This is a genomic window from Actinoplanes sp. NPDC051411 (assembly GCF_040682075.1).
Taxonomy (GTDB): Bacteria; Actinomycetota; Actinomycetes; order Mycobacteriales; family Micromonosporaceae; genus Actinoplanes.
This window is the reverse complement of sequence record NZ_JBFBAD010000083.1, coordinates 1-45024: the sequence shown is the minus strand read 5'-3', so window position 1 is coordinate 45024 and position 45024 is coordinate 1. Positions and strand designations below refer to the sequence as shown.

The window sequence follows — 45024 nt, the reverse complement described above, 5'->3', positions numbered from 1 at the left end:
TGACCGGCCCCGTAAGATCCATAATTGGAAGAAGCCCTCCGAGATATTCGCCGAACTCGTAGAGGTAAATGCTTCGACTGTCTGAATCTGCCCCGAGCTTCAGCGAGGGGACGTACGAGCCACGTCGGGCAAACCGATCGGTAGCCGTTGTGCCTCGTGTGCGGGGTTCAAGTAAACCGACAGCAGCTCCACTCGTGAAAATCGCTCGGACCTCTGGTCCGGGCGTTTTCTTTGTGCCATACCTCTGCCAGATCACGCGGATGGCCAAAGATCGCCATCTCTAAGCCGTCACGGTTAGACAGCAGGCGCGAGGCGGCTACTCAAACTGCCGCTCGCTGGCGTGCACAGCGGACGACGATGGGCCGCCGGACGTCGGCATGACTGGCTGAACCGCGTTTGATGCGGGGCAGTCGACCGGTGCGGCGCGGGCGACGCGGGCAGCTGCCCCGGTCGAGGCCGTAGAGCGCCCGGCAGGCGGATAGTCGCGGCTATTGTGCCACCGGCGGGAGCTCTCCGCTCCGGAAGGTCGCGCAGCCGTCATCCCCGCGGGAGCGAGCCGAGCAGACCCCGGCAGCGGCCGGCTTAGGCCAATCGACGTCGCCGCCGCAGACCCTTGGTGGCGCGTAGAGGGCGACGTGATGTCGTAGCACCTGCACGAGGCGGAAGCCGTCCCGGTTTCGAGGTGTCTCACATGTGACAGGCGGGCATGGGCTGACTAGGAATCCACTCACGTGTTCTCAGAGCCGGTGTAATGTCCGTTTTGGTGGTTTATGGGGCATGGATCGAGAGAAGCTCTCACGTTTGGTCAACTAGACGACGATGGAAAAATGTCATACCGAGCAAGTACCGTTGATGCACACACCGAGAGGAGTAGTGCGATGCGTACAGCCAGTAACGCACACGAGATCGACGTGGTAGAGCTGACCGCCGACGAAGAACACGCCAACATTGACGGCGAATGCCAGCGGGCACTCGGCATCGGCATTGAGGAATTCACTCGTAGGTGGCACAGCGGCTATTACCAAGACTGCGACGACCCGAGAGTGACCCAGGTGGCTATGCTGCTTCCTGATGCCTGGTAGCGATCCTTATTCTGCTTTCAGCGCGTTCATCACTCCGCTGGTGGACGCGCTGACTTGTGTTCTTGACCGTCCTCAGATTTCTGTCTCGGCTGGCGGACAGGACATGGTCGAGATCAAACACAACCTGTATCTCACGGGGACGAAGGCTGAGAACGACGGCTACCGCCGCCTCGGAAAAAGCGACGTCGAGCTCCGAGCTCGGATGAAATACAAGATCATCGAAGACGGTCGAGACGGGTACGGTCCATTTCGCGTCACTACCAGGGGTTACGACTACTCGGTCCGAAAGATAGATGGCACCGCCGTGATCGACTATCACTGGCACCCAACGGGTAAGTCGCACGAGCTGCGCCCGCATATCCACATCGGATCCGCTCAGCTCAGACCTGATTCGATCTTGTCCAATAAGCAACACCTTCTGTGCGGACGCGTCACGTTCGAGGCCGTGATCCGCAACCTCGTGCATCAGGGCGTCCCGCCACGGTCCGATGACTGGTCGGACCTGTTGGATCTTTGTGAAGCACCACATCTCCTGCATCGAACCTGGACTCACGACTATGAGAAGGAAACCGGACAGGCAGTACCGATGAAGGAGCCGGAGTCCTAGCCGCATGCCAGATCCACCGGCCACGCCCCGGGCATAGCGGGAACTGCGGGAATTTGGCCAGCATCTTCACTGGTAGTCGTCTTGCAGCCCAGCGATCTTGGATGAGCACCGCCCTGGCAGCGTGGCAGTTAGTCACGGTCGACCACCGGATTGGTCATCGCTGCGCGAACTTCGGACCTCGGCCGTCGGACGCACGAGCGACGTCGAGCAAGCCGGTTCGCAGCTGTTGTGCCTCTTGCGCGGGGCTCAAGTAGATCGACATCAGCTCCACTCGACTGGGGCTGGATTGTGTCGACGGAAAGTGTCGACCTTCCAGCCTCGTTTTCTTTAGCTCGGCCTCGGCCTCGTGTGGCGGGGGCTTCGCCACCCGCACCCCCGTTGCCGGACTCATCCCTTGGCGGCGGCTGATCTGGCAGGTGGTTCGCCACCCGCACGCACTCCGCCGCCACGCAGTCATCGGTTCGCAGCTGCACACTAAAGCAATGACGAACCCCGAAGGTATCCACCTCGAACACGACCAGGGAATCCGGGACGACCGAAGGCGCGACAAGCGCGACGAGCCCACCGCCTACATTCCCACCCACGCTCTCGAAGCATTGGAAGGCCCGCAGCTGACCGGGCCGCCGGGGGCTGAGCAGACCGATCTCGGATCGTCGGAGATCACGGCTCCGTAGTGTCCGGGGCGTAAGCCAGCGTCAGTGTCGACGGCGGCATGAGACCCAGTTCTAATCCGCCGTTGACAGTCAGACTGGCCGGTGGGAAAACTCCGGCAGGTGTTGCCCCGGGTCCCTTGAGCGCGGCGTCCCGAGAGTGGACGTATGCACTCATGGTGAAGCTCGCCGATGTTTATGGGCCTACGTGTCTGGTTGATCGTCAGCCTCCAGCGGCCCTCAAGTCTCGGCGATGCTTTCGCGGAGCCTCCTTACCCAGTCAGCCGGGTTCAAGTAGATCGACAGCAGCTCCACGAGTCGAGGGCGACGTGTGTTCGCGGAAAGCGCGAACCGCGTCGCCTCGTCATTTTCCTCCGGGGGCCGAGCCCCCGGACACCCCGCGTTGCGAACCTTGCGCTCGGCGGACGGGTCGCGCTCGGCTTTGCCTCGCGCTTGCCTTCGCTTCGCTCGGCGGGGCTTCGCTGCGCCAACACCGCCCTGGGGTGGGTGATGAGTGCCGACTTCTTGAGTCTCCGTTCGCTTGAGCGCTCGGCTGCTGCCTGATGACGGTCCGGCCGCTTGATCGGCCGCCGGTCAACCGCCGAATATGGCGGTGGCGATGGGTGCGTCGAGCTGCTGCCTGGTGAGGATGTGAACGTCGGAGACCTCTTGGATGGCGGCGGCGGGGTCTGGCCGGTCGGTGAAGGTGACCCTGAGGTCAGCGCGTGGGCGGGGCTCGGCGAACGCGACGGCCGCAATGGTGGTGTGCCCGAGAACTTGGCTGCGGAGCCCGCGCTGCGTGATCTCGACGGTGTGGAAGTTGGGGGTCGGCTCGGCGGGTCGGGTGAGGGGTGAGGATATCCGGGCGCTGCCGGTGCGTGGCCGGCGCCGATGTGGATGCGCTGTTTCGCGATCATGAGGGTGCCGCGGCCGGCTACTGCGGGACTGCGACGACACCGTTGTCGTCGAAGTGGCGCGCTGCACGGCCTGGTCGAGGGCGGCCGGGCCCGGATGGCGGCGCCGGTCCCGCTTCGGGTCGACGGCGAGGACTACATGCTGCGGTGACCGGTACGGCCCGGGCAGCCGTGGAAGGCGAAGGCCAACCGGCCCTGAGGCCGAACGTCGCACCACGCGCGGACGGGTGCCGTCCCGATACGCTGGCCGGGTGTCCAAAGAAGACCGCATCGGCGGCGGGGCGAACGAACGGACGCTGATCGACGTCGTCCAACGGGTATCGCAACACATTACGCGCGCCCTGACCGCGACGCCGCAGGACGTGCGGCAGGCCCGTCAGGCACTCGACTTCACCGGCGCGACCCACCAGGGGCGCCTCGACCTCTCCGTGGCCGCGAACCTGCTGATCCTGTGGGCCCAACCGATCGCCCTGGTCCTGGCCCCGGCCGAACTGGTCGACGCGACCCGGCAGGAGGCCATGCTGCTACACGGGATCGTCTGGCGATTCGACCAGCTGCAACAGCTGATCATGGCCATCACTGCCGACCTCGACGACGCCGGCCTGCGCGACCTGGTCCTGCTCACCGGCGGCCACCACGCGGCCGCCCTCGACGTGCTCGGCGGCCGCCGAGCGTACGAGGACACCAGCACGGTGGTCGCCGCCACCGATACTCAAACCCCGCACCAGGCGAAGTATCAGTACGCCGCGATCGCCCTGGCCGCCGCGGCGGCAGCCGGTGACCCGGTTCGATTCGACAACATGCTGGCGCGGCTGGACAACCGGCCCGACCGGACCGAGGCGGTCACCGCCACGCTCGCGCTGCTGATCCGGTGCGCGGCCGCCAGTACGTACATGATCCATCCCACCGACCCGGTCGTTGAACTCGCCGACCCGCGACTGCCGGACCCGGCTACCGACGAGTTCCTGGCCGCGTGGCCGTCCGACAGCGGCGGATACCGGCTGGTACGCGACGCGATCACGTCCTCGAACAGGTATTTCGCGTACCGGCAACGGCCGCCCCGCCCGATCGATGTGCCCGCCGCCGACGAAGCCGCCCCCACCGTTCGTTACGCGGCCACCGTCGTCGCCCGCTACCGCGACCGGGTCATCGCGCAGGCGGTCCGTGATCAGGCCGCCGCCCTGGACCCCGACCAGCCGGCACCGTAGACCGGCGCGGCGTCCTGGTGTGGGCGGCTCGACGCGCGAGTGGACCGCCGAGCGTTCCACCTGTGTCCCGCCATGGTCGCCCAGCTGCCGGCGTGCCGCCTGGGCGTCGGTTGATCCTGCGTCCGGGGCCCTCGGCTATTCGCCTCCCGGCGCCGTTCGTCTGTCCTCGTGGGGTGCGTTGGCACTGGTCATCGTGCTCGCAGTCCTTCTGGGGCGTGCCGTCGTACCGGCCGTCCTCGGTCACCACGGCCGCGAGGACCGTGGTGACCGGCAGTTCTGGTCAGAGTGGGATCGGGGTGCCGACGGTGGGGCGGAAGTAGGTGGCGCCGGTGCCGGGCGCGAGTTGGCTGCGGTCCTTGGCGAAGAAGCCGTCCTCCCCCGCCTTGCCGAGGTCGGTCAGGCCGAAGTCGTGGACGGGGGCGACGCGGTTCGGTCGCAGGCGCCGGATCCAGTCGACGAGTTCGCCGTTCTTGGTGTAGAGGCCGATCAGTGGGCAGGTGAGCAGGTCGATGCGGGTGTGCGGGTCGGTCAGGGCGTCGCCGGGATGGAAGAACTTGTGGTCGATGAGGAAGCCGACGTTGCGTACGGGTTTGAGGTCGCGGTGGATCGGGGCGTGCCACTCGCCGTGGATCTGGACGGGGATGCCGCCGATGGTCAGGTTGTCCCCGTGGCCGACGACGCGCATCTTGCCGCCGGCCGCGGCGCCGGATTGTTCCAGTAGCTCGGCTACTGACGGGTTGGTATAGATCGGCAGGCCGGGCCGGGCGGCCACCGCGGCTGCGATCTTGGTGACGTCGTAGTGGTCGATGTGCTCGTGGCTGATCAGCAGGGCGTCCGCGCCGTCGGTGGCGTTGGCGGCGCTGACGAAGCCGGGATCGATGACGAGCGTGAAGTCGTCCTTCTGTACTCGTACGCACGAGTGCCCGGCCCAGGTCAGTTCGATGGTCATGGTTTCCTCTCGATTCGGTGGTTGCGGACGGCTGGTCAGCAGCAGGGCACGTAGTCGGCGGGGATGTGGGCCGGCTGGGGGATGAACGGCTTTTTCGGGGCGCGCGCGGCCGGCCGGCCGGCCCCGGTCGTCGCGGCGAATACGAGGGCTGACGCTGCGGCAACGCCGGCGCTGAGGACCTTTCGGCGGGAGAGCATGGTCGGGTTCCGTTCTGTCGATGGGATCGCGGACGCGGGGCCGCTGCGGCCCCGGCGGGGTCAGTAAGTGGTGGGTGCCAGGTCGGCCTCCGGTGCGGGCCGGCCGCCCGGCTGAGGTTGGGGCGAGTCGATGCTGATCCGGGGCAGGACCCGGTCCAACCTGTGTGGGATGCGCCAGTTCGCGCCGCCGAGCAGCTGCATCACGGCCGGCACCAGGACCATGCGCAGCAGGAGCGCGTCGAGCAGGATGGCGGTGGCCAGGCCGAGGCCGAACTCGCCGATCGGGCGGCGTCCACCGAGCACGAAGGCGAGGAAGACGCAGACCATGATGGCCGCCGCGGCGGTGATCACCCGACCGGTCGCGGCGATGCCGACGCGTACCGCCCGGGGGTTGTCGCCGGAGGCGACCCATTCCTCATGCATGCGGCTGACCAGGAAGACCTGGTAGTCCATGGAGAGTCCGAAGAGGATCGCGAGGAGCATGACCGGCAGGAAGGCCTCGATCGGCCCCGGTTTGCCCAGGCCGAGCGCCTCCGAGCCCCAGCCGTGCTGGAAGACGGCGACGACCACGCCGAACGAGGCCCCGGCCGCGAGCAGGTTCATGACGGCCGCGGTGAGCGGGATGACGATGCTGCGGAAGGCGAGCATCAGCAGCAGACAGCCCAGCGCGACGACGACGGCGATGAAGACCGGCAGGTTGTCGCCCAGGACTGCCCCGAAGTCCTCGAACAGCGCGGTCTGCCCGCCCACGTAGACCCGCAGGGTGGTGCCTTGTTCGGCGCGGGGGATGACGGAGTCGCGCAGACGGTCGATCAGCCGTCCGGTGTCCGCCGATTGCGGCGACGTGGTCGGCGTGACCCGGACGACGGAGATCGGCGCGGTCGGCGTGGCGGCGGCCACCGATGCGACGCCGGGCTCGCCACGCAGGCTGGTGACCAACTGGTTCAGGGCGGCCCGGTCGGCCGGCGCCGGCGCCTGGGCGGCGAGGACGAGCGGGCCGTTGTAGCCCGGGCCGAAGGCCTCGGCGACGAGGTCGTAGGCCTTGCGGGTGGTCGAGGCCGCGGGGTCGTTGCCCTGGTCGGCCGAGCCGAGCCGGATCGAGAAGGCGGGTACCGCCAGGGCCAGCATGATCACGGTGGCGGCGGCGCCCAGCAGTACCGGGCGACGCTGCACGACACCGACCCAGCGGGTCCAGAAACCGTTGTCGGGGCCCGACACGGTGCCGCGACGGCGTTCGCGACGGCTCAGCACGCGCACGCCGACGATGCCGAACGTCGCCGGAAGCAACGTGGTGGCGGCCACGACGGCGAAGGCCACCATGATCGCGGCGGCCACCCCGATGCCGGTGAGGAAATTGATGCCGAGCAGTGCTAGGCCGGCCATGGCGACCGTGACCGTGCCGCCGGCGAAGATGACCGCGCGACCGGCCGTACGCAGGGCTTGCACCGCCGATTCCTCGACCTCGAGCCCGGCCCGCAGGCCGCTGCGATGCCGGGTGACGATGAACAGCGCGTAGTCGATGCCGACGCCGAGGCCGATGAGCGCGGCCACCGTCGGCGCAAGCGAGTCGATCGACAGCGCGTGGGTCAGCAGGCCGATGGTCTCGATCGCCGCGCCCAGGGCCAGGACGGCGGAGAGCAGCGGAATCGCCGTCGACAGCAGCGAGCCGAAGGCGATCAGCAGCACGACCGCGGCCGCGATCAGGCCGATGACCACGCTGCCCGAGGCCGGCCGGCCCTTGAGGCTCTGGAAACCGGCACCGCCGAATTCGACCCGCACGTCGTCGCCGCGTAGCCGGGCTGCGGTGTCGACCACCGGCTGGACGTCGTCGAGGGTCAGCGCCTGGTTGTCCCGGGCGAAATCCACGTCCGCGATGGCCGTCCGGCCGTCCGCGCTGACTTTTCCGCCCGGCCCGTACGGGTCGTGTACGGCGATCACGCCCGGTAGGTGCGCCACGTTGCCGAGTACGGCCGAGAAGCGGGCCCGGAACGCCGGGTCGGTGATCGCGCCGTCGCTCCGGTGCACCACGATCGTGTCGCCGCCGGACTGGCCGGCCAGTCCGCCTGTACGCAACAACAGTTGGGCCTGGTCGGAGTCGGAACCGGGAAGGCTGATGCCGGCGTCGTAGGCGGTGCCCCACGTCCGGCTCGTGACGGCGAGCGCGGCCAGCATCACCACCCAGAGGGCCAGAACTGCGTACCGGTGCCGGAAGCACCATCTCGCGATTGTTGCCACGCCTGCGCCTCCTGGGAAATTCGCATTGGGTCGCGGCGAGCGTAGGAAGGCGGCTGTCAATGTTTGTGTAAGACGAATGACGCCCGCGGCCCGGCTCGGCCGAAAGGACCAGAACCTGTGGTCGAAGAGAAAAGGTCCGCCCACGCCGCACAATGACGGCATGCACGAGATACCGGAGGGGGCGCCCGGCCGGCCGGTGGCCGCGCTCGAGATCGCCGGGCTCGCCGCGTTGTTCGCGTTCGACGAGGTGATGGGCGGCCGGTTCGGCATGCGCCGGGAGGCCGCGGTGGCCGGTGCCGCGATCGTCGTGTCGGCTGCCGCGCTGGCGGTGGCGCGCCGGTGGCGGCCGGACCGGCTGGTGCCGCTCGCGGTCGTGGTGGCCGTGCTGTCGATCGCGCACAGCGCCGCCGCGATCGCCGCCCGGCACACCGGGGTGCCGCTCCCGGTCGGGTTCAGCCTGGGCGAGTTGGCGGCGGTCGGGCTGATGGTCGGCGCGGTCACCCGGTCGGCACGGCCGGGGTCGGCGATCGCGTACGCCGTTCTCGGTGCCGCCGCCCTGAGCGCCGCCCCGCTGGCCCGGGCGGGCACCGGCGTCGACGTGCACCTGTTCGCGGTGCCGGCCGCGTTGATCTGGGGGGTCGCGGTCGCCTTCGGCCTCGTTCTGCGCGACGGCGACCGCCGCCGGCTCGACACCCGCGACGAGGCGCGCCGGACCGAGCGCATGCGGATCGCCCGCGAACTGCACGACGTCGTCACCCATTACGTCACCGGGATCGCCGTACAGGCCCAGGCGGCCCGGGTGGTGACCGCCCGTGCCCCGTCGGGCGTCGACCACGAGCAGTCATATCGGGAGATCGAGCGGTCGGCCGCCGCGTCGCTGACTGCCATGCGCGGCATGGTCGGCATGCTGCGGGCCGCCGGTGACCCGCCGCCGCCCGAGGCCACCGGGATCGCGGCCGTGCTGGCCGGGGCGACCGAGGGCGACCCGCGCGTACGGGTCGAGCTCGCCGACGGGATGCCGGATCCGGGGCCGGACATATCGGCGACGCTGCACTGGCTCGTCCTCGAGTCGCTGACCAACGTGCGCCGGCACGCCACCGAGGCCACCCGCATCACCATCCGGGTCGCCACCGTGAAACGGCCGTCGGCGCTGGTCCTGGACGTCACCAATGACGGCGTCACCGCGCCCGGCAACGACGCGGACGCCACCGCACGCTACGGACTGACCGGAATGCGGGAACGCGTCGCCGCCCTGGGGGGCACGCTGCACGCCGCCCCGAGGCCGACCGTGGCTGGCGGGTCACCGCTCGGATCCCGCTCAACGGGCAGCGCCGATGACGATCCGCGTACTGCTCGCCGACGACCAGGAGACTGTCCGCGCGGGCTTCCGCATGATCCTCGACAACGAGCCCGACATCGAGGTGGTCGGCGAGGCGGCCGACGGCGAAACTGCCGTACGGCAGGCCACCGCGCTGCGTCCCGACGTCGCCGTACTGGACATTCGCATGCCCGGCCTCGACGGCATCGAGGCGACCCGCCTGCTGGCGGGTCCGGCCGTGCCCGATCCGCTGCGCATCGTGGTCGTGACGACCTACGACACCGACGCGAACGTCTACACCGCGCTGCGCGCGGGCGCGGTCGGATTCCTGCTCAAGGATGCCGGGCCGTCCCTGCTCATCGACGCCGTACGCCAGGCCCATCTGGGCGAGAGCCTGATCTCGCCGGCGGTCCTGCTCCGCCTGCTCGGCCACTGGTCGGCCGATCCGCCGAGGCGCCCGGGCCAGGCCGCGGCGCCGGCTGCGCCGGGAGGACGTCCGCCCGATCCGCTGACCGGCCGGGAGCGCGACATCGTCCGGGAGGTCGCCCGGGGACGCACCAACGCGGAGCTCGCGGCGGAACTGGCCATCTCGGTCTCGACGGTCAAGACCCACCTGGGCGGTATCCAGCGCAAGCTCGGGGCCCGCAACCGCACCGAGATCGCGATCTGGGCGTGGGAGAACGGCTATGTCCGATAGCCGGGCGGCGATCGGCCTAGAATCCGGCGATATGGCACCCGAAGCCGGGCCGCCGGTGGTCCGCTTCCGCGTTCTCGGGCTCATCCGGGCGTGGCGCGGGGATGTCGAACTGGATCTCGGCCCCCGCCAGCGGCAGCTGATCCTCGCCCTGCTGCTGGTGGCCGACGGCCGGCCGGTCGACCTGGCCGATTTCGTGGCACTGCTGTGGGCCGGCGAGCCGCCGCCGAGCGCGGTCAACGTCGTCCATCGCTACATCGGCGGGCTGCGCCGGTTGCTGGAGCCGGAGCTGCCCAACCGGGCAACCGGCCGGTGGTTGCAGCGCCACGGCGCGGGCTATCGGCTCGACGCGGCCGGGGCCTCGCTCGACCTGCGGCAGGCGCGTACGTTCGCGGCCGAGGCCCGGCAGCTCGCCGCCACCGGCGACGTCGCGGCCGCGGTCGCGGGCTACGCCCGTGCCCTCAAGCTGTGGGACGGCCGCTGCGGCGCCGGCCTGGACGGGGCGGCCGGCGTACATCCGGCGTTCGTCGCCGTTGACCGCGAAGGATCGGCGCTGGCCCGGGCGGCCGCCGACGCCGCGCTGAGCGCCGGGCTCTGCCCGGTGGTGCTGCCCGCCCTGCGCCGGGCCGCCGAACGGGACCCCTTCGACGAGGCCCTGCAGGCCCGCCTGCTGCTCGGCCTGGCGGCCGACGGCCGCCAGGCCGAGGCCCTGACCGGTTATCAGACCGTACGGCGCCGGCTCGCCGAGGAGCTGGGCATCGAGCCGGGTCCCGACCTGATACAGGCCCACCGCCGGATTCTCGACCAGCAGTTCGCGGTGGTCACTCCGGTGCCGCCCGAGCCGGCCACGGTGATCGAGCCGTTGCCGGTGCCGCCCGCCCAGCTACCCACCGACCTGGCCGGGTTCGCCGGTCGCCGGGCCGAACTCGCCCAGCTCGACGCCATCCTCGACGCCGCCGAGCAGGACGGCGGCACCGCCGTCGCGGTCATCGACGGCATGCCCGGCGTCGGGAAGTCCACGCTCGCGGTCCATTGGGCCCACCGGGCGGCGGACCGGTTCCCGGACGGGCAGCTCTTCCTGGACCTGCGGGGCTTCGACGCCGACGGCACGCCGACGAGCCCGTTCGACGCCCTGGGCAGCCTGCTGACCGGCCTCGGCGTCGCAGCCGGCCGGTTGCCGGCCGGGCTCGACGCGCGCGCCGGGCTCTATCGCAGCCTGCTGTCCGGGCGTCGGATCCTGGTCGTGCTCGACAACGCGATCGCCGCCGGTCAGGCCGCCGCGTTGCTGCCGGCCTCGCCCGGCTGCGCCGCCGTCGTCACCAGCCGTCACCGGCTGACCGAACTGACCCTGCGCGGCGCTCGCGCGCTCACCGCCGACCTGCCCGGCCTCGACGACGCCCGGGACAGCTTGCGCGCCCGCATCGGCGACCAGCGCGCCTCGGCCGAACCGCAAGCGCTCGACGAGATCATCGCCCGCTGCGGCCGCCTGCCGCTCGCCATCGCCGTGGTCGGTGCCCGCGCGCACGGCAATCCCGAGTTCTCTCTCACCGCCATCGCCGCCGAGCTGCGCGCCGCGCCCAACCCGCTCGATGCTCTCCACGACATCTTCTCCTGGTCGTACCGGTCGCTGAGCGAGCCCGCCGCCCGGCTGCTGCGCCTGCTGTCCCTGCACGTCGGCGGGGAGATCACGACTGCCGCCGCGGCGAGCCTCGCCGGACTGCCGCCGCGCCGGGCCCGCGAGCTCACCGCCGAGCTCACCCAGGGACGCCTGCTTCTGGAGCGTCAACCCGGGCGGTACGTGCTGCACGACCTGATCCACGCGTACGCAGCCGGGCTGGCCCGCGACCGCGAGCCGGCCGCCGAACGCGACGCCGCGCTGGCCCGGCTGCTCACCCATTACGCGCTGACCGCACAGCACGCGAGAGACTGGCTCGGCACCCCGCCGCCGGGCCCGGCGGACACCCCATCCGCCGGGGAGGTCACCGCCGAGCCGATCGGCAGCTACGACGCCGCGGTACGCACCCTTGCCCGGATCTCCTCCATCGTGGCCGGGCGTATCCGCCGCGCGCCCGGCGACGCCTGACCGTCCGAGCCTCGCCCCCGCCGGTCATCGCAACGACGGGCGGCCCACCCGCGCCGACAGGAACCACCACCCGACGGTCAGCAGATAGAAGAACGCCCCGCCCTCCGCGTACACCGAAAGGGCGCTGAGGCCGGCCTCGGCGGTACCGCTCCAACCGAGGTACGCCAGCCCGCCGGCCACCGAACCGGCTCGGCTGAGGATCAAGGGCCACTGGCCGGCGATCCGCGGACGCCGAAGAATTGCCACGGCCGTCTGAACGACACCGCTCACGATCGCCCACAGACCGAAGATCGACATCGCGATCGGCACGCTCACGAAGACCGTGCCGGCGACCCCGGCAGCAGCCGCTCCGCCGGCCGGGCAGCGGACGCTGACCGCCCCGGGTCAGGCGAGGCCGGCGTCGTGGGCGAGCAGGGCCAGCTGGGTGCGGTTGTCCAGGTCGAGCTTGGTCAGGATGTGGGAGACGTGGGTCTTCACGGTGGCCAGGGTCATGTTCAGGGTCTTGGCTATCTCGGTGTTGTTGTGGCCCTGGGCGATCGCTACGACGACGTCGTGCTCGCGGGGGCTGAGCGCGGCCAGGGTGGTCTTGGCGCGGGCGAAGGCGCCGGCCTGGACGGCGACGCGGTCCATCAGGCGGCGGGTGATCTGGGGGGACAGGATCGGTTCGCCGGCGGCGACCTGGCGGACCGCCTCGGCGATCCGGGCCGGTGGGGTGTCCTTGAGCAGGAAGCCGCTCGCCCCGGCGCGCAGCGCGTGCAGGATGTTCTCGTCGGTGTCGAACGTGGTCAGCACGATGATTTCGGGCGGGCGTGGCCGGGCCCGCAGGCGGCGGGTTGCGGTGATGCCGTCGACCCGGGGCATGCGCAGATCCATCAGCACGACGTCGGGGGCGTGCGCGTCGGCCGCGGCCGGGACCTCGTCGCCATCGGCGGCCTCGCCGACGATCGTGATGCCTTCGGCGCCGTCGAGCATCATGGTCAGGCCGGCCCGCACGAGGGCGTCGTCGTCGACGACGAGCACGCGTACCGGAGGGATCATGCCGGCCATGGTATCGATGCGTGCAGCCGGAACTCGCCGTCGACCGTCTGGTGGTCGAGCTGCCCGCCGGCCAGCTGTACCCGTTCGGTGAGCCCGACCAGGCCGGCCCCGCCGGACCAGCCGGGCGGGGTCGTGCGGTGCGGCGCCAGCGGGTTGCGGACGTCGATCTCCAGGCCGGTGCCCGGCCCGCCGCGCAGCGCGACGTGGACCGGCTGGCCGGTGGCGTGTTTGCGGGCGTTGGTCAGGGCCTCCTGGATCACCCGGTACGCCGTCCGGGCCAGCGTCGGTGGCGCCTCGGCCGGCTCGTCCACCGCCTCGCGCAGCAGCACCTCGGTGCCGGCGTCGCGGCACTCCTCGATCAGGCGCGGGACGTCGGCGAGAACCGGCTGGGGACGGATGCCCTCACCTTCCGCCGGGTCGTCGTCGCGCAGCAGCGAGATCACTTCGCGCAGCTCGTCGAGGGCCTGGTGCACGCCGTCGCGGACGACTCCCGCGGCTTGGGCCAGCCGCTCGGGTGACGAGTCCGGACGGTACTCGATCGCACCGGCGAACGTGGCCAGCAGCGACAGGCGGTGCGCGAGGACGTCGTGCATCTCCCAGGCGATCTTGCGACGTTCCAGCATCCGCGCTTCGGCCACCCGGCGGCCCTGTTCCGCCTCGGCGCGCCGGGCCCGCTCGTGTAGCGAGCGGATCAACGCCTCCCGGGCCTTCGCCCACGCACCCCACCCGAGCAGCGCGCCGTAGCCGATCGTGACCAGCGCCAGCCACCAGCCGTACGACAAGCCGCCGTTGGGCCGCCAACCACCCTGGACGGCGTGCGCGGCGATCCCGGCCACCGCCACCGCCACCGCGACCGGGAAGCGCTCGCGCCGGGCCACCTGCAGCGCGCCGATCGTGGCCGGGGGACTGGCGGCCGGTGACAACGCCGCCAACACGGTCAGTACGGCCGTGGCGGCGACCGGCCGCCACAGCGTCAACGGCGCCAACACCCAGCTCAGCGCACCGGCCGCGACGTCGAGGACGAGCAGCGGCCCGGGCGGGCGGCCGTTCCACCAGCCCAGGAGCGTCGCGACGATCAGCGCCCCGGCGATGCCCAGGATCACCGCGACGGCGGCACGAAGACGTCCGCGGGGCAAGGTGTTCACCGGGCGAGGCTAGCCGGACCGGGTCGGGCGCCGACACCATCCAAAGTTGGTGGCCGGGCTCTCCAAGGAGGGTCCCGGCGGCGCTCGCGGTCCGATGTGGTCGTCCGGCCGGAACCGCGATGCTCTCCGGCATGACCAACGACATCCAACACACCACCGTACGGCGTACCGGCCGCGCCATCACCGTCGTCGCCGCGGCAGCCGGCGCGCTGTTGCTGTGGACGGTCGACGGCCCGTGGGCCGGTCTCGACCTCGCCGTCCGCCAGGGCGACACCACTCAGCACATCGGCCCGGCCGCGGTCGCGCTCACCGCACTGGTCGCGGCCCTGGCCGCCTGGGGCCTGCTCGCGCTGCTGGAGCGCACCGTCCGCCGCCCGGTCCGGACGTACCGGATCATCGCGTCGATCGTGCTTCTCCTCTCCCTGGCCGGTCCGCTGGGCAGCGGCGCCGGTACGAGCAGCCGGCTGGTGCTGCTCGCCATGCACGTCACCGTCGGCGCCGCCCTGATCATCGGGTTGCCCGGCCGCCGTAACTACCGCTGAGGATGGACAACGTGCCGATCGGATACGTCTTCTCTGTCGCGCTCCTGGCGTTTTGCACCGCCACCGCCGCGATCGGGCCACGACCGGCCCGTACGACCCAGGGCTTCTGGGGTTTCTGGGTCACCTTCCTGATCAACGAGCTGCCGTTCCTTGCCCTCTACGCGCTCGCCGCGGACAGCCTTCTCGCGTTCACCGAAGGTGACCTCTCCTCCCCCGCTGGTCTGATCGCGTTCGCCGGCGCGGTTCTGACCGCGGGCGGTCTCGCCGTCCTGATCCGGCGGGCGCTCGGGACCGGTGCGGTGCTGCGGCGCGTGCTGGCCGGCGACGCCGGCATCGAGCTGCCACCGGCGCGCCGGCCCTGGGCGCACATCCTGCTCGCCCCGTTCACAGTGGGACGCCGCGACGTCGTCCGGGTCGGCGACATCGCGTACGGGGACGCCGGCAAGCGCAACCTGCTCGACGTCTACCACCGCCGGGACCGTCCCACCGGCGGGCCGGTCCTGGTGTACTTCCACGGGGGCGGCTTCCGGGTCGGGCACAAGCGCTGGGAGGGCCGCGCCCTGCTCTACCAGCTCGCGGCCCGGGGATGGGTGTGCGTGAGCGCCAACTACCGGCTCGCACCGGCGCACCACTTCCCCGACGCCCACGTGGACGCGAAACGGGTGATCGCCTGGGTGCGTGCCCACGCCGCGGACCACGGCGGCGACCCGCGTACGGTCATCGTGTCCGGCAGCTCGGCCGGCGGCCACCTGGCCGCCATGACCGCGCTGACCGCGAACGATCCGGCCTTCCAACCGGGATTCGAGGACGCGGACACCTCGGTCGCCGCCGCGGTCGGCATCTACGGGTACTACGGCCGGGTCGGCGGCCCCGGTTCCTCCCCGCTGGACCGGCTCCGCGACGCGCCGCCGTTCCTGTTCCTGCACGGCGACATGGACAGCTCGACGCTGGTGGAGGACACCCGCGCCTTCGTCACCGGGCTGCGCGAAGTCAGCTCCCAGCCGGTCGTGTACGCCGAACTACCGGGCGCCCAGCACACCTTCGACCTGTTCTACTCCCTGCGCTACAGCCAGGTGATCGAAGCGGTCGCCGCGTTCGGCGCCTGGCTACACACGGGGTCGGCCAGACGTGGACCGAACAGGCCGGCGGTTGGCGGCTTGCCGGCATTCAGTTCAGCACCCTTGGCGACGCCTCAGCGCGACTCCGGTGCTACGCGCGGAGCTGAACAGACCGCCGTCGGACCGCCACCCGAAATTCATCGTCATGCATGTATCTAGGTCGGCAGGCCCTGTTGTCATGAAGTCAGTTCCTGGCGCCCCGCCGGGCCGAGCCGTCGGAGAATTCATGCGCATCAACCGCGGGCCGCTGACCATTCTGGTCACGCTCACCCTGGCCACCGCGTTCAGCGGCGTGGTCACCGTCGCGACTGTCACGGCCGCGTTCGCCAGCACCTGCTCCCGCTCATATCTGCCGCTGCCGGATTCCCACTGCACGCCGGGCACCTACAACCCCGACGTCACCCAATCCACCATCAGCAAGACCATCTGCGTGTCGGGCTGGACCGCCACCGTGCGGCCGCCGACCTCCTACACCAATACGTTGAAGGTGCAGGGCATCACCGACTACGGCTACAGCGACAAGAGCTTGGCCGACTACGAAGAAGACCACTTCGTGCCACTGGAACTCGGTGGGTCACCCCGCGACCCCGGCAACCTGTGGCCCGAGCCGTACTCCGGCAGCAAGACCGCGACCACCAAGGACGGCGTCGAAACCAAGCTGAAGAACGCGGTCTGCAAGGGCCAGATCACCCTGTCCTCGGCGCGCAGCGCGATCCGCACCAACTGGACCACCGCTGTGCAGGTGACCGGGATCGGCTGAAGCTCCGCGACAGGCGGCCGGGCATCACGACGGGCTAGTGGACATCGTCCGATCGGCTCGCGGCTCGGCCGTTTAGCCGTCTACTGATCTTTTCGCCGTGAGGTACAGACTGGCGGGCGTGACATCGGTATAGGCAAATGTGCCTTGGAGGCGCAATGTATCGACGATTAGCCCCGGTCGTGGCACTGGGCACGGCAATCGCCCTCATCGGAGTTCCGGCCGCCGCGTCAGCAGCGCCGCCCACAGCGGCGCCGGTGGTTCGCCACATCCAACTGGGCGGCACCGGCGCGTACCGTCCGACGCCGGCCGGAACCGGCCGGCTCGGGCCCCTGTCCACCGAGATTCCTCGGTCCGCCGGACCCGATGAGGGCTTCGCCCCGGCCACCTCCGGTCAGCGGGCCGACCGTACGCTGGCCCGCCCGGCCCGGGTCAGGCCGAACACCAGCTTCGGCAGCGTGGTCCGCACCGGGCCGCAGCTGCTGACCAGCTTCGACGGCATCAACCACCGCGATCAGCGCACGGCCAACAACGGCAACCAGTTCAGCCTCGAACCTCCGGATCAGGGCCTCTGTGTCGGCAACGGCCACGTCGTCGAGGCGGTCAACGACGCGTTCCGTGTGTTCAACGCCGACGGCACCGGGCAGACCGGCGTCATCGACCTCAACACGCTGTACGGCTATCCACCGTCGGTCAACCGCACCACCGGTGTCTTCGGCCCGGAGCTCACCGACCCGAGTTGTCTCTACGACCCCAGCACCCGCCGCTTCTTCCTGGTCGTACTCACCTTGGAAGCGACCCCCGCCGGTGACCTGACCGGTGACAACCACCTCGACATCGCGGTCGCCGCCGACCCCACCAAGACGTGGAACATCTACCGTCTCGACGTCACCGACGACGGCACCCACGGCACTCCGGTGCACCCGAACTGCCCGTGCATCGGCGACTACCCGCACATCGGCGTCGACGCCAACGGCTTCTACCTGACGACCAACGAATACTCGTTCTTCGGCACCGAGTACAACAGCGCCCAGGTGTACGCGTTCTCCAAGCGCGCCCTGGCCCGCGGCGACGCCGACGTCCTGGTCACCCAGATCGACACCACCGCCGCCGACGCCGGCCGCAACGGCTTCACCCTCTGGCCGGCCCAGTCGCCCAGCACCGCCGACTACGACACCGCCCAGCGCGGAACGGCGTATTTCCTGTCGTCCAACGCGGCCGAGGAAGCCACCGGCACCGATGAGTACGTGTCCAACAGCATCGTGACCTGGAGCCTGACCAACACCCAGTCGCTGAGCACGGCCCACCCGGACATCGAGTTGAGCAACACCCGGGTCAAGGTCCGGACGTACTCCCTCCCGCCGGAGGCCAACCAGAAACCCGGGCCCTTCCCACTGGGCCAGTGCCTGAACGACGACGCCTGCGCCACCGTAGTCCTGGGTACGCCCGATCCGGACAAGCCGGAAGCCGAGTCCACACTCGACAGCAACGACACCCGGATGCAGCAGGTCACCTACACCGGCGGCCGGCTCTACGGCGCACTCGACACCGCCGTCACCGTCGCCGGGCACAGTCAGGCCGGAATCGGCTGGTACATCGTCCGGCCGCAGTCGCACCGATCCTCGGTCAGCGCATCCCTGGTCAACCAGGGCCAGCTCGGCCTGGCCGGCAACAACCTGACCTATCCGGCCATCGGCGTCAACGCCGCCGGCGACGGCGTCATGGCGTTCACCCTGACCGGCAACAACTTCTATCCCTCCGCCGCCTACGCGGCGTTCGACGGCCGCGCCGGTGCGGGAGCCATCCACCTGGCCAAGGCCGGCCTCGGCCCGGAAGACGGGTTCACCGGCTACAAGGGCCTGGCCGATTCGACCACGTCGCGGTGGGGCGACTACGGAGCTACAGCGGTCGACGGCCGCAATATCTGGATCGCCAGCGAATACATCGGCCAGAGCTGCACCCTGGCCCAGTACGAGGCCGACCCGTTCGGCTCGTGCGGGAACACCCGGACCGCGCTGGCCAACTGGGACACTCGGATCAGCTTGATCAAGCCATAAACCGCCGTGGTGCCGGGCTGCGGGTTCTGCGGCCCGGCACCACCCTCCTCCGGTTAGGGCCATTGACTGTTAGCAAAGTTTATTTATCGTTAACGATCGACGGCTCTCATCCCCGGAGGCACCATGCCGCGATCCCGGTCCCCCCTGCCTGCTCTGGTTCTCACCCTCCTGGCCGCGGTCGGTGGCGTCGCCGCCGCCGTCGCCCCGGCCCAGGCCGCCGGTTCACTCACCGCCACCTACAGCCTGGTCGGCGAGTGGGGCGGCAACTTCCAGGCCCAATACACGATCACCAACGGCACCTCGGCCTCGATCAGCAGCTGGAAGGTCGAATTCGACCTCGACGCCGCCACGACCATCAGCAGCTCGTGGGACTCGGTCATCACCCGGGCCGGAAACCACATCACGGCCGGCAACGCCGCCTACAACGCCCCACTGGCGGCCGGCGCCACAGCCAGCTTCGGCTTCATCGCCGCCGGGCCGGCCCGGCCGGCCAACTGCCGCGTCAACGGCGGGCTCTGCGCCGGCGGGGCCGGCGACACCAGCGCACCGACCGCCCCGGCGAACGCGCACGTCACCGCGACCACCCGCAGTACGGTCGCGCTGGCCTGGACCGCGTCGACCGACAACGTCGGCGTCACCGGCTACGACGTCTACCTCGGCGGCAACGTGGCGATCAGCACCACCGGAACCTCGGGCGTGGTCGGCGGGCTCAACCCGTCCACTTCGTACACGTTCACGGTGAAGGCGCACGACGCGGCGGGCAACTCGTCGGCGGCCGGCAACACGGTCAGCGCCACCACGGCCGGCGGCACGGGCTCGCTGGTGCCGGTCGCGCCCTACGTGGACATGGGCTCCTACCCGACGCCGTCGCTGACCACCATGCTCGCCGGCGGCCACCTCAACTCGCTTACGCTCGCCTTCATCACCGGCAACGGATGCAAGGCCACGTGGTTCAACGCCTTCGACCCGCGTACGGGATGGGACCGCGACCAGATCGATGCCGTCCGTGCGCAGGGGGGTGATGTGAAAATCTCGCTCGGCGGCGCAGCCGGCAGCGAGCTCGCCCAGGTCTGCGGCACGCCCCAGGCGGTCGAGACCGAATACCAGGCGATCGTCGACGCCTACAACCTGAAATACCTCGACATCGACATCGAAGGCGGCGCGGTGGCCGACCCGGCGTCGATCGCGCGGCGCTCGCAGGCACTGGTCCTGCTCCAGAACGCCCGCCCCAACGTCAAGATCTCGCTGACCCTGCCGGTGCTGCCCGAAGGCCTGGACGCGAACGGCTTCGCGGTGCTGAAATCGGCCCACGACGCCGGCGTGAACGTCGACCTGGTCAACGTGATGGCAATGGACTACCAGCGGCCGACCGGCGAATACGGCACGTTCGCCACCCAGGCGGCACAGTCCACGTTCAACCAGATCAAGAGCCTGTGGACAACCAAGACCGACGCCCAGATCTGGCAGATGGTCGGCGTCACCCCGATGATCGGCAAGAACGACGACGGCGGCACCTTCACCCTGGCCGACGCGAGCACGCTGGTGGCGTACGCGAAAAGCAAACACCTGGGCATGCTCTCGTTCTGGGAGATGACACGCGACCGCAACGCCTGCACCGGGGCGCTGTCCCAGTGCACCAACATCACCCAGACGCCCTACCAGTTCAGCCAGATCTTCGCCGGCTTCACCGGCTGACCGTCCGAAGGAGGCGGCGGCACGCCGCCGCCCCAGCGGATTTCCGTACGCGGTAACGATCCGGCACCGAGGCCCGTGCCCTTCTTCCAAGCTCAGAAGCCCCGACCGGTCGCGCGCCTAATGTCGAGTACCTCTGAGGCGGCCAGCCGGCGCGGCGGCTACCGGTCGACGGCCGGCCACCTTGATCACGTGCGCACATGCCGTGCGGCCGCCAGGCCGCTTAATAGATACGCAACATCGAAATAGAGCCGCCCCCAAAGCCGACACTGACTTGGTCACCGATAGGGGCCCCGTCGCTGACAAACTTGAGTAATTCCCGGGACCGGGAAAGCCCGTTTCCTCGGCGTTTCCAAAGACGTGGTGTTGCGCATTAGATAATCGTTTTGGACTGGAGAACGGCCATCCCCGCAACCGCAGCCGCGCGTGATCCTGATCGCTCCCCGGACGGCCAGCCCTCCCCGGACGGCCAGCCCTCCCCAAGCGGGCGGTCCTCCCCGAGCGGGCGGCGCTCCCCGAGCAGCCTCCCCCGGGCGGGCAGCGCCCCCGAGCAGCCTCCCCCGGGCGGGCAGCGCTCCCTGGGCTACCGGTGGCACCCGATCGCCGGGCGGTGCCGACGGGATCGCTCGGCCGAGCCGGCATAGCCGACCGGCACGACTTAGTCTGGCGTGATCGGAGAAACTGCCTGATCCAGGGCGTTGTGCGGTCTGCCCGTCGGCAGGGTTCGACCGTGGCGACCTGATCGGCCTGCCTGGACACTGCGCGATCTGTCCGCTCGCAGCTTTCGGCCCGATCAGGGGGTCGGCCTGATCGGCGGATGCGGATACCGGCTGACCGGCAGATGTAGCCTGACCAGCAGACCCGGCCCGACCAGCAGACCCGGCCCGACGGGCGGATTCCTTCCGTGCGGCCGGTGCGGCCGGTGCGGCCGGTGCGGCCGGTGCCGCCGGTGCCGCCGGTGCCGCCGGTGCCGCCGGTGCCGCCGGTGCCGCCGGTGCCGCCGGTGCCGCCGGTGCCGCCGGTGCCGCCGGTGCGGATGGTGCGGATGGTGCGGATGGTGCGGATGGTGCGGATGGTGCGGATGGTGCGGATGGATTGACTTCGTCGGCCGCGCCATCACTAGGGCCCGCGAGCGCTCCGCCGCGGAAAACGCTCCCGCTCGGAGCCTCAACCGCCAGCCGCCCGGCGTCGACCGGCTCGGACACCGGCGTCGAAAGCTCCGACGGCTGGCAGCTGCCGGCGCGGTCGGCCGGCGCGGTGATGTCGCCGTGCAGACGCAGGTTCATCGCTCGGCGGCCGTGACGCTGCCGCAAACCCCATTCGCGATGCCGCTCATGCTCGCGGCGAAACCGATCGGCCTCAGGCGAATAATTGCGCGACGCAGTCCGGTCTCGCCAGGAGGCCACTTGCGACCGGGGAAAGAACTCGAGCTGCGCCATAAACCATTTTCCCGCATTCAGACGGAGAAATGTCAGCCCCACCCGCGTGTCGATCATGCCAAACCGGTTGGATCAACAAAGGGGTGACCTGCCGGGCATCGTTATCTTGCTGGGCGGTTCTTGCGACGAGGGAAAAGGCCGCAATGGGGACACCTTCTGACGAGCGCTCGAGCACCCGCCGACCGCATGGTCAGTTGATGTCGAACTCGTTGCCTTCCGGATCTTTCATTCCGACTGCGTAGTGGTCGAGCCCCTCCTTGGACAACGCGCCGGTGATGGTGGCGCCCAAGCCGGCCAGCCGGGTGGCCTCCGCGTCGACTCGCCTCCGGCGTGTCTCGATCGGGTCCGACTGTTCGCCGCTGGCGTGGATGTCGAGATGGAGCCGGTTCTTGACTACCTTGGCGTCGGGCAGCGCGTGGAACCAGATGCTGGGCCCGTGACCGTCCGGGTCGCTGATCCGGTCGGCCCCGTCGACCAGATCTTCCTCGGGCAACCCTAACTTCCGGTAGAAATCGTTCCAGGTGGCGAATCCGGGCGGGGGCGGCGCGAGCTCATAGCCCAGCGCGGCCGCCCAGAACCGGGCCAGCCGGTCTGGGTCGGCGCAGTCGATGACCAGCTGAAAGCGGACAGGCACCGGTTTCTCACCCTCTCGTATGCGACTCGAGCCCACTCCGACCGGCCGCGCCGGTAGAGCTGCGGATAGTGCGGATGGCCCACCGCGACGCGTTCTCAGCCCCCCGAGAAACCCCAGAAGTAGATCTCGCTCGGCCAGATCGGCGAGCTGCCACCGGTCTGGACGGGCCCCCTGTCCCGAAACATTGACGGTGGCATCGAAGCACAGGGGTGTGACAAGAAATCACCACTGCTGGGCGGTGGCCGGGGAGTGCCGGGTCACCGCCAGCGAGGTGGTGTGCCCGAAGGCCGAGGAGACCGCCACCCGGCCCGGGCCGACCAGCCGGAGCCAGATTGTGCGCTGGCTGAACGCCCGCCGCCAGGAGACGCTCAGGGCGCCCTGCGGATATTCCAGGTGCAGGTGGGCGGTGACCGACACGTCCCGGTAGAGCAGCGCGCCCGGCTGGACCAGGATCGACTCTCCGGGCGCGAGGTCGCGCAGGAACGTGTTGCCGGGGGCGTGCAGCAGCAGGAGGCCCGGCGTCTGCTGAGCTGTGAACAGGTCGCCGAACTGGCCGATCGGGTAGTGGGTCTCCCGGTCGTCGCCCGAGCCGGTGGTGTACCAGATGCCGGTCTGCTGCCAGGTGTAGGCGATGTTGCCGGTGGCGGTCAGGAGGCGGTGTTCCCGGGTCCAGATCGGCCGGCCCGGCATCAGCGGCAGCGCCACCACCTCGCCCGGCCGGTCGCCGGAGAGGGCGATGCGGCCCGGGCCGTGCGCCTCGATCATGATCAGCGGGAGGCCGGACAGCATCCGGTTCCAGCCGCCGGACAGCGAGGTGTTGCCGAGGCGTACGCCGGGCTCGGTCCACAGCAGCGCATGGTGCGCGAAGTAGATCCAGTCGGGCTCGGCCAGTGCGAAGTCGGCGACCGGCACGTACGTCCCCTCGACCTGGACGCGCGACTGTCCGAACTGGATCCGGGCCATGTCCCGGATCGGGGGCTGTTCGATCCAGCCGCTGCGGCTGACGTGCTGCCGGATGTCGAGCGCCGCACCGCAACCGGGGCAGGAGGTCTCGGACTCCGGCTGGTCCATGCGGCAGTAGGGACAGATCATCGCCAACTCATTCCGCGTGGTGATGGACGTACATCGACTGGATGCCCACCCGGCCCGGACCGGTCATCTCGGCCAGGTACATGCCCTTGCGCAGCAGGCCGGTCTTGACCGGCATCTGCACCGCCTGCATGGTGACCGACGCGTCCTTGTAGAGGAAGCCGCCCGGCTCGACCATGATCTTCTCGCCCGGCCGCAGATAGCGTTCGAAGACGTTGCCGTAGCCGTGCAGGACCAGCAGGCCCGGCGTTCCGCCGGCGACGAACCGGTCCAGGTACATGCCGTTGCCGCCGTGCAGCACGTTGGCCAGGCCCTGGATGCGGACGAAGGAGTATCCGATCGTGTTGCTGGCCAGCAGGAACGCGTGTTCGCGGGCGTCCAGCTCCATGCCCGGGTGCAGCGGCAGGACGACCAGTTCGCCCGGCGAGTCGCGGGAGAACGCGACCCGCCCCGGCCCGTACGCCATGGTCAGCACGAACGGCATGCCGCCGAGCACGCGGCGCATGCCGCCCTGGGTCGGCACCGCCACGACCGGGGTGACCTCGTCCTTCCACAGCATGACGTGGTGCTCGAAGTAGACCGCGTCGCCCTGGGCGAGCGCGATCTCGGCGACCGGCACCAGCTCACCCTCGACCTGTACGACGGAATTGGCGAACCGGAACTCGGTCATGTCGCGCAGCCGCGGCGCCTCGCGCCAGCCCGAGTCGCTGACCGAGTTGCGGACGTCGAGCGGCGCGCCGCACGTGAGGCATGACGTGGCGCCGGCCGCGTTCTGCAGCCGGCACCACTGGCATTCGATCCGATCCACGGCGCGGAACCTAGCAGATGAGCTGCGGGTTTAGCGCTAGTGACGGCGGAGCGCGCCGATCAACAGCGCGGCGCAGCCGGCCAGGCAGAGGAGCGTACGGGCATGGTTGGCCGGATCCCAGCCGGCCAGGAACCGTGACCACGTCACCGTGCCGGCCTCGAGGCGGTTGTTCAGCGGCACGTTGATCGCCGCGGTGACGCCGACCGCCCCGGTGACGGTGAGGATCGCCCCGGCCGGCAGCCACGCGGAGCCGGGACGCGACCGCGGCCGAGGCGCGCTGTTCGCGGGCGGCGATGGCGCGGCGGTTCACCGGGCTGGTGGCGTCCCCCCGATGACATATCTGACCGAGTGGCGCCTGTCCTGCGCCGCCGACATGCTGACCCGCACCGACGCGACGTTGGAGGCGATCGCGCGCGACGTCGGCTATTCCAGCCCGTTCGCGCTCAGTGCGGCGTTCAAGCGGGTCCGCGGGGTGGCCCCGCGGACGTTGCGGGCGCGCTCGGCTCGACCATGACATTTGTCCCGCCGTCCGCACGACGAACGGGCCGATGGGGACTGGGTCCCGGATGCGATGGTGAGAGGCGTGACTATGACGGCGGAAGTGGTGCGCCTGCGGCCCCCGATGCACCGGGTCAGCCCGCGGGCCCTGTGGTACTGGGCGGCCCGGGCCGCGGTGCTGTGGATCGTGCTGCTCGCACCCCAGGTGATCTGGTGGTTCGCGGACAGCGGCGGAGGACGGCTCCCCCACCTGATCGTGGGGGTGGTGTGGCTGGTGCTGGCCGCGGTGCATCTGGTGGTGATGCCGCAGTGGCGTTACCGCGTGCACCGCTGGGAGGCCACCGACACCGCGGTCTACACCCAGACCGGTTGGATCAGCCAGCAGCGGCGGATCGCGCCGATCTCCCGGGTGCAGACTGTGGACAGTGAGCGCGGCCCGATCGAGCAGCTGTTCCGGCTGGCGAACGTGACCGTGACGACCGCCTCGGCGGCCGGACCAATCAAGATCCACGGCTTGACCAGGGTGGACGCCGACCAGCTGGTGGCCGATCTGACCATCCGGGTCGGCCGGAGCACCGGGGACGCGACATGACCACCGTGGTCGAGCCGACGGACGAGGTGGTGGCCGACGGCTGGCGCCGGCTGAGCCCTCGCATGCTGGCCGTGCATCCGGTGATGGAACTGCGGCGGCTGATCGTCCCGCTGCTCGCGGTGCTGGTCGGGCTGCGCAACGGCAATGGCGGTGAAGGCGGCTGGTGGGCGCTGGGCATCGGCGGCATCGGCATCGTGATCGGGTTCCTGCGCTACTTCACCACGTCGTACCGGATCACCCCGGGTCACGTGCAGGTGCGCCGGGGCCTGTTCCGCCGGCGGACGCTGACCGTGCCGCGCGACCGGATCCGCACCGTGGACGTCACCTCGAACGTGCTGCACCGGATGTTCGGCCTGGCCCGGGTCACCGTCGGCACCGGCCAGACCGACAAGAAGAACGACGGCGTCAAGCTGGACGGGCTGAGCGCCGCCCAGGCCGAGAACCTGCACCGTGAGCTGCTGCACCGCCCGGTGGTCGCGGCGACACCGTCGCCGACCGTCGCCACCGAAAGCCTCCTGGTCGCCCTCGACCCGGCCTGGATCCGGTACGGCCCGTTCACCCTCTCCGGTCTGGTCGCGATCGGTGTTCTGTTCGGCCTCGGCTCCCGCCTGGTCAACGAGGGCCACGTCGATCCGACCAAGATCGGCGTCGTCCACGACACGATCACCTACCTGCGCGACCGGCCGCTGCCGGTGGCGATCCTCCTGGTCGCCGTCGCGGTGATGCTGTTCACCGCGGTCGCGTCGACCGTCGGTTACATCCTGACGTTCTGGAACTTCCGGCTGAGCCGGCACAGCAGCGGCACGCTGCACGTCCGCCGCGGCCTGCTCACCACCCGCAGCACCACGATCGAAGAACGCCGGCTTCGCGGCGTCGAGCTGAGCGAGCCACTCCTGCTGCGTTCGGTACGCGGCGCCCGCGTGCTCGCCATCGCGACCGGTCTGCGCGTCGGCCGGGGAGCCGACCGTGGCGGTTCGGTTCTGCTGCCGCCCGCGCCCCGCGACGTCGCGGTCGAGGTGGCCGGCACGGTCATCGGCGACACCGGCCCACTCACCGCGGAGCTGACCGGGCACGGTCCTCGCGCCCGGCTGCGCCGGTTCACCCGGGCCGGCACGGTCTGCTCGGTCCTGATCCTGATCGTGCTGGGGTTCGTGCTCCTCGCCGGCGCGCCGTGGTGGGCGTTCTGGGCGTCGCTGGCGCTGTTGCCGATCGGCGCGTTCCTCGCCGCGGACCGGGCCGGCAGTCTGGGCCACGCCCTCACCGACGGCTGGCTGGTCAGCCGGTACGGCAGCCTGGTGCGACGCCGCCACATGCTGCGCACCGACGCGGTGATCGGCTGGAACATGACCACCTCGGTGTTCCAGCGCCGGGCCGGGCTGACCACGCTGGTCGCCACCACGGCCGGCGGCCGTCAGCACTACGACGTCCCCGATGTCGACGACGGCGAGGCGATTCGGGTCGCGCGTTCGGCCGTACCGGGGCTGCTGGAACAATTCCTCGCCGGCTGAGGCCATAAAAGCACAATGGCGCCGGGCAGAATGCCCGGCGCCATCGCGGAAATCCCTACCGGTGGCCGTGACCCGGGAAGCCGTCACCGTGACCCGGGAAACCGTGGCCGTGACCCGGGAAACCGTGACCGTGGCGGTCATTGCTGACCTGCAACTCCCACGAGCCCCGGCGGAATCCGAAGCGAACGAAGCCGCAGTCGTGGTCGTCCCACCGGCCGAAGCGCTCGCCGACGCGCCCGGCGATTTCGCAGGCCCGCGCCGATCGGTAGTAGCCGACGGTGCGGTCCCAGCCGTGGCGCTGCTGCGCCTGTCCGGCCGACGACTTGGCGACCGGGGAGGCGCTGGTGCTGGCGGCCTGGGCCGGTCCGGCGCCGATCGCCAGGGCGGCGAAAGCGCCCATGCCGGTGACGGTCAGAAGGCGGGTCAGCTTATTCATCGGAATTCCCTTCTCGCATTTCATCAGTGGGCCTTGCTCGATTAGAAAACCGCGAAAAATGGCCACAGGAAACGTCCGACACACCTTTGTCATCCTCATGATCGACAACCGAAAGTACGATATGAGGAATACGTTTAGTCAGCGGCCGGAACGGAAAGGGGGACGTCGAGGCGTTCAGCTCGCGCGTCCATCAGCACCGGGCGGCCCCGGGTCGCGACGGCCGACGGCCAGATAGGTCTCGCCGAGGAGCCCCGGCTCACCGAGGTGGATCGCGAACCGCACGGCCGCATCGACACTCACGGCAACTGATCCTTCCGCGTTCGGAGACGTTTGAGTCTTTGACGGATGCCCAGCACGGAGGGGAAACCATGAGCCCACCCCAAATCGATGACGCCGGGTCGGTCCTCGCCGGCGGCCGCGCGGCCTCCCGTGAGCCCGAGCGTCTGCTGACCGTTTCCGCCTGACAATCCGCCTGGAGTCGGCGGCCCGCCGCGTCTCTCATGGCGACGACCAGCGTCAACCGAACCGGAGCCCGCCTTGCTTGCTACCCCGCTGTCCGTAGTCGACGTCGCCGTCGTGACGTCGAGCCCGCTGATGCTCGGGGGCCTCACGCACGTGTTCGGAGGCCTGAACTCCGTGCGGGTCACCCACCAGGCGAACACCATCACCGATCTGCCACCGGCGGCGGCCGCCGTGGTCATCGTCACCGACCTGTACGGCGTGGCGGTCGACGAATACGACTACTGGTCACTCGCCCCCCAAGGCGCCCCGATCGTGGCGCTGTGCGTGCCGGACAACCCGCCGAACCTGCTGACCGCGGTACGCGGCGGCGTGCACGCCCTGGTCGGCCGGGACTCGGAGACCGTCGAACTGGTGCTGGCGGTGCGGATCGCCCGGCGCGGCGGCCTGCACGTGGCGCCCGAACTGTTCGGCGCGGTCACCAACGCCGCCTCGCCGCGCGCCGAGCCGAGCCCGCACAACCTGTCCCAGCGCGAGATCGAGGCCCTCCGCTACCTGGCCGGCGGCTTCACCCACCGGCAGATCAGCCGGCGGATGGGCCTCACCGAAACCACGGTCAGCACGTACGTGAAGCGGATCCGGCACAAGCTGCACGCCGGCAACAAGGCCGAGCTGACCCGCCTCGCGATCGAACTGGGCTACGTCGATCCGCTGGACCGTCAGCATTGATAGAGGGTCTGCTCGCCGAAGCCGACCAGTGAGGCCAGCGTCGACACGTCGGTGGGTGGGGTGGCCGGCACGCCGTACGCGATCGACGGCACCTCGGTGCAGTTGCCCTGCACCCAGCCCATCCGCTTGAGCGCGGTGGGAGTGTTGCCGAAGCCGCCGAACCCGCCCTTGGGCGGCTGGCTGAGCACGAAACCGAGCTGGTGCCGGGCCTCCAGCTCGGCCAGCTGGGCGATGCTCGGCACGTCGTCGACACCCTCGAAGCCACCCATGGCGACCACGGTCATGTCGGTGTTGGCGGCATAGTTCTCGGCCCGCAGACCGCCGCCCTCGACGGCCAGTGGAATCCGCACGCCGCCCGCCTTCGCGGCCACGTAATTCAGGAGAGCCTGCTGCTTCGGGGCGAGCCGGTTGCTTGAGAAGAGGCTGCCGCCCGGAAGCTCGCCCGTACGCAGAAAGGTCTGCAACGGCGCCGGGATGGCGCCCTGCCCGCCGAAGTTCCATCCCGCCGGCCCGGCGGTGGGAATCGCACCGTCGACGAACCCGGTGGCCGGATGCACCGCCGACGCCACCGACCACACCGTCGGGGCCAGCAGCAGCGCGGCGAGCCCGGCCGCGAGTGCCGGCCCGTCGGCCCGTTTCATCACCAGCGCCCCGACCGCGATCACGGCCAGGACGACCACGGCCCAGCGCAGCCAGCCGTAGTAGGCGGTGTCCCGCGACACCAGGGTCCAGGTCCAGCCGGCGGTCAGCACGACACCCACCGGCAGCACCCGCGACACCCAGCCGGGCTCCTTGCGACGACGCCAGAGCAGCGCCAGGCCACCGGCCACCACGGCCGCGATCGCCGGTGCCAGCTGCGTCGTGTAGTACGCGTGGTAGGTCCCCTGCTGATAGCTGAACAGCAAGCCGAGCACGACGATCCACGAACTCCACATGGCCCAGACCCCGGCGTCGAACCGGTTGACCGGCCGGCCGTTCCTCCGGGCCTGCAGGCCGGACACCAGCGCGACCACGACCAGGAGCAGCGCCAGCGGCAGCAGCCAGGCGATCTGCCCGCCGACGATCCGGCCGAAGATGCGGGACAGGCCCAGGGCGCCACCGTTGAACGCCGCGCCGATCGCCTTGCCGACCGTGACGACGTTCGCGGCGGCCGGCGAAAGGGACTGGTGCCCGCCGCCCTGGCTTGACGAGGAGGCCGCCTCCGCGACACCGACGATCCGCCGGATTCCATTCTGGACAAAGATCAGATTCCAGGTGGTGCCGTCGGTGCTGCCGGCCGTGTAGGGCTTGCTCCCCGGCCAGAGCGTGGTCAAAGTGACCCACCAGAGCGACGAGACGGCGAGCACCCCGGCGGCCCACGACAGATCGATCATCCGCCGCGCCCACCCGGCCCTACGCCCGATCAGATAGGCCAGCACCAGCGACGGCAGCACCAGCCATCCGGCCAGCATCTTGGTCGTGAAAGCACATCCGACCCACAGCGCCGCCTGCATGAGCCACAACCGGGCACTGCGCGGCGAGGCCTCCGCGCCGATGGTGCGCACTGTGGCGTACGCGGCGGCGACGCACCACAGCACCAGCAGCGTGTCGGTGTTGTTGGTGCGGTTGATGACGACCGTGATCGGGGTGAGCGCGAGGATCAGCGCGGCGAGCAGCGCCACGTTCTCCCCGGCCCACCGGCGCACGGTGCGGTGCAGCAGAAAGACCGCGGCCGCGCCCTCGAGCACCTGAGGCAGCACCAGCGACCAACTGTGGAAACCGAAGATCCAGACCGACACGACCTGCGGCCAGAACGCCATCGGCGGTTTGTCGATAGCCATGATTCCGGCGGTGTCGAACGAGCCGAAAATGAATCCCTGGAAGCTTTTCGACATCGACCGGACGGCCACCGAGAAAAAGGTGTTCCGGAGGTCGGCAGTGTCCATACCCCAGGCGTACAGCACCAACGCCAAGGCGACGATCACACCGAGGGCTATCGCGTGAGAACGGGATCGGGTGCCGAGAGAAGGGCGCGGCCGTTCGACCTCGACAAGGGCGGTTGTCATGCCAAGCCTCATTCAGTGAATGCAAGTAGACAGATGCGCCCATGCATTCTCGGCGCCGCCCTCCGGCACCGGAACCTCCCGATTCGAGGACATCCGAAAGGACCGGGTCAGCTCCGCAGCGGCCCGTAGGTCGACCGGTATGTGCGCGGTCCCACCCAGGGCGTCACCACATCGCGAAGCCAGATCGGCAGCCCCACGGTCTTCGCGAACCGGTCGGTCATGGCCCGCACGTGGGCGACCCGGCCCCGGCGGGCGGCCTCGAACGCCGGTCCCACCGCATCCCAGTCCGAGGTGGCCAGCAGGTCGGCCAGGGTCAGCGCGTCTTCGAGGGCGAGCGCGCCGCCCTCGGCCCAGACCGGCGCGGTCGCGTGGGCCGCGTCGCCCAGCAGGACGCAGCGCCCGGAGGACCAGGACGGTGCGCGCACCTCGTCGACCGGCGAGTGGAGGAGGGTCGACGGCGAGCGCAGCACCGCGTCCACAACGGAGGACACGGGTTCGGCGTAACCGGCGAACGTGTCGGCCAGCCACGACGGGTCGGCGGCGACAGCACCGCCGCCGGTGGCCGAGGCATACCCGTAGACCTGGTTGTCGACCGGAATGAGCAGGAAGGCCGCGCCGGCCCCGGACCACACCGTCCAGCAGTCGACGCCCGGGTTGGGGGTCATGAACCGCCAGCTCGCCTGGCTCAGCACGGCCCGGCCGGTGCCGGCTTCCGGAAACAGCGCCTCCGGAAACAGCGCCGACCGCACGGTCGAACGGACGCCGTCCGCGCCCGCCAGAAAGCCGTATTCGGCCCGGAACCCGTCGGCGTCCAGGACCTCGGCGCCGCCGGCCACCGGCCGTACGGAAGCGATCGGCGCGTGCTCGGCCGGAACGCTGTCGGCCAGGGCATCCAGCAGATCGGCCCGGCGCACGCACCGTGGCCGCGCGGCCGGCCCCCAGAACTCGTCCTCGTCGACCGCGAACAGCAGCCGCCCGCGCGACGTCCGGTATTCCCGGCGACGGGTCGGCGTGCCGAGCGACTCGATCTCGTCGCGCAGACCGAGCCGGTCGAGTGCGGTGATCGCATTCCCCGGGAGGTTGATCGCCAGCCCGGGGCGGGGAGTGCCGCCGGACCGCGCGACCGGGACACCGCGTTGCCGCAACGCCCGTGCCAGAGCGAGCCCGGCAATTCCGTCCCCGACGACGAGAACGAATTTCCTCCGCCACTCCGCTTTCCCGTTCATGCCGCAGTTCTAGTAGCCGGAGACGTCACCGGACAGTTCCCATTCAGGGACGCGGAGAAGGGACATACTTCTTTCCGGCCGGTGCGCGTCACCAGCCGCCGGCGAGGAAGCCCTCCAGACCGGGCTGCGGGTTGGCCGCGGTGGTCGCGTTGGCCACCACGACGACGAGCAGGGTCGCGGCCAGGAGCGGGGTGAAGACGCCGTAGGCCGCCAGCACCTGCCGGGTCCGCCGGTGGCCGGACGCGCGGGTGAACCGGCGCCACAGCAGCACGGTCAGGCCGGCGAGCACGGCCACCACGATCGCGCCCTCGACGGCCATCACCGCGTGGAACTTGACGTAGTCGCTGGTGATCGCGTCGAGCGCCGGCGGGTGATGCCCGGCGGCCTGCTGCTGCCGGACCTGGGCCAGGGTCGCGGCCAGGGTCGCGGCCGGCGGCCCGCCGCCCGGTCCGCCGCCCGGTCCGCCGCCCGGCGCGCCGCCCGTTCCGCCGCCCGTACCGCCGAACAGCATCGGCAGCAGCGAGCCGAACGGTGCCGCCATCCCGTGAATGTTGGCCAGCACGGCCACCAGCGAGATCACCGCCAGGCCGGTCGACGCGACGCCGCCGGTCGCCAGGGCGGCCGCCCGCACACCGCGTGTTCGCAGGAAGGCCCTCCAGATCGCCACGCCGAGCGCGATGAACACGACCAGCAGTGCGGCGGCGAGCACGCACTTGGCCACGTGGTAGCGGAACCAGTAGTCGACCACCCGCTGCATGCCCGGGTCGAAGGCCCGGTCGCCGGAGGCCCAGTAGGTCACGAACGCGCCGCGGAAGGCCGCGACGATCCGGTCGTTGCCGATCAGGTCGGCGGTCGACGCGTTGGACGCCAGCGCGCCCGGCGCCCAGACGAAAGCGGCGAGAAGAGCCGCGGCGAGCGCGAGGAGTCTTTTCATGATTGCCCCCGGAGGTAGGTGAGTACGGCGAGGACCCGGCGATTGGTGTCGTCGCTGATCGGAAGGTGGAGCTTGGCGAGCAGGCTGCCGATGTGCTTGCCGACGGCGGCCTCGCTCAGCCCGAGGGTGCGGGCGATCGCCGCATTGGAGTGGCCCTCGGCGAGCAGCGCCAGAACCTCGCTCTCCCGCGGTGAGAGCTGGCCGAGCGGGTCGCGGCCGGCCAGCATCATGCGGCGCACGACCTCGGGGTCGACGACCGTCCCGCCGCCGGCGACCCGGCGGAGTTTGCCGGCGAACTCGGTCACGTCGGCCACCCGGTCTTTGAGCAGGTAGCCGATCGACCGACCGTCGCCCGACCCCAGCAGCTCGCCGGCGTAGCTGTGCTGCACCCACTGGCTCAGCACCACGACCGGAAGGCCGGGGTGGGCGGCGCGCAGGGCGACGGCGGCCCGCAGCCCCTCGTCGCTGAAGCCCGGCGGCATGCGGACGTCGGTGATCACCAGGTCGGGCTTGGTGTCCTCGACCGCGGCCACGAGTTCGGCGGCGTCGCGCACCGCGGCGACGACTTCGAACCCGAACCGGGCCAGCAACCCAGCCAGCCCCTCGCGGAGCAGGACCGAATCTTCGGCGATCACGACGCGCACGGCAGCTCCACCCGCAGGATCGTCGGCCCACCGGCCGGGCTGGACATCAGCAGCCGGCCCCCGGCCGCGGCCGCCCGGTCGGCCAGGCCGGTGAGCCCGGACCCGCGGGACGGGTCGGCCCCGCCCGGCCCGTCGTCGCGGACCTCGACGGTCAGCAGGTCACCGGCCCGGCTCGCGGTCACGGCGGCGCGGCCGGTGGCCGGCGCGTGCTTCGCGGTGTTGGCAAGCGCCTCGGACACCGCCGCGAACGCCACCGTCTCGACGCCCGGCGGATAGCGACCGGAGACGACGTCGACGGTGATGCGCAACGGGCTGCCGGCGGCGAGCTCCTCGACGGCGGCCCGCAGGCCCAGCTCGCGCAGCGTCTGCGGACTGATGCCCCGGACGAGGTCGCGCAGCTCGGCCATCAGCGTCTTGCCCTGCTCGAGGGCCGAGTCGAGTGCGTCGGCCGCGGGCGAGTCGGCGGGCAGATCGAGCTGGGCCAGATCGTGCTTGGCCAGGCCGAGCTGCATGGTGAGGCTGACCAGCCGCTGCTGGGCGACGTCGTGCAGATCGCGCTCGATCCGCATGCGCTCGGCGTCGAACGCGTCGGCCATGCGGGCCCGCGACCGGGTCACCTCGACCAGCCGGGCCGCGGCCGGCCCCGCTTCGGTGTCGGAGTCGCCGCAGAGCAGCGCCCGGGCGACCGCGGCGTGCCGGGACGCGAACGCCGACGCCAGCCACAGCTGCACCGGGATCAGCACCAGCCCGAGCGCGAGGCGCCCGGCCACGTCGCCGATCGCGTTGCCGCTCGCGATGCGGTCATAGACCGCGAGCGGTGTCGAGAGGATGAGCACGGCGCACAGCCCCAGCACGGCGAGCCACACCGGCGCGACCACGGCGAGCAACAGAACATAGGTCACCGGCCGCCAGGCCGCCGGATCGCCCGGCGGCGCCAGTGGATCATCGGGCAGCCGCAACCGCCATCGCTCGACGGCGGCCAGCGCCCGCGCGAGCCGCGGCCCCATCAGCACCAGCAGCCCCGCGCCGACCACACCGAGCACGGCCGCGATCAGCAGGTCGGTGTCGTCGCGCCGATCGTGAAGCAGCCACCCCGCCACGCCCAGCGGCGCCAGCGGGACCGCCAGCACCAGCCAGAGCAGGCCCACCACGACCGCAGTGACCGCGGTCGAGGCGAGCGCACGCCACGTCGTTCTCATGGCCACCAGCTTGGCGAACCCGCGCGGCCCAAACCATGATGCTGGATTTACTCTTCAGGTAGGCCTAGCTATACCCCAGGACCCAGGCGATCTAGGACCGGAGAACGGCCCGCACCATCTCGTCGGCCGCGCCGCGCGCCCGCTCGGCCGTCAGATCGAGCTGGGACAGCAGGCTCTTGAGGAACCCGACGACGAGCACGGCGGCACCGTCGGGGTCGAGATCGGCCCGGAACTGCCCCCGGTCCCGGCCGTCCTGGAAGATCGCGCGCAGGAAGCCGGCCCACGCCGCGTCGTTGACCAGTAGCGTCGCCCGCAGTTCGGGGTCCCGGCCGGAGCGGGCATACAGCTCGTTGAGCACCACGAACTCGTCGCGGTCGGCCTCGAAGCGGCCGAGGATGTGCGCGAGGTGCTCGGTCAGCACCGTTCGCGGGTCGCGCGCCGGGCCGCTCGGCGGCACCCGGTCGAGAGTGCCGACGATCTGCTGAACCACGGCCGCGACCAGCGCTTCCTTGGTCGGGAAGTAATAATGCAGGGTGGCGATGTTGATGCCGACCTGGTCGGCCACGTCGCGGACGCGCAGGCCCTCGAAGCCGAGTGTGGCGATCGCGTGCCGGGCCGCGTCGACGATCTGGGCCCGCCGCTGCTCCCCGTCGACCGCGTTACGCCTGCTCGCCGGCATGAAGGCCCTCCCTCGGTGTCAATCAGGTGCCCGGCGACAGCGTAGGACGACGGGAATCAAGCGTGCGCGAGCCCCGCGGCCGGATCACCGTCAGCCCCGGCGCCCCTCGACCGCCGCCCGGAAGCGGGCGTAACGCGGCGCCCCGACGAAGCGCCAGATCAGACCGGCCGGCCCCGGCATGTGCTTTCGGAGCCAGGCGGAACCGCCGTCGGGCTGGGCCGCGAGGATCGCTCCGAGCATGTTCCAGCCCTGCCCCTTGGGGGTGGCCCGGCGGCCGTGGGTGCTGAACCACGCCTCCTCGGACCGGGTGACGACGTGCTCGATGACCGGCACGATGGTGGCCTCCTCGTCGGGGAAGTGGGCCTTGAGCGCGGCCGCGACACCCTCGAGCGCGACCCGGATCGGCCCGGCGTCGGCGGGCTTCGCCGAGGCGCGCCAGGCCGGCACGGCGGCGTCGAGCGCCTCCAGATGTACGAGCATCTCGGCGTGCTGGATCTTCATCCGCTCCACGTGCAGGAAGCACGCCGGAGCCCGGGTGTCGATCATGTCCCAGAGGCGCGAGTCCTCGCCTTCGTGGTGCGCGTGCAGCGCGGTCGAGATCAGGTGGAGCTGGGTGGCGACGGCGCCCGCGTGGCCGGTGTCGCCCGTTCGGACCCCGTCGACGAGACCCCCGGCCTCGTCGAACGACTTCTGGAGCATGCGATGGATCTCGAACATGCCGCTCGCGTCGCAGGTCTTCGGACCATCGAAGCGCGGCTCGCCGGTCGGCGGGAGAGGGATGTCAGGCACCCGGCCACGTTATCCATCAAGCACTTGATTGACAAGTAGTAAATGGCTGGCGGCGAACCCCGCGGCTCGTGATGATGCGGGCGTGACTGAAGTCGAGGTAATCGAGGGCACGCTGCGGGGCCTTCAGGAGGGCGACCTCACGGTCTTCCGCGGCATTCCGTACGCTTCGGCCCCGCACTTCGGCGCACCGCGAGCGGCCGGCAAGTGGGTGGGCGTCCGGCCGGCCCTCGCCTTCGGTCCCCCGCCCCCGCAGTCGGAGATGCTCGGCCCCTCGGCCCCGACGACCGGCGACAACTGGCTGACCCTCAACGTGTGGTCGCCCTCGCCCGACCGGGCCGCGAAGCTCCCGGTCCTGGTCTGGATCTACGGCGGCGGCTACGCGTTCGGCTCGGCCGCCCGGCCGGAATACGACGGCTCGCGCCTGGCCCGCGAGGGTCAGGTCGTCCTGGTCACGTTCAACTACCGGCTCGGCGTCGAGGGCTTCACCCAGGTCGCCGGGGCGCCGCCCAACCGCGGCCTGCTCGACCAGGTCGCCGCGCTGGAGTGGGTCCGCGACAACATCGCCGCGTTCGGCGGCGACCCGGCCCGGGTCACCGTCTTCGGCGAGTCGGCGGGCGGCGGTTCGGTCGCCGCCCTGCTGGCCATGCCGCGCGCGGCCGGGCTGTTCCGCCGGGCCATCGCGCAGAGCGTGCCCGGCACGTTCTTCTCGGAACCGCTGGCCGCCGACATCGCCACCGCCATCGCGGGCGAGCTGGGCCTGCGGGCGACCGTCACCGACCTGGCCGAGGCCGATCCCGAGCTGCTGACCGCGGCCGGCGACGAGGTCGCGGCGAAGATCGGTGAGCGGGCGGCCCGGTGGGGCCAGGCCGCGCACGGCTCGATCCCGTTCGCCCCGGTCATCGACGGCGACGTGCTGCCCGTCACCCCGTGGCAGGCCCTGGCGTCCGGCGCCGCCCGCGACATCGACCTGATCGCCGGCCACACCCGCGACGAGCAGCGACTGCTGTCCGCCCTCACCGGCCTGCTCGGCCAGGTGACGCCGGCCCAGGCGGCCGAGGCCCGGCAGATCTTCGCGCCCGGCCCGCGGGCGTACGAGGACGCCACCCCCGACCAGCAGTACGAGCTGGTCCATTCGGACTGGCTGTTCCGCATGCCGAGCCTGCACCTCGCCGAGGCCCAGGTCGCGGGCGGCGGCCGCGCCTACCTTTACGAGCTGGCCTGGAACGCGCCGGGCATGGGCGGCACCCTCGGCGCCTGCCACGGCCTCGACGTACCGCTGGTCTTCGGCAACCTGACCGCCGGCCAGCCCGCGATGCTGATCGGTGACAGCCCCGAGGCCGAACCGCTCTCGGCCGAGTTCCGCGCCGCCTGGACCGCTTTCGCCGCCTCGGGTGATCCGGGCTGGCCCGCCTACGATCCCGACCAGCGCCTGACCAGGGTCTTCGACAGCCCGTCGACCGTCACGGCCTACCCCGAGGACTACTCCCGCGCGATCTGGCGGGACTACCCCTTCGCCCCGCTCCCCCTGCTCACCTGAGCGGCATTGCCCTACGGTTTGCGGCCGACCGCGCAGTACACATCGAGGGCCTCCGGTTCGGTTCCCGGCTGCGGCCGCCAGCGCGAGGTCGACACCACGCCCGGCTCGAGCAGCTCCAGGCCCTCGAAATAGCCGCCGATCTCCTCGGGGGTGCGCAGGTTGTACGGGTGGCCGCTCTGCTTGGCGACCCGCTGGCTCTCCACGCTCTGCGCGCTGGTGCTCGTCCCGTCGCTCACCGCCAGGTAGCTGCCCGACGGCACGGCGTCGAGCAGCCGTTCGACGATCGATCGGGCCTCGGCGTAGTCGGCGACGTTGCCCAGGATGCCGATCATGGTCAGCGCCACCGGCTTGCTGAAGTCGAGTGTGCGGGCCGCCTCGCTCAGGATCCGCTCCGGGTCCTCCACGTTGGAGTCGATATAGGCGGTCTCGCCCTCGGGCGAACTCGTCAGCAGCGCGCGGGCGTGCACCAGCACGAGCGGATCGTTGTCGACGTAGACGATCCGCGAGTCGGGCGCCACCCGCTGCGCGACCTCGTGCGTGTTGTCCGCGGTCGGCAGACCGGTCCCGATGTCGAGGAACTGCCGGATGCCCACCTCACCGGCGAGGAACGTGACCGCCTGGATGAGGAACCGCCGCTGGGCCCGGGCGACGCCCACGATCCCCGGATTGGCCGAACGGAGCGCCTCGCCGAGCTCCCGGTCGACCGCGAAGTTGTCCTTGCCGTCCAGGAGGTAGTTCCACACCCGCGCACTGCTCGGCCGGCTTACGTCGACGTTGGGATCGGTCATCAGAAATCCCTTTCGATGGGGCTGCCGTCGGAAGGCGATCCTAAGGCCTGTCCCGCGTAGGCCCGCAGCCGTGGCGCCCACGTCGGGAGGCCCGGAACCTCGCGACCGACCACTTTGGCCGCCTCGCCGGCTCGCCGCACGGCGATCGCCGCCCCGGCCAGCGGGTGGGCGCGGAACGCCGCCACCTCGTCGGGGGTCATGGCCGCGCCCTGCCGGGCGAGGCTCACGAGCTGTACAGCGACCTGATCAACGGCCGGCCGGTCGACTTCAGGACCGCGGAGGGCGCGCTGCGCGCCCTGCTGGCGGCTGCGTGAGGGGTACGTCCGGGATCATCACGTGCAGGGTCTGATCCGGGTCCTCGGTGATGCGTACGGCCTCGACCCGTAGCCGGACCGCCCCGAACGTGGGATGCCGGATCACCTTGCCCTCCGTGACCAGGCCGCGCGAGACGCGTCCGGAGGTCCAGATCTCCCGGAAGACGTCGCTCGTCCCGCTCAGTTCGTCGATCAGCGCGATCGTGCGCGGGTCGTCCGGGTAGCGGCCGAAGTCCATCCGCAGCATCCCGATCAGGTCGGTGGCCGCCGCGTGCCAGTTCTCGTGGATTTCGCGGGCGGCCGGGTCGAGCAGCAGCCAGCGCACCGCGTTGCGCTCGCGGGCCGGGAACGACGGGAAGTCCGCGACCAGGGCCCGGGCCAGGGCGTTCGCCGCCAGCACGTCGGTGCGGCGGCCGAGGAGCACGGCCGGCAGGTCGCCGAACGACTCCATCAGCCGATAGGTGCCGGGCCGCACGATCTTCGCACCGGTGTACGCGCGGGGCCGCTCGAGCCGGGCCAGGTCGTACATGTGCTCGCGGGCCGGATCGTCGAGTTCGAGCACCGCGGCCAGCGCGTGCAGCACCCCGACGCTCGGCGTCATGCGCCGTTTGCCCTGTTCGAGCTTGACGTAGTAGTCGACGCTCACGCCGACCCGCTGGGCCACCTCCTCGCGGCGTAGCCCCTTCACCCGCCGCGGCCCGGGGTCGCCCGGGTTCAGCGAGGCGCGCCGCGTGCGCAGGAAATCTCCCAGCGTCAGCTCAGTCACCGGCCAAAGGTAGCTCTTCCACGCCTAGGCGGGACCGGCCCATCACGGCCGGTGAATGCCGGCATAAACGCTGGTTGGCTGGTTTTCATGAACTCGTTTGACTATGTCGTCGTGGGCGCCGGGAGCGCGGGCAGCGTCCTCGCCGCCCGCCTCACCGAGGACCCGCATGTGAGCGTGCTGCTCGTCGAGGCCGGTCCGCCGACCGGGCCCGGCCTGATGGCGGTGCCGCCGGCGTGGCCGGCACTGATCGGCAGTGAGGTCGACTGGCGGTTCACGACCGTTCCGCAGTCCGGTCTCGGCGGGCACGCGCTTCCCTATCCGCGCGGCAAGGTGTTCGGCGGGAGCAGCAGCATCAACGCGATGGCGTTCCTGCGCGGTCACCGGGACAACTACGACAGCTGGGGCGCCGGCTGGACATATGACGATCTGCTCCCGTACTTCAAGCGCTCGGAGACCGCGAGCGACGACCGCTTCCCCGATCTGCGCGGCACCGGCGGCCCGATGCGGGTCGGGCCGCCGAAGGCCGTCAACGCGATCTCGGACGCCTACCGTGCGGCCGCGATCGAGGCCGGCCTGGACCCGTCCGACGACCTCAACGGCAAGGTCCAGGAGGGCGTCGCCTGGCTGGAGATGAACATCGTCGACGGTCACCGGCAGTCGGCCGCCGACGGCTACCTGCGCCCGGCGCTCGACCGCCCCAACCTGACCGTCATCCCGAACGCCCAGGTCAACCGCCTGGTCTTCGAGAACGGCCGGTGCGTCGGGGTCGACTACGGGCCGCACGAGACCGCCCGCGCGAACCGTGAGGTCGTGCTGACCGCCGGCGCGGTCGGTTCCCCGCAGCTGCTGATGCTCTCCGGCATCGGCCCGGCCGCTCACCTGCTCGCGCACGGCATCGCGGTGCGCACCGACCTGCCGGGCGTCGGCGGCAACCTGCAGGATCATCCGCTCGCCGGCGTCACCTACGCCGCCCGGCAGCCGGTGCCTCCGGCGATCAACCAGCACAGCGACCTGATCGCGATGGTCCGGACCGCGCCCGGGCCGGCCGCACCGGACATGCAGCTGCTGTTCATGGACGTGCCGTACTGCCCGCCGCCGCTCGAGGCGCCGGAACACGGCTACACGATCGCGTTCTCGCTGATGCGGCCGCACAGCCGCGGTTCGGTGCGGCTGGCCTCGGCCGACCCGTCGGCGGCGCCGCTGATCGACCCGAACTTCCTCGGCGACCCGCGCGACCTCGACACGATGGTCGCGGGCCTGAAACTCGCCCGCCGGGTCGGCGAGCAGAGCGGGCTGGGTGCATGGCGGGCCGAGGAGATCTACCCCGGCCCGGCGGACCAGGATCTCAAAGCTTTCGTACGCAGGGTGACCGGTCCCTACTTCCACGCGTCCGGGACGTGCCGGATGGGCGACGACGGCTCGGCGGTCGTCGACCGTGAACTGCGCGTACACGGCGTCGACGGCCTCCGCGTGGCCGATGCCTCGGTGATGCCGACGCTGGTCGGGGCCAACCCGAACGCGACTGTGCTGGCGATCGCGGAGCGTGCCGCCGACCTCATCACCGGGTGATCCGCCCGTGGGTCGTGCCCCCCGGCCCACGGGCTCCGTCCCGGACGTTGCTCATCCGTTATGCGGGTGACCACAGCTCGTCCACAGCTCGACACCGGCTATTGAGAGTGTTCAGCCGTGTCCAAAGATCACGGGCTGTCCTCGTCGCGCGCGGTGGGGTTCGCCGGCTCCTCCCTGGTCGCCGTCGGCGGCCTCGGCGCCGGAGCGTTACCGGTCGGCATCCCGTACCTCGCGGGCGGCCATCACGCGCGTCTCGGGCTGGTCTGTGTCTACACCGGACTGGCCCTGCTCCTGCTGGCCTGGTGGTGGTACGGCCGGATCACCCGCGGCGACAACGCCGACGAATCGTGCCGGACCGCCTGGCGGACGCTCGCCCTCTGGGTCGCGCCGATGGTGCTCGCCCCGCCGCTGTTCAGCCGCGACGTCTACAGCTACCTGGCCCAGGGTCTGATGATCGACTCGGGGATGGACGTCTACCGCCACGGGCCGTCGGTGCTCGGCGGGATGGCCGCGGCCCAGGTGCCCGCGATCTGGCAGCACACGCCCAGCCCGTACGGCCCGGTCTTCCTGATCGTGGCCGAGGTCGTGGCCGGGCTGCTCAGCTCGCACCTGCTCCTCGGCGTCATCGCGATGCGGCTGGTGGCGATCTCCGGACTGGCCCTGCTGGCCGGCTCCGTGCCGATTCTGGCGCGGTCCACCGGCGTACGCCCGTCGAGCGCGACCTGGCTCGCCGTGCTCAACCCCCTGGTTTTGATCCATCTGGTCGGCGGCGCCCACAACGACGCCCTGATGGTCGGCCTGCTGGCGGCCGGCCTGGCCGCCGCGGTGAAGCACCGGCCGATCGTGGCGACCCTGTTGATCGTGGCCGCGGCCCTGGTCAAATGGCCGGCCGCGCTCGGGCTCTTCGCGGTGGCCGCGATGTGGACCGGCCGGCTGGAAGGGCGGTGGCCGTGGCCCCGCGCGGCCGGCGCGGTGATCGCCACCGCGGGCGCCGCCACCGTGCTGATCACGACGGTGGCCGGGACCGGCTACGGCTGGGTCAGCGCGCTGGATACTCCGATCTCGGCCCAGAACTGGTCGCTGACCAGCACCCTCGGTCGCTGGACGGCCCACCTGCTGGCCCACGACGCGGTCGGGGTGGCCGTCGCCGAGGGGCTGTGGCGCTGGGCCGGGGTGCTGGCGACCCTGGTCGTCGCCGGGATCGTCTGGACCTGCCGAGCCCATCTCGGCCCGGTCTACGGTCTGGGCATCGTGCTGGTCGCGGTGGTCGCGTTCGGACCGGCGATCCGCCCCTGGTACGTGCTGTGGGGCCTGGTCCCGCTGGCCGCGGTGGCCGAGCACCGTCGCGTACGCGGCCTGCTCGCCGTCCTGTGCGCCGGCCTCGTCCTGGTCGTCTTGCCGGACGGCTTCGCGGCCGACGCCGAGCGGGTTCTGCTGGCGGTCCTGGGCGCGCTGATCGGCATCGCGGCGTTCCTGCTCGTACGCCTCCTGGTCGCCCCCGCGACCCCGCGCCCGGTCTGGACCGTGCCCGGCCGCCGGACCTCCCGGTGATCGTCCCCGAGCGGCTGCGCAGCCGCCCGGCCCAGATCGCGCTCGTGGCCGGCACCGCGATCGCCGTCGGCGTCTTCCTGGTGACCGTGCCGACCTTCCGCCACTTCTTCGACCTCGGCGTCTACCGCGGCGCGGTGCGCTACTGGCTGATCGACGGCGGCCACCTGTACGACTTCCGCTACCAGGACTCCGACTACGGCTTCACCTATCCGCCGTTCGCCGCCCTGGTCATGGCCCCGCTGGTGATGACGTCGTGGCCGGTGGCGGTTGCGATCAGCCTGGTCGTCAACACCGCGATGGTGGTGCTGCTGCTGCGCTGGTTCTTCGTGCCGTTCCTGCAGCGGCGGTCGTGGTCGATCTGGACGCCGTGCGCGCTCGCCTTCCTGGCCGTCGTCGTCTTCGAACCGGCCCGCGACACGTTCAGCTTCGGCCAGATCAACCTGGTGCTGCTGGTTCTGGTCTGCGCCGACCTGCGCGCGCTGGTGACCGGTCGCCGCCTGGCCGGTGTCGGCATCGGGCTGGCCGCGGCGATCAAGCTGACCCCGGCCGTGTTCATCGGCTACCTGCTGCTGTCCCGGCAGTATCGGGCGGCGGCGACCGCGGCCGGCACCGCCGCCGGCGCGACGATCCTGACCGCGGTCGTCGTGCCGGGCCCGTCCCGCGACTTCTGGACCGACGCGCTCTGGGACACCGACCGGGTCGGCAAACTGGAGTACGTCTCCAACCAGTCGCTGCGCGGCGTCCTGGCCCGGCTGGACGCCCCGGCGATCTGGTGGGTCGCGGCCGTGGCGCTGGTCCTCGCGTACTGGGGTTGGTGGGTGCGCTCCCGGCGCGCCTCGGGTGACCATGCGGCGGGTTTCGCCGTCACCGCGATCATCGCCTGCCTGATCAGCCCGGTGACCTGGGTGCACCACCTGGTGTGGGTTCTGCCGGCGATGTTCTGGCTGCTCGACCGTGGCCGCACGGTCGTCGTCGGCGTCGCCTACGTGCTGCTGTGCAGCAGTTTCGTCTGGTTGTGGTGGGCGCACCCGTTCGGCTGGCCGGCGTTCGCGGGCAGCAACCTCTACGTGTGGATCGCGGGGGCCCTGATGATCACCGTCACCCTGCACGACCGGCCGAGGTCAGCGCTGAGGTGGCGGCCGCCGCAGCGAACGGACGTTGCCGGCTGACGGGTCGCCGGTGGTCGCCATGCGCATGCCGCTGAGGTAGCCGTCGGTCTCGCGCTGCTCGCCGTATTCCCCGGTAAGCTCGGCCAGCCGCGTGCTGAGCGCCTCGTTGTCACGCTCGCGGTCGGCCGCCAGCTCCGACCGCAGGGCGGCGAGGAGCCCGGTCAGCTCCTCGCGGCTGACCCCGCCGGGGCCGGTGACCGGCTGCTGCTGCCGCAGCCGGAGCATGATCTGGTCGCGGGCGAAGACGACCAGCGCGGCCAGCCACGACAGGACGAACAGGCCGGTCACCACCGGGATGATCTCCATCGTCCGCATGTCGGGCGGCGGCGGGGGCATGCCGTTGGGGCCCGACCCGGCCGGCGGCCCGTCGGTCAGCCCGGTGAACACCAGGATCAACAGCGCCCCGGTCGCGGCGATGGCCACCACCAGCAGGAACACGAGCAGCTTGCTGATCTGCAGGTGCAGTCCGCCGCTCGGCCGCTCGGTCATGGCCCCGAGACTACGTAGCTTGAGCGCCGGATGCGACATCGACCAGCGCAGACGTGCGATTCGACGCATATCTGTCACCCGTTCAGCCCGTTCGCCGTCTCCGCAGGACCTTCCGATAGGGATCGACCAGCCGGTCGAGCACGGTCTCGAGGGCCTCGCGGTCGGCCCGCGGAATCGGCGAGTCGTCGGCGAGCACGCGGGCCAGCTCGTGGACCAGCGGATGCAGGGCCGGCGGCTCGGGCGCCGGGCCGCTCAGCCGGTCGGGATAGGCCGCCCGCACCAGCTCGTTGATGCTGCGGCCGAGCACCGGCGCGATCCGCTCGATCGACCGGATCGTCGGCCGCTGCTCCTCACTGAGCCAGCGCAACACGACCGACGGGTCGGTGCCCACCGCCCGCGCGAAGTGCGTCGGCGTCTCGAAACGAGCCGCCAGGATCGCTTCCTTGAGATAAACACCGAAGCCGGTCGCCGCCATCGAGTCAGTTTAGGACGGACACAGCGGGAACCGGTCGGAGAATCGGACCGACTCGGGAGCGGGACGAACGATTGGCTACGGCGCTGCGCGCTGCTAACGTCATTGTCTCGATAACCAACGGCTCGCTCGGCTCGGGAGGGGTCATGGACCCAGTGGTGATCCTTCTGGTCCTCGCCATGGCGGCACTGTTCCTGCTGCTCGGCAAGCACCGGCGCACGCCCCGCCCGGCCGACGCCGGCCGGCTGCGCGGTCCGGTCGCCGGCCGGCTGGACGGTCCTGTCGCCGGCCGGCTGGACGAGCCGGTCGCCGCCCTTGCCGGCCGGCTGGACGACCCCGAGCCGGCAACACCAGGCGCGCCCGTGGCGGCGGGCG

The 45024-nt window shown here is 70.9% G+C and carries 45 protein-coding genes and 2 pseudogenes; 24 read left to right on the top strand and 23 right to left on the bottom strand.

The features are described 5' to 3' along the window. Nucleotides 1–878 precede the first annotated feature (878 nt). The 5 genes from AB0M88_RS35675 (at nt 879) to AB0M88_RS35655 (ending at nt 4461) form a co-directional block, all read left to right on the top strand. Nucleotides 879–1082 carry a hypothetical protein gene (locus AB0M88_RS35675; RefSeq protein WP_364110225.1) on the top strand — a complete coding sequence of 68 codons (204 nt, stop codon included), beginning with the start codon at nt 879–881 and terminating at the stop codon, nt 1080–1082. Further along, nucleotides 1072–1689 (top strand): hypothetical protein, encoded by a 618-nt coding sequence (locus AB0M88_RS35670; protein ID WP_364110223.1) that lies wholly within the window; start codon nt 1072–1074, stop codon nt 1687–1689. The genes AB0M88_RS35675 and AB0M88_RS35670 overlap by 11 nt, the downstream gene beginning before the upstream one ends. Before the next feature lie 482 nt (nt 1690–2171). Next, a complete protein-coding gene (locus AB0M88_RS35665) occupies nt 2172–2363 on the top strand; it encodes a hypothetical protein (RefSeq protein ID WP_364110222.1) in 192 nt (63 codons plus the stop codon). Nucleotides 2364–2918: 555 nt separating this feature from the next. Then, nucleotides 2919–3194, top strand: coding sequence for a hypothetical protein (locus AB0M88_RS35660; RefSeq protein ID WP_364110221.1), 276 nt, complete (start codon nt 2919–2921; stop codon nt 3192–3194). A 310-nt stretch (nt 3195–3504) separates the two neighbouring features. Continuing rightward, the gene (locus tag AB0M88_RS35655) at nt 3505–4461 is read left to right on the top strand and encodes a hypothetical protein (protein WP_364110220.1); all 957 of its coding nucleotides are present in this window, start codon (nt 3505–3507) and stop codon (nt 4459–4461) included. 280 nt (nt 4462–4741) lie between these two features. Here the strand turns inward: AB0M88_RS35655 and AB0M88_RS35650 are convergent, their stop codons facing one another. Continuing rightward, nucleotides 4742–5410: an MBL fold metallo-hydrolase gene (locus AB0M88_RS35650; protein ID WP_364110219.1), complete on the bottom strand. Its 669-nt coding sequence runs from the start codon at nt 5408–5410 to the stop codon at nt 4742–4744. A gap of 257 nt (nt 5411–5667) precedes the next feature. Next, complete coding sequence (locus AB0M88_RS35645) at nt 5668–7842, bottom strand: MMPL family transporter (protein ID WP_364110218.1); 2175 nt, start codon at nt 7840–7842, stop codon at nt 5668–5670. Between the two features lie 76 nt (nt 7843–7918). Here AB0M88_RS35645 and AB0M88_RS35640 point away from each other — a divergent pair. From AB0M88_RS35640 to AB0M88_RS35630, 3 genes and pseudogenes are all read left to right on the top strand, one after another. Beyond that, nucleotides 7919–9067, top strand: a pseudogene (locus AB0M88_RS35640) (histidine kinase); the annotation flags it as partial. A 109-nt stretch (nt 9068–9176) separates the two neighbouring features. Continuing rightward, entirely contained in the window at nt 9177–9857 is a 681-nt protein-coding gene (locus tag AB0M88_RS35635) for a response regulator transcription factor (RefSeq protein ID WP_364110217.1), read from the top strand. Nucleotides 9858–9888: 31 nt separating this feature from the next. Next, entirely contained in the window at nt 9889–11937 is a 2049-nt protein-coding gene (locus tag AB0M88_RS35630) for a BTAD domain-containing putative transcriptional regulator (protein WP_364110216.1), read from the top strand. Nucleotides 11938–11961: 24 nt separating this feature from the next. Here the strand turns inward: AB0M88_RS35630 and AB0M88_RS35625 are convergent, their stop codons facing one another. The 3 genes from AB0M88_RS35625 to AB0M88_RS35615 form a co-directional block, all read right to left on the bottom strand. Next, a complete protein-coding gene (locus tag AB0M88_RS35625; protein WP_364110215.1) occupies nt 11962–12252 on the bottom strand; it encodes a hypothetical protein in 291 nt (96 codons plus the stop codon). Nucleotides 12253–12321: 69 nt separating this feature from the next. After that, on the bottom strand, nt 12322–12984 hold the full coding sequence (locus AB0M88_RS35620) for a response regulator transcription factor (RefSeq protein WP_364110214.1): 663 nt from the start codon (nt 12982–12984) through the stop codon (nt 12322–12324). Continuing rightward, complete coding sequence (locus tag AB0M88_RS35615; protein WP_364110213.1) at nt 12972–14120, bottom strand: histidine kinase; 1149 nt, start codon at nt 14118–14120, stop codon at nt 12972–12974. The genes AB0M88_RS35620 and AB0M88_RS35615 overlap by 13 nt, the downstream gene beginning before the upstream one ends. Nucleotides 14121–14251: 131 nt before the next feature. On the opposite strand from AB0M88_RS35615, the gene AB0M88_RS35610 reads away from it, so the two are divergent. The 6 genes from AB0M88_RS35610 to AB0M88_RS35585 all read left to right on the top strand — a co-directional run bounded on the left by AB0M88_RS35610 (nt 14252) and on the right by AB0M88_RS35585 (nt 21385). After that, the gene (locus tag AB0M88_RS35610) at nt 14252–14662 is read left to right on the top strand and encodes a DUF6069 family protein (protein WP_364110211.1); all 411 of its coding nucleotides are present in this window, start codon (nt 14252–14254) and stop codon (nt 14660–14662) included. A gap of 11 nt (nt 14663–14673) precedes the next feature. Then, complete coding sequence (locus AB0M88_RS35605; RefSeq protein ID WP_364110210.1) at nt 14674–15939, top strand: alpha/beta hydrolase; 1266 nt, start codon at nt 14674–14676, stop codon at nt 15937–15939. Between the two features lie 67 nt (nt 15940–16006). After that, nucleotides 16007–16540, top strand: a complete 534-nt coding sequence (locus tag AB0M88_RS35600) for a hypothetical protein (RefSeq protein WP_364110209.1) — start codon at nt 16007–16009, stop codon at nt 16538–16540. Nucleotides 16541–16695: 155 nt separating this feature from the next. Further along, a complete protein-coding gene (locus AB0M88_RS35595; protein WP_364110208.1) occupies nt 16696–18594 on the top strand; it encodes a hypothetical protein in 1899 nt (632 codons plus the stop codon). Nucleotides 18595–18717: 123 nt separating this feature from the next. Further along, nucleotides 18718–20289, top strand: coding sequence for a cellulose binding domain-containing protein (locus AB0M88_RS35590; protein WP_364110207.1), 1572 nt, complete (start codon nt 18718–18720; stop codon nt 20287–20289). A gap of 901 nt (nt 20290–21190) precedes the next feature. Next, entirely contained in the window at nt 21191–21385 is a 195-nt protein-coding gene (locus AB0M88_RS35585) for a hypothetical protein (RefSeq protein WP_364110206.1), read from the top strand. A gap of 530 nt (nt 21386–21915) precedes the next feature. Here AB0M88_RS35585 and AB0M88_RS35580 read toward each other — a convergent pair. The 4 genes from AB0M88_RS35580 to AB0M88_RS35565 all read right to left on the bottom strand — a co-directional run bounded on the left by AB0M88_RS35580 (nt 21916) and on the right by AB0M88_RS35565 (nt 24481). After that, nucleotides 21916–22359 carry a VOC family protein gene (locus AB0M88_RS35580; RefSeq protein ID WP_364110205.1) on the bottom strand — a complete coding sequence of 148 codons (444 nt, stop codon included), beginning with the start codon at nt 22357–22359 and terminating at the stop codon, nt 21916–21918. A 222-nt stretch (nt 22360–22581) separates the two neighbouring features. Next, complete coding sequence (locus AB0M88_RS35575) at nt 22582–23451, bottom strand: AIM24 family protein (protein WP_364110204.1); 870 nt, start codon at nt 23449–23451, stop codon at nt 22582–22584. Nucleotides 23452–23458: 7 nt separating this feature from the next. After that, a complete protein-coding gene (locus AB0M88_RS35570; RefSeq protein WP_364110203.1) occupies nt 23459–24256 on the bottom strand; it encodes an AIM24 family protein in 798 nt (265 codons plus the stop codon). 36 nt (nt 24257–24292) lie between these two features. After that, complete coding sequence (locus AB0M88_RS35565; RefSeq protein WP_364110228.1) at nt 24293–24481, bottom strand: anthrone oxygenase family protein; 189 nt, start codon at nt 24479–24481, stop codon at nt 24293–24295. Nucleotides 24482–24513: 32 nt separating this feature from the next. Between AB0M88_RS35565 and AB0M88_RS35560 the strand changes: the two are divergent. The 3 genes and pseudogenes from AB0M88_RS35560 to AB0M88_RS35550 all read left to right on the top strand — a co-directional run. Beyond that, nucleotides 24514–24770, top strand: a pseudogene (locus AB0M88_RS35560) (helix-turn-helix transcriptional regulator); the annotation flags it as partial. 75 nt (nt 24771–24845) lie between these two features. Beyond that, entirely contained in the window at nt 24846–25346 is a 501-nt protein-coding gene (locus tag AB0M88_RS35555) for a PH domain-containing protein (protein WP_364110227.1), read from the top strand. Beyond that, nucleotides 25343–26854, top strand: coding sequence for a PH domain-containing protein (locus AB0M88_RS35550; RefSeq protein ID WP_364110202.1), 1512 nt, complete (start codon nt 25343–25345; stop codon nt 26852–26854). The genes AB0M88_RS35555 and AB0M88_RS35550 overlap by 4 nt, the downstream gene beginning before the upstream one ends. 55 nt (nt 26855–26909) lie before the next feature. On the opposite strand, the gene AB0M88_RS35545 is transcribed toward AB0M88_RS35550, so the two are convergent. Then, the gene (locus AB0M88_RS35545) at nt 26910–27290 is read right to left on the bottom strand and encodes a hypothetical protein (RefSeq protein ID WP_364110201.1); all 381 of its coding nucleotides are present in this window, start codon (nt 27288–27290) and stop codon (nt 26910–26912) included. Between the two features lie 174 nt (nt 27291–27464). Continuing rightward, nucleotides 27465–27590 carry a hypothetical protein gene (locus AB0M88_RS35540; protein WP_364110199.1) on the bottom strand — a complete coding sequence of 42 codons (126 nt, stop codon included), beginning with the start codon at nt 27588–27590 and terminating at the stop codon, nt 27465–27467. A gap of 237 nt (nt 27591–27827) precedes the next feature. On the opposite strand from AB0M88_RS35540, the gene AB0M88_RS35535 reads away from it, so the two are divergent. Continuing rightward, entirely contained in the window at nt 27828–28478 is a 651-nt protein-coding gene (locus AB0M88_RS35535) for a response regulator transcription factor (protein WP_364110197.1), read from the top strand. Here the strand turns inward: AB0M88_RS35535 and AB0M88_RS35530 are convergent. After that, complete coding sequence (locus AB0M88_RS35530) at nt 28469–30298, bottom strand: glycosyltransferase family 39 protein (protein ID WP_364110196.1); 1830 nt, start codon at nt 30296–30298, stop codon at nt 28469–28471. The genes AB0M88_RS35535 and AB0M88_RS35530 overlap by 10 nt on opposite strands. A 28-nt stretch (nt 30299–30326) precedes the next feature. Here AB0M88_RS35530 and AB0M88_RS35525 point away from each other — a divergent pair, with 28 nt between their 5' ends. Then, nucleotides 30327–30461: a hypothetical protein gene (locus AB0M88_RS35525; RefSeq protein WP_364110195.1), complete on the top strand. Its 135-nt coding sequence runs from the start codon at nt 30327–30329 to the stop codon at nt 30459–30461. Nucleotides 30462–30630: 169 nt separating this feature from the next. Here the strand turns inward: AB0M88_RS35525 and AB0M88_RS35520 are convergent, their stop codons facing one another. The 6 genes from AB0M88_RS35520 to AB0M88_RS35495 form a co-directional block, all read right to left on the bottom strand. Further along, on the bottom strand, nt 30631–31749 hold the full coding sequence (locus tag AB0M88_RS35520) for an FAD-dependent monooxygenase (RefSeq protein WP_364110194.1): 1119 nt from the start codon (nt 31747–31749) through the stop codon (nt 30631–30633). A gap of 88 nt (nt 31750–31837) precedes the next feature. Next, nucleotides 31838–32683 carry a hypothetical protein gene (locus tag AB0M88_RS35515; protein WP_364110193.1) on the bottom strand — a complete coding sequence of 282 codons (846 nt, stop codon included), beginning with the start codon at nt 32681–32683 and terminating at the stop codon, nt 31838–31840. Further along, nucleotides 32680–33327 carry a response regulator transcription factor gene (locus tag AB0M88_RS35510; protein WP_364110192.1) on the bottom strand — a complete coding sequence of 216 codons (648 nt, stop codon included), beginning with the start codon at nt 33325–33327 and terminating at the stop codon, nt 32680–32682. The genes AB0M88_RS35515 and AB0M88_RS35510 overlap by 4 nt, the downstream gene beginning before the upstream one ends. After that, entirely contained in the window at nt 33315–34526 is a 1212-nt protein-coding gene (locus tag AB0M88_RS35505) for a histidine kinase (protein ID WP_364110191.1), read from the bottom strand. The genes AB0M88_RS35510 and AB0M88_RS35505 overlap by 13 nt, the downstream gene beginning before the upstream one ends. Before the next feature lie 91 nt (nt 34527–34617). Then, nucleotides 34618–35205 carry a TetR/AcrR family transcriptional regulator gene (locus tag AB0M88_RS35500; RefSeq protein WP_364110190.1) on the bottom strand — a complete coding sequence of 196 codons (588 nt, stop codon included), beginning with the start codon at nt 35203–35205 and terminating at the stop codon, nt 34618–34620. Between the two features lie 90 nt (nt 35206–35295). Further along, nucleotides 35296–35994 (bottom strand): hemerythrin domain-containing protein, encoded by a 699-nt coding sequence (locus AB0M88_RS35495; protein WP_364110189.1) that lies wholly within the window; start codon nt 35992–35994, stop codon nt 35296–35298. 82 nt (nt 35995–36076) lie between these two features. Between AB0M88_RS35495 and AB0M88_RS35490 the strand changes: the two genes are divergently transcribed. Beyond that, nucleotides 36077–37531 carry a carboxylesterase family protein gene (locus AB0M88_RS35490; RefSeq protein WP_364110188.1) on the top strand — a complete coding sequence of 485 codons (1455 nt, stop codon included), beginning with the start codon at nt 36077–36079 and terminating at the stop codon, nt 37529–37531. An 11-nt stretch (nt 37532–37542) separates the two neighbouring features. On the opposite strand, the gene AB0M88_RS35485 is transcribed toward AB0M88_RS35490, so the two are convergent. The 3 genes from AB0M88_RS35485 to AB0M88_RS35475 are packed head-to-tail and all read right to left on the bottom strand — an operon-like array spanning nt 37543 to nt 39399. Further along, nucleotides 37543–38319, bottom strand: a complete 777-nt coding sequence (locus AB0M88_RS35485; protein WP_364110187.1) for an SAM-dependent methyltransferase — start codon at nt 38317–38319, stop codon at nt 37543–37545. Further along, complete coding sequence (locus AB0M88_RS35480) at nt 38319–38546, bottom strand: hypothetical protein (protein ID WP_364110186.1); 228 nt, start codon at nt 38544–38546, stop codon at nt 38319–38321. Before AB0M88_RS35480 ends, AB0M88_RS35485 begins: the two co-directional genes overlap by 1 nt. 40 nt (nt 38547–38586) lie before the next feature. Then, nucleotides 38587–39399 carry a helix-turn-helix transcriptional regulator gene (locus AB0M88_RS35475; protein ID WP_364110185.1) on the bottom strand — a complete coding sequence of 271 codons (813 nt, stop codon included), beginning with the start codon at nt 39397–39399 and terminating at the stop codon, nt 38587–38589. An 87-nt stretch (nt 39400–39486) separates the two neighbouring features. On the opposite strand from AB0M88_RS35475, the gene AB0M88_RS35470 reads away from it, so the two are divergent. From AB0M88_RS35470 to AB0M88_RS35460, 3 genes are all read left to right on the top strand, one after another. After that, the gene (locus AB0M88_RS35470; protein WP_364110184.1) at nt 39487–40968 is read left to right on the top strand and encodes a GMC family oxidoreductase N-terminal domain-containing protein; all 1482 of its coding nucleotides are present in this window, start codon (nt 39487–39489) and stop codon (nt 40966–40968) included. 117 nt (nt 40969–41085) lie between these two features. Continuing rightward, nucleotides 41086–42519 carry a polyprenol phosphomannose-dependent alpha 1,6 mannosyltransferase MptB gene (gene mptB, locus AB0M88_RS35465; protein WP_364110183.1) on the top strand — a complete coding sequence of 478 codons (1434 nt, stop codon included), beginning with the start codon at nt 41086–41088 and terminating at the stop codon, nt 42517–42519. Next, nucleotides 42516–43688, top strand: coding sequence for a glycosyltransferase 87 family protein (locus AB0M88_RS35460; RefSeq protein WP_364110182.1), 1173 nt, complete (start codon nt 42516–42518; stop codon nt 43686–43688). The genes mptB and AB0M88_RS35460 overlap by 4 nt, the downstream gene beginning before the upstream one ends. Here the strand turns inward: AB0M88_RS35460 and AB0M88_RS35455 are convergent. Both AB0M88_RS35455 and AB0M88_RS35450 read right to left on the bottom strand, forming a co-directional pair. Next, nucleotides 43641–44177 (bottom strand): hypothetical protein, encoded by a 537-nt coding sequence (locus tag AB0M88_RS35455; protein ID WP_364110181.1) that lies wholly within the window; start codon nt 44175–44177, stop codon nt 43641–43643. The genes AB0M88_RS35460 and AB0M88_RS35455 overlap by 48 nt on opposite strands. 82 nt (nt 44178–44259) lie before the next feature. Then, nucleotides 44260–44652, bottom strand: coding sequence for a helix-turn-helix transcriptional regulator (locus AB0M88_RS35450; RefSeq protein ID WP_364110180.1), 393 nt, complete (start codon nt 44650–44652; stop codon nt 44260–44262). Between the two features lie 143 nt (nt 44653–44795). On the opposite strand from AB0M88_RS35450, the gene AB0M88_RS35445 reads away from it, so the two are divergent. Next, nucleotides 44796–45024 (top strand): hypothetical protein (locus tag AB0M88_RS35445; protein WP_364110179.1); only part of this gene is annotated, 229 nt, incomplete at its 3' end.

Bases quoted from the DNA above. Each gene is read 5' to 3' on its own strand.
- AB0M88_RS35485 (WP_364110187.1), bottom strand. From the start codon at position 38,319: ATGACCGATCCCAACGTCGACGTAAGCCGGCCGAGCAGTGCGCGGGTG.
- AB0M88_RS35620 (WP_364110214.1), bottom strand. From the start codon at position 12,984: ATGGCCGGCATGATCCCTCCGGTACGCGTGCTCGTCGTCGACGACGAC.
- AB0M88_RS35665 (WP_364110222.1), top strand. From the start codon at position 2,172: ATGACGAACCCCGAAGGTATCCACCTCGAACACGACCAGGGAATCCGG.
- AB0M88_RS35610 (WP_364110211.1), top strand. From the start codon at position 14,252: ATGACCAACGACATCCAACACACCACCGTACGGCGTACCGGCCGCGCC.
- AB0M88_RS35500 (WP_364110190.1), bottom strand. From the start codon at position 35,205: ATGCCGGCGAGCAGGCGTAACGCGGTCGACGGGGAGCAGCGGCGGGCC.
- AB0M88_RS35595 (WP_364110208.1), top strand. From the start codon at position 16,696: ATGTATCGACGATTAGCCCCGGTCGTGGCACTGGGCACGGCAATCGCC.
- AB0M88_RS35525 (WP_364110195.1), top strand. From the start codon at position 30,327: ATGAATCCCTGGAAGCTTTTCGACATCGACCGGACGGCCACCGAGAAA.
- AB0M88_RS35450 (WP_364110180.1), bottom strand. From the start codon at position 44,652: ATGGCGGCGACCGGCTTCGGTGTTTATCTCAAGGAAGCGATCCTGGCG.
- AB0M88_RS35545 (WP_364110201.1), bottom strand. From the start codon at position 27,290: ATGAATAAGCTGACCCGCCTTCTGACCGTCACCGGCATGGGCGCTTTC.
- AB0M88_RS35635 (WP_364110217.1), top strand. From the start codon at position 9,177: ATGACGATCCGCGTACTGCTCGCCGACGACCAGGAGACTGTCCGCGCG.
- AB0M88_RS35530 (WP_364110196.1), bottom strand. From the start codon at position 30,298: ATGGCTATCGACAAACCGCCGATGGCGTTCTGGCCGCAGGTCGTGTCG.
- AB0M88_RS35505 (WP_364110191.1), bottom strand. From the start codon at position 34,526: ATGAGAACGACGTGGCGTGCGCTCGCCTCGACCGCGGTCACTGCGGTC.
- AB0M88_RS35650 (WP_364110219.1), bottom strand. From the start codon at position 5,410: ATGACCATCGAACTGACCTGGGCCGGGCACTCGTGCGTACGAGTACAG.
- AB0M88_RS35590 (WP_364110207.1), top strand. From the start codon at position 18,718: ATGCCGCGATCCCGGTCCCCCCTGCCTGCTCTGGTTCTCACCCTCCTG.
- AB0M88_RS35600 (WP_364110209.1), top strand. From the start codon at position 16,007: ATGCGCATCAACCGCGGGCCGCTGACCATTCTGGTCACGCTCACCCTG.
- AB0M88_RS35470 (WP_364110184.1), top strand. From the start codon at position 39,487: ATGAACTCGTTTGACTATGTCGTCGTGGGCGCCGGGAGCGCGGGCAGC.
- AB0M88_RS35575 (WP_364110204.1), bottom strand. From the start codon at position 23,451: ATGATCTGTCCCTACTGCCGCATGGACCAGCCGGAGTCCGAGACCTCC.
- AB0M88_RS35675 (WP_364110225.1), top strand. From the start codon at position 879: ATGCGTACAGCCAGTAACGCACACGAGATCGACGTGGTAGAGCTGACC.
- AB0M88_RS35670 (WP_364110223.1), top strand. From the start codon at position 1,072: ATGCCTGGTAGCGATCCTTATTCTGCTTTCAGCGCGTTCATCACTCCG.
- AB0M88_RS35555 (WP_364110227.1), top strand. From the start codon at position 24,846: ATGACGGCGGAAGTGGTGCGCCTGCGGCCCCCGATGCACCGGGTCAGC.
- AB0M88_RS35455 (WP_364110181.1), bottom strand. From the start codon at position 44,177: ATGACCGAGCGGCCGAGCGGCGGACTGCACCTGCAGATCAGCAAGCTG.
- AB0M88_RS35550 (WP_364110202.1), top strand. From the start codon at position 25,343: ATGACCACCGTGGTCGAGCCGACGGACGAGGTGGTGGCCGACGGCTGG.
- AB0M88_RS35520 (WP_364110194.1), bottom strand. From the start codon at position 31,749: ATGAACGGGAAAGCGGAGTGGCGGAGGAAATTCGTTCTCGTCGTCGGG.
- AB0M88_RS35515 (WP_364110193.1), bottom strand. From the start codon at position 32,683: ATGAAAAGACTCCTCGCGCTCGCCGCGGCTCTTCTCGCCGCTTTCGTC.
- AB0M88_RS35630 (WP_364110216.1), top strand. From the start codon at position 9,889: ATGGCACCCGAAGCCGGGCCGCCGGTGGTCCGCTTCCGCGTTCTCGGG.